Annotated in this window: 50 protein-coding genes and 1 pseudogene (1 of these 51 only partly in view); 28 read left to right on the top strand and 23 right to left on the bottom strand. The window is 59.8% G+C overall.

Features of this window, described 5'->3' with window-relative positions; translation table 11 throughout:
* Window positions 1–162: 162 nt before the first annotated feature.
* Complete coding sequence (gene yaaA, locus CFBP1590_RS21325; RefSeq protein ID WP_029242290.1) at window positions 163–942, bottom strand: peroxide stress protein YaaA; 780 nt, start codon at window positions 940–942, stop codon at window positions 163–165.
* A gap of 212 nt (window positions 943–1,154) precedes the next feature.
* Here yaaA and CFBP1590_RS21320 point away from each other — a divergent pair, with 212 nt between their 5' ends.
* The 5 genes from CFBP1590_RS21320 (at window position 1,155) to moaE (ending at window position 5,346) form a co-directional block, all read left to right on the top strand.
* A complete protein-coding gene (locus CFBP1590_RS21320; RefSeq protein ID WP_088235871.1) occupies window positions 1,155–2,333 on the top strand; it encodes a polysaccharide deacetylase family protein in 1,179 nt (392 codons plus the stop codon).
* Between the two features lie 295 nt (window positions 2,334–2,628).
* Window positions 2,629–4,023, top strand: a complete 1,395-nt coding sequence (locus tag CFBP1590_RS21315; RefSeq protein ID WP_004886223.1) for a PhoH family protein — start codon at window positions 2,629–2,631, stop codon at window positions 4,021–4,023.
* Between the two features lie 143 nt (window positions 4,024–4,166).
* Window positions 4,167–4,652, top strand: coding sequence for a cyclic pyranopterin monophosphate synthase MoaC (gene moaC / locus CFBP1590_RS21310; RefSeq protein ID WP_043303085.1), 486 nt, complete (start codon window positions 4,167–4,169; stop codon window positions 4,650–4,652).
* A complete protein-coding gene (locus CFBP1590_RS21305; RefSeq protein ID WP_043303086.1) occupies window positions 4,649–4,894 on the top strand; it encodes a MoaD/ThiS family protein in 246 nt (81 codons plus the stop codon). The genes moaC and CFBP1590_RS21305 overlap by 4 nt, the downstream gene beginning before the upstream one ends.
* Window positions 4,895–4,896: 2 nt before the next feature.
* Window positions 4,897–5,346 carry a molybdopterin synthase catalytic subunit MoaE gene (gene moaE / locus CFBP1590_RS21300; protein WP_088235870.1) on the top strand — a complete coding sequence of 150 codons (450 nt, stop codon included), beginning with the start codon at window positions 4,897–4,899 and terminating at the stop codon, window positions 5,344–5,346.
* Between the two features lie 121 nt (window positions 5,347–5,467).
* Here moaE and rhlB read toward each other — a convergent pair.
* Window positions 5,468–6,772: pseudogene (rhlB, locus tag CFBP1590_RS21295) on the bottom strand (ATP-dependent RNA helicase RhlB); the annotation flags it as partial.
* 279 nt (window positions 6,773–7,051) lie between these two features.
* On the bottom strand, window positions 7,052–7,711 hold the full coding sequence (locus tag CFBP1590_RS21290; RefSeq protein ID WP_088235869.1) for an alpha/beta hydrolase: 660 nt from the start codon (window positions 7,709–7,711) through the stop codon (window positions 7,052–7,054).
* Window positions 7,712–8,193: 482 nt separating this feature from the next.
* On the opposite strand from CFBP1590_RS21290, the gene CFBP1590_RS21285 reads away from it, so the two are divergent.
* The 8 genes from CFBP1590_RS21285 (at window position 8,194) to CFBP1590_RS21250 (ending at window position 15,674) form a co-directional block, all read left to right on the top strand.
* Window positions 8,194–9,222: an amino acid ABC transporter substrate-binding protein gene (locus tag CFBP1590_RS21285; RefSeq protein ID WP_004886204.1), complete on the top strand. Its 1,029-nt coding sequence runs from the start codon at window positions 8,194–8,196 to the stop codon at window positions 9,220–9,222.
* A gap of 70 nt (window positions 9,223–9,292) precedes the next feature.
* Window positions 9,293–10,474 carry an amino acid ABC transporter permease gene (locus CFBP1590_RS21280; RefSeq protein ID WP_004886201.1) on the top strand — a complete coding sequence of 394 codons (1,182 nt, stop codon included), beginning with the start codon at window positions 9,293–9,295 and terminating at the stop codon, window positions 10,472–10,474.
* Window positions 10,475–10,484: 10 nt separating this feature from the next.
* The gene (locus CFBP1590_RS21275) at window positions 10,485–11,582 is read left to right on the top strand and encodes an amino acid ABC transporter permease (protein ID WP_004886199.1); all 1,098 of its coding nucleotides are present in this window, start codon (window positions 10,485–10,487) and stop codon (window positions 11,580–11,582) included.
* A gap of 10 nt (window positions 11,583–11,592) precedes the next feature.
* Window positions 11,593–12,357: an amino acid ABC transporter ATP-binding protein gene (locus CFBP1590_RS21270; RefSeq protein ID WP_004886196.1), complete on the top strand. Its 765-nt coding sequence runs from the start codon at window positions 11,593–11,595 to the stop codon at window positions 12,355–12,357.
* 165 nt (window positions 12,358–12,522) lie between these two features.
* The gene (locus CFBP1590_RS21265) at window positions 12,523–13,755 is read left to right on the top strand and encodes a CynX/NimT family MFS transporter (protein WP_088235868.1); all 1,233 of its coding nucleotides are present in this window, start codon (window positions 12,523–12,525) and stop codon (window positions 13,753–13,755) included.
* 84 nt (window positions 13,756–13,839) lie between these two features.
* Window positions 13,840–14,331, top strand: coding sequence for a nuclear transport factor 2 family protein (locus tag CFBP1590_RS21260; protein WP_004886192.1), 492 nt, complete (start codon window positions 13,840–13,842; stop codon window positions 14,329–14,331).
* On the top strand, window positions 14,324–14,677 hold the full coding sequence (locus CFBP1590_RS21255; RefSeq protein ID WP_074454506.1) for a GIY-YIG nuclease family protein: 354 nt from the start codon (window positions 14,324–14,326) through the stop codon (window positions 14,675–14,677). Before CFBP1590_RS21260 ends, CFBP1590_RS21255 begins: the two co-directional genes overlap by 8 nt.
* Before the next feature lie 64 nt (window positions 14,678–14,741).
* Entirely contained in the window at window positions 14,742–15,674 is a 933-nt protein-coding gene (locus tag CFBP1590_RS21250; protein WP_088235867.1) for a glutathione S-transferase family protein, read from the top strand.
* A gap of 535 nt (window positions 15,675–16,209) precedes the next feature.
* On the opposite strand, the gene CFBP1590_RS21245 is transcribed toward CFBP1590_RS21250, so the two are convergent.
* Window positions 16,210–16,560, bottom strand: coding sequence for a glutaredoxin family protein (locus CFBP1590_RS21245; RefSeq protein WP_088235866.1), 351 nt, complete (start codon window positions 16,558–16,560; stop codon window positions 16,210–16,212).
* A 5-nt stretch (window positions 16,561–16,565) separates the two neighbouring features.
* Window positions 16,566–17,567, bottom strand: coding sequence for a nucleoid-associated protein YejK (yejK, locus tag CFBP1590_RS21240; RefSeq protein WP_029241554.1), 1,002 nt, complete (start codon window positions 17,565–17,567; stop codon window positions 16,566–16,568).
* A gap of 394 nt (window positions 17,568–17,961) precedes the next feature.
* Here yejK and CFBP1590_RS21235 point away from each other — a divergent pair, with 394 nt between their 5' ends.
* Window positions 17,962–18,243, top strand: coding sequence for an HU family DNA-binding protein (locus tag CFBP1590_RS21235; RefSeq protein WP_004882926.1), 282 nt, complete (start codon window positions 17,962–17,964; stop codon window positions 18,241–18,243).
* Between the two features lie 616 nt (window positions 18,244–18,859).
* Here CFBP1590_RS21235 and rlmF read toward each other — a convergent pair.
* Together rlmF and CFBP1590_RS21220 are read right to left on the bottom strand one after the other, a co-directional pair.
* Complete coding sequence (gene rlmF / locus CFBP1590_RS21225; RefSeq protein ID WP_088235864.1) at window positions 18,860–19,873, bottom strand: 23S rRNA (adenine(1618)-N(6))-methyltransferase RlmF; 1,014 nt, start codon at window positions 19,871–19,873, stop codon at window positions 18,860–18,862.
* A gap of 164 nt (window positions 19,874–20,037) precedes the next feature.
* On the bottom strand, window positions 20,038–22,884 hold the full coding sequence (locus CFBP1590_RS21220) for a valine--tRNA ligase (protein ID WP_088235863.1): 2,847 nt from the start codon (window positions 22,882–22,884) through the stop codon (window positions 20,038–20,040).
* A gap of 181 nt (window positions 22,885–23,065) precedes the next feature.
* Between CFBP1590_RS21220 and CFBP1590_RS21215 the strand changes: the two genes are divergently transcribed.
* Window positions 23,066–24,166, top strand: a complete 1,101-nt coding sequence (locus CFBP1590_RS21215) for an RHS repeat-associated core domain-containing protein (RefSeq protein WP_088235862.1) — start codon at window positions 23,066–23,068, stop codon at window positions 24,164–24,166.
* A 43-nt stretch (window positions 24,167–24,209) separates the two neighbouring features.
* On the opposite strand, the gene CFBP1590_RS21210 is transcribed toward CFBP1590_RS21215, so the two are convergent.
* Genes CFBP1590_RS21210 through CFBP1590_RS21200 form a run of 3 tightly spaced genes read right to left on the bottom strand, consistent with a single transcriptional unit; the run spans window position 24,210 to window position 26,643 of the window.
* Window positions 24,210–24,659 (bottom strand): DNA polymerase III subunit chi, encoded by a 450-nt coding sequence (locus tag CFBP1590_RS21210; RefSeq protein WP_088235861.1) that lies wholly within the window; start codon window positions 24,657–24,659, stop codon window positions 24,210–24,212.
* 7 nt (window positions 24,660–24,666) lie between these two features.
* Window positions 24,667–25,095: a DNA polymerase III subunit chi gene (locus CFBP1590_RS21205; protein WP_088235860.1), complete on the bottom strand. Its 429-nt coding sequence runs from the start codon at window positions 25,093–25,095 to the stop codon at window positions 24,667–24,669.
* Window positions 25,096–25,152: 57 nt separating this feature from the next.
* Complete coding sequence (locus tag CFBP1590_RS21200) at window positions 25,153–26,643, bottom strand: leucyl aminopeptidase (RefSeq protein WP_029241861.1); 1,491 nt, start codon at window positions 26,641–26,643, stop codon at window positions 25,153–25,155.
* A 318-nt stretch (window positions 26,644–26,961) separates the two neighbouring features.
* Between CFBP1590_RS21200 and lptF the strand changes: the two genes are divergently transcribed.
* On the top strand, window positions 26,962–28,083 hold the full coding sequence (gene lptF, locus CFBP1590_RS21195; protein WP_029241862.1) for an LPS export ABC transporter permease LptF: 1,122 nt from the start codon (window positions 26,962–26,964) through the stop codon (window positions 28,081–28,083).
* On the top strand, window positions 28,076–29,137 hold the full coding sequence (lptG, locus tag CFBP1590_RS21190) for an LPS export ABC transporter permease LptG (RefSeq protein WP_058432817.1): 1,062 nt from the start codon (window positions 28,076–28,078) through the stop codon (window positions 29,135–29,137). The genes lptF and lptG overlap by 8 nt, the downstream gene beginning before the upstream one ends.
* Before the next feature lie 57 nt (window positions 29,138–29,194).
* Here lptG and CFBP1590_RS21185 read toward each other — a convergent pair whose 3' ends face one another.
* From CFBP1590_RS21185 to gap, 12 genes are all read right to left on the bottom strand, one after another.
* Window positions 29,195–29,680: an RDD family protein gene (locus CFBP1590_RS21185; protein WP_004887992.1), complete on the bottom strand. Its 486-nt coding sequence runs from the start codon at window positions 29,678–29,680 to the stop codon at window positions 29,195–29,197.
* An 85-nt stretch (window positions 29,681–29,765) separates the two neighbouring features.
* Window positions 29,766–29,978, bottom strand: coding sequence for a cold-shock protein (locus tag CFBP1590_RS21180; RefSeq protein ID WP_004887993.1), 213 nt, complete (start codon window positions 29,976–29,978; stop codon window positions 29,766–29,768).
* Window positions 29,979–30,371: 393 nt separating this feature from the next.
* A complete protein-coding gene (gene gcvT / locus CFBP1590_RS21175; RefSeq protein WP_088235859.1) occupies window positions 30,372–31,496 on the bottom strand; it encodes a glycine cleavage system aminomethyltransferase GcvT in 1,125 nt (374 codons plus the stop codon).
* A gap of 74 nt (window positions 31,497–31,570) precedes the next feature.
* Window positions 31,571–34,435, bottom strand: a complete 2,865-nt coding sequence (gcvP, locus tag CFBP1590_RS21170) for an aminomethyl-transferring glycine dehydrogenase (RefSeq protein WP_088235858.1) — start codon at window positions 34,433–34,435, stop codon at window positions 31,571–31,573.
* A 10-nt stretch (window positions 34,436–34,445) separates the two neighbouring features.
* Window positions 34,446–34,829: a glycine cleavage system protein GcvH gene (gene gcvH / locus CFBP1590_RS21165; protein ID WP_004887998.1), complete on the bottom strand. Its 384-nt coding sequence runs from the start codon at window positions 34,827–34,829 to the stop codon at window positions 34,446–34,448.
* 298 nt (window positions 34,830–35,127) lie between these two features.
* Window positions 35,128–37,245 carry an EAL domain-containing response regulator gene (locus tag CFBP1590_RS21160; protein WP_069143734.1) on the bottom strand — a complete coding sequence of 706 codons (2,118 nt, stop codon included), beginning with the start codon at window positions 37,243–37,245 and terminating at the stop codon, window positions 35,128–35,130.
* A gap of 9 nt (window positions 37,246–37,254) precedes the next feature.
* Window positions 37,255–37,644 (bottom strand): response regulator, encoded by a 390-nt coding sequence (locus CFBP1590_RS21155; protein WP_004888002.1) that lies wholly within the window; start codon window positions 37,642–37,644, stop codon window positions 37,255–37,257.
* The gene (locus tag CFBP1590_RS21150) at window positions 37,629–39,347 is read right to left on the bottom strand and encodes a PAS domain-containing sensor histidine kinase (RefSeq protein ID WP_088235857.1); all 1,719 of its coding nucleotides are present in this window, start codon (window positions 39,345–39,347) and stop codon (window positions 37,629–37,631) included. Before CFBP1590_RS21150 ends, CFBP1590_RS21155 begins: the two co-directional genes overlap by 16 nt.
* A 181-nt stretch (window positions 39,348–39,528) precedes the next feature.
* Window positions 39,529–41,037 carry a transcriptional regulator GcsR gene (gene gcsR / locus CFBP1590_RS21145; RefSeq protein WP_088235856.1) on the bottom strand — a complete coding sequence of 503 codons (1,509 nt, stop codon included), beginning with the start codon at window positions 41,035–41,037 and terminating at the stop codon, window positions 39,529–39,531.
* Between the two features lie 611 nt (window positions 41,038–41,648).
* On the bottom strand, window positions 41,649–42,005 hold the full coding sequence (locus CFBP1590_RS21140) for a DUF5064 family protein (RefSeq protein WP_029241961.1): 357 nt from the start codon (window positions 42,003–42,005) through the stop codon (window positions 41,649–41,651).
* A gap of 81 nt (window positions 42,006–42,086) precedes the next feature.
* Window positions 42,087–42,557 (bottom strand): YbaN family protein, encoded by a 471-nt coding sequence (locus CFBP1590_RS21135; protein ID WP_057409671.1) that lies wholly within the window; start codon window positions 42,555–42,557, stop codon window positions 42,087–42,089.
* 194 nt (window positions 42,558–42,751) lie between these two features.
* A complete protein-coding gene (gap, locus tag CFBP1590_RS21130) occupies window positions 42,752–43,753 on the bottom strand; it encodes a type I glyceraldehyde-3-phosphate dehydrogenase (protein WP_043303119.1) in 1,002 nt (333 codons plus the stop codon).
* Between the two features lie 219 nt (window positions 43,754–43,972).
* On the opposite strand from gap, the gene edd reads away from it, so the two are divergent.
* The 10 genes from edd (at window position 43,973) to CFBP1590_RS21080 (ending at window position 55,933) form a co-directional block, all read left to right on the top strand.
* A complete protein-coding gene (gene edd / locus CFBP1590_RS21125) occupies window positions 43,973–45,799 on the top strand; it encodes a phosphogluconate dehydratase (protein ID WP_043303120.1) in 1,827 nt (608 codons plus the stop codon).
* Complete coding sequence (locus CFBP1590_RS21120; RefSeq protein ID WP_004878557.1) at window positions 45,796–46,761, top strand: glucokinase; 966 nt, start codon at window positions 45,796–45,798, stop codon at window positions 46,759–46,761. The genes edd and CFBP1590_RS21120 overlap by 4 nt, the downstream gene beginning before the upstream one ends.
* A gap of 48 nt (window positions 46,762–46,809) precedes the next feature.
* Window positions 46,810–47,547, top strand: a complete 738-nt coding sequence (locus tag CFBP1590_RS21115) for a response regulator (protein ID WP_088235855.1) — start codon at window positions 46,810–46,812, stop codon at window positions 47,545–47,547.
* Window positions 47,548–47,608: 61 nt separating this feature from the next.
* Window positions 47,609–49,015 (top strand): ATP-binding protein, encoded by a 1,407-nt coding sequence (locus tag CFBP1590_RS21110; RefSeq protein WP_004878562.1) that lies wholly within the window; start codon window positions 47,609–47,611, stop codon window positions 49,013–49,015.
* Window positions 49,016–49,144: 129 nt separating this feature from the next.
* Complete coding sequence (locus CFBP1590_RS21105) at window positions 49,145–50,431, top strand: ABC transporter substrate-binding protein (RefSeq protein ID WP_029241966.1); 1,287 nt, start codon at window positions 49,145–49,147, stop codon at window positions 50,429–50,431.
* 103 nt (window positions 50,432–50,534) lie between these two features.
* Window positions 50,535–51,443 carry a carbohydrate ABC transporter permease gene (locus CFBP1590_RS21100; protein WP_004878565.1) on the top strand — a complete coding sequence of 303 codons (909 nt, stop codon included), beginning with the start codon at window positions 50,535–50,537 and terminating at the stop codon, window positions 51,441–51,443.
* Complete coding sequence (locus CFBP1590_RS21095; RefSeq protein WP_025995015.1) at window positions 51,436–52,281, top strand: carbohydrate ABC transporter permease; 846 nt, start codon at window positions 51,436–51,438, stop codon at window positions 52,279–52,281. The genes CFBP1590_RS21100 and CFBP1590_RS21095 overlap by 8 nt, the downstream gene beginning before the upstream one ends.
* Before the next feature lie 2 nt (window positions 52,282–52,283).
* Complete coding sequence (locus tag CFBP1590_RS21090) at window positions 52,284–53,444, top strand: ABC transporter ATP-binding protein (protein ID WP_029241967.1); 1,161 nt, start codon at window positions 52,284–52,286, stop codon at window positions 53,442–53,444.
* Window positions 53,445–53,570: 126 nt separating this feature from the next.
* Window positions 53,571–54,932 (top strand): carbohydrate porin, encoded by a 1,362-nt coding sequence (locus tag CFBP1590_RS21085; protein WP_088235854.1) that lies wholly within the window; start codon window positions 53,571–53,573, stop codon window positions 54,930–54,932.
* Between the two features lie 125 nt (window positions 54,933–55,057).
* Window positions 55,058–55,933, top strand: a complete 876-nt coding sequence (locus CFBP1590_RS21080) for a D-hexose-6-phosphate mutarotase (RefSeq protein ID WP_029241968.1) — start codon at window positions 55,058–55,060, stop codon at window positions 55,931–55,933.
* A gap of 125 nt (window positions 55,934–56,058) precedes the next feature.
* Here the strand turns inward: CFBP1590_RS21080 and CFBP1590_RS21075 are convergent, their stop codons facing one another.
* A complete protein-coding gene (locus CFBP1590_RS21075; protein ID WP_170969002.1) occupies window positions 56,059–56,916 on the bottom strand; it encodes a MurR/RpiR family transcriptional regulator in 858 nt (285 codons plus the stop codon).
* 227 nt (window positions 56,917–57,143) lie between these two features.
* On the opposite strand from CFBP1590_RS21075, the gene zwf reads away from it, so the two are divergent.
* Window positions 57,144–57,443: the beginning of a glucose-6-phosphate dehydrogenase gene (gene zwf, locus CFBP1590_RS21070; RefSeq protein WP_004878578.1), read on the top strand. The gene runs 1,170 nt beyond the window's last position; 300 of the gene's 1,470 nt are visible here — the first part of the coding sequence; its start codon is at window positions 57,144–57,146; its stop codon lies beyond the right edge, outside the window.

Below are 57,443 nucleotides of genomic sequence, written 5' to 3'. Positions count from 1 at the left end.
GCGCCATCACGTAAAAAAATTGTTTATTTTTTGAGAAAATTTTCTTGTCGGACAAGCGAGACACTAGTTGACGTTTAAGTGGCGTCATAAAGCCGTCGCCTGGCAGGAGAGATAGGCGTATCAAGTTGTACAGCGGCGTAGCGCTGCACAACTTTGACGCCATTAGTCCTCTGGGCTGTCGCGCAGAAAGACCAACTTGGAGGGGGTGGATAGTTCTGCGTTATAACGATATCCCTGAACATCGAACGCTCTAAGCGCTTCAGGGCTGTCGATGCGTTCCTCGATCACAAACCGGCTCATCATGCCGCGCGCCTTCTTGGCATAGAAGCTGATGATCTTGTACTGCCCGTTTTTCAGGTCCTTGAACTCGGTGTCGATGATCCTGGCATTGAGCCCCGAACGCTTGACCGCCGAAAAGTACTCGGTCGAGGCCAGATTGAGCAGCAGGTCGTCGCCCTGATCGGCGAGTGCTTCATTCAACCATTCGCTGATGCGCGTACCCCAGAAGGCATAAAGATCCTTGCCACGGGCGTTGGCCAGTCGTGTACCCATTTCCAGGCGATAGGGCTGCATCAGGTCCAGGGGGCGCAGCAGGCCATAAAGGCCGGAGAGCATGCGCAGGTGTTTCTGCGCATAGTCGAGCTGATCTTCACTGAGTGTTTCTGCCTGCAGTCCCGTATACACATCACCCTTGAACGCGAGCAGCGCCTGCTTGGCGTTCTCGGGCGTGAAGTCAGGCGTCCAGCTGCCGAAGCGTGCCGCGTTGAGCCCGGCCAGCTTGTCGGACAGGTGCATCAATTCCGCAATCTGCGCGGGCGCAAGTTCGCGAAGCTGGCTGATCAATTCCTGAGAATGGTCCAAGTACTGCGGCTGGGTAAAACGCTCGGTGGTAGGCGGTGTTTCGAAATCGAGTGTTTTCGCTGGGGAAATCACCATCAGCATGAAGTCGTCTCCTTTGATCGTCGGGGGATTCTAGGGGCTGATGGCGCGCGACTCCAGCTATGGTGGCGATAGAGACAGGTTTGACATTCGTGTGTGGGGCAATGGCGTTTCACGCGTCGGCTTTGTATGTGCGTCGACATAAGGGGCAGACGTATATCAGCTATAGTGGCGCGCTGGTCATGACGCGACAGTCGACAGAGAGGACATTGGGTTTGCGTATCGTTTTAGCAGTTTGCGCGTGTCTGTTGTGGGGTCAGGCCCAGGCAGCCGCTCCGGTCATCGCCACCATGGATCGCAGTGTCTGGCCCGAGCGTCTGGAAACGCCGGCGTTGTTCGATGTCGCGTCACGCGCAGAGATCCTGGCGTTCGCCCATCAACTGTACCTGAGTGAAAAGCTGGACGAGGAGGGGCTCAGGCAGCGCCTCGGCCTGCGCTACGTCAACGTCTCGTCGTTGAACGTGGTTCGCCATCGTCTGTGGTCGCGCCTGCTGGAAAACTATCAGGCCGCCCAGAAAAGCTGTGTGGATGATGCCAACTTCTGTGTGCTGGTCGAAGACATGGATCAGCTGCGTCAGCGCGCCGAGGAATATCAGGTCGCCGATGACTCCTTTTATGCTGCCTGGGCGAGACCCAGTGCTGTCTTCCATCAGCGCTACCTCAATGAACTGCTGTTCCTGGCTGCGCTGTTTCCGCAGACCAGCAGCGAGATCGAGCGTTACAACTCCGATGAGATGAGCGGCGACGAGATGCCCGACCGCACGTTCAGACTCGACTTCGACAGTGGGCCGAGCGCCGTCGACGGTGCCACGGATTGGTTGGCCGACTTCATGCGCCAGCAGAAAATGACCGCGACCTTCCATGTATTGGGCAAGAGCCTGCAGGACCGTCTCGACAGCACGTCCGCTGCCAGTCTGCAGGCGTTGTACCGCCAGCAGTGCGTGGGGATTCAGGGCTGGGAATACCGCTCGCACAGCCAGTGGCTCGATTGGCAGGATTCGATTCAACGCAGCTCGGCGCTGGTGCAGCAGATACTTCCAGACAATTTCGTGCCGCTGTTCCGGCCGCCTTATGGCCATCGCCGTGCCGACAGCGGCGACTATTTCCGCTCGCAGCATCTGCGGGTATCGCTTTGGAATATCGACGCTCAGGATGCAACCGGTCGGCTGACTGCCGATCAGGTGGGTGATCGCGTGTTGACGCTCATGCTGCTCTGGCGACGGGGCACGGTGGTGTTCCATGACTCGGCCAACCGGGCGCAGTCGGCATTGCCGCTGTTGATGGCCAATACCGCGCAAAGCGAACTGATCTGGGATGACTGCCGGAATCTGTATGAAACACCCGTGGAACAAGGGCTGGAGGAGGGTGGCGAAGAGGCAGCTGAAGGGGAATGACGGGCAAATCGACTGTAGCTGACTTCCGACTGTAAACGCGCTGAGAACGTCCGCCAAGCGCTATTCGTCATCCTGTGAAATAAACTTCAAAAAACTGTCAAAGAGCTTTTTTCTGTCATCCCTTTTGCTGTATTACGAATACAGACCGCCGAAACCTGCAACACAGGTGGCGTCTCCCAAGACCCACCTTGAGCAACACTTCTACCCTGCCTGAAGGGAAGAAAACCGGCGGCCTTTTCGTGGCGCAGTGCTGTTGTGGTTCTGCGTCGCCTGGCTACTACAAAGGTGAGCGAGTATGGATGATCACGGACGCACCCCCTCCACTAACCAGCCAATCCTTTACGTGCTCGATACCAATGTATTGATCCATGATCCAAACGCACTGCTGAATTTCGAAGAGCACCACGTCGCCATCCCCATGACCGTTCTGGAGGAACTGGACAAACTCAAGGCAGGTAAACACTCGGTAGCCGCCGAATGCCGACAGGCGATCCGCCTGATCGACAAGACGCTGGGCGAAGCGTCACCCGAAGAAGTCGAGAAGGGTGTGCCGATCGATCGCGGTACTGGCGTCTTCAAAGGCTTTCTGTCGATCCTGATGAGCAAGCGCGAGGAGCCCAACAGCCTGCTTCCCGAGCATCTGAACGACAACATCATCATCAACCAATTGATCGACCTGCACGCGCGCAACAAGGACTTGAGCGTGGTGCTGGTGACCAAAGACATCAACATGCGCCTCAAGGCCCGCGCGTGCGGTATCGAAGCCGAGGATTACAGTACCGACCAGTTGGTGGACGACGTCTCGCTGTTGTCCCGTGGCTACCATGATATGACCGGTTCGTTCTGGGACAGGGTCAACAAGGTCGATACTCGTCAGGAGCGGGGGCGCACCTGGCACCGTGTGCAATTGAACGAAACGCTGCCTGCGGTCCATATCAATGAGTTCATTGTCGACGAACAGGGCTTCGTCGGCTGGATCAAGGGCGTCAAGAATGACGAGCTGCTGATTCTGGATATGCATCAGGAGCCGCTGATGCATCAGGAGGCCTGGGGCCTGAAGCCGCGGGACATCTATCAGGGGCTTGCATTGTTTGCCCTGCTGGATCCGGACATCCACTTGGTCAACCTCTCCGGTGCTGCCGGTTCGGGTAAAACCATTCTGGCCCTGGCCGCTGCCATCGAGCAAACCATGGTCACCAAGCGCTATCGCCGCATCATCGCGACCCGCAGCGTGCAGGGTCTTGATCAGGAAATCGGCTTCCTGCCGGGTACCGAAGCGGAAAAAATGGAGCCGTGGCTCGGCGCGATCACCGACAACCTCGAAGCCTTGCATATGGATGACGAAAGCACCCATGGCAGCGTCGACTACATCCTCAGCAAGGTGCCGTTGCAGTTCAAATCCCTCAACTACATCCGAGGTCGCAGCTTCCAACAGAGTCTGATCCTGATCGACGAGTGCCAGAACCTGACGCCGCACCAGATGAAAACCATCATCACCCGTGCCGGTGCCGGTTCCAAAGTGGTCTGCCTGGGCAACCTGGCGCAGATCGACACCCCTTATCTGTCAGCTACCAGCTCCGGGCTGACCTACCTGACGGAGCGCTTCAAGGACTTCCCCAACGGCGTGCACATCACCCTGCAGGGTGTGCCTCGCTCGATATTGGCCGAGTACGCAGAGAGTCATTTGTAACGGTGTTGTTCGTGCCCACGCGCAGGCGTGGGCACGCCTCTCAGGACGCTCCGCGTCCGATCAGGTGACTGACCTGGCAGCTCCTCCAGCCCTATCCCACACATTTAGGTTTACAATCCCCGCTCCTGTTCAGGAGTAGAACTGTGCTGACTCATCTCGATTCCCAAGGCCGTGCCAACATGGTCGATGTCACCGATAAAGCGGTGACGTCCCGTGAAGCCGTGGCCTGTGCGCGTGTGCGCATGCTGCCGACGACCCTGCAAATGATTGTCAGCGGCGGTCACCCCAAGGGTGATGTCTTCGCTGTGGCCCGTATCGCGGGTATTCAGGCGGCGAAGAAGACCAGCGATCTGATTCCTTTGTGCCATCCGCTGATGCTGACCAGCGTCAAGGTCGAACTCAGCGCCGAGGGTGACGACTCAGTACTGATCATGGCGCGCTGCAAACTGGCCGGGCAGACCGGTGTGGAAATGGAAGCCCTGACGGCCGCCAGTGTCGCGGCGCTGACGATCTATGACATGTGCAAGGCGGTGGATCGCGGCATGGTCATCGAATCGGTCCGCCTGCTGGAAAAGCTCGGCGGCAAGAGCGGTCACTTCGTCGCCGACGATGTGGAGGCAGGGCAATGAAACTGCAGGTTCAGTATTTCGCCCGCTATCGCGAAGCGCTGGGTCTGGACAGCGAGCGGATCGAAGGTGATTTCGCAACCCTGGACGCCTTGCGTCAGCACCTGCTGCAGCGTGGCGAAGCCTGGCAGGTGCTGGGTGAGCAGAACGTGATGTGCGCCCGCAATCAGGAGCTGTGCCCGCTGGACGAGCCTTTGCAGGATGGCGATGAAGTGGCGTTCTTTCCTACCGTGACTGGAGGCTGATCATGGCGGTTCGCGTGCAATCTGCTGCGTTCGATCCGGGCACAGAAGTCAACGCGCTGCATGCGGCCAATGTCGGCATCGGAGCGGTGGTGAGTTTTGTCGGTTACGTGCGGGACTTCAACGACGGTCGCGAAGTGTCGGGCATGTTTCTGGAGCACTATCCAGGCATGACCGAAAAGGCATTGGCGAAGATCGTTGTCGAAGCCGAGCAGCGCTGGCCTTTATTGCGGCTGGACGTGTTGCATCGGGTCGGCGCACTTGAGCCGGGCGAGCCCATCGTGTTCGTTGGCGTCGCCAGCGCCCATCGTCAGGCCGCGTTCGAGGCCTGTGACTTCGTCATGGACTACCTGAAAACCCGCGCGCCGTTCTGGAAACGTGAGAACACCCCTGAAGGCGAGCGTTGGGTAGAAGGGCGTGACAGTGATCATGCAGCGGCTGACCGCTGGAAGTGAGATGACTTGTCCCTGATCGTTCCTCACGCTATGCATGGGAATGCCTCTCAGGACGCTCCGCGTCCCGGGCAGCGTGCCAACGCGGGGCATTGGCACGATCATCTTTCAGGCGGGAAAACACTCAAGTCGTGCGACGCACCACTGCACGCAGCAGTTCGGTCGGCGGGGTTTCGCAGCTGATTTTGCGGCCCAGCTTCTCTTCGATGGCTGGCAACTGATACGAGTCATCCTCACCTGCGAAGCTGATCGACACGCCGTCGGCGCCGGCGCGCCCTGTGCGGCCGATGCGGTGCACATAATCATCCGGCACTTCCGGCAGGGTGAAGTTGATCACATGACTGATGCCGTCGATGTGAATGCCGCGACCGGCCACATCGGTGGCGACCAGTACACGAATCTTGCCTTCGCGGAAGCCTTCCAGTGTCTTGATCCGCTTGTGCTGAGGCACATCGCCTGAGAGTTGCGCGGCGTTGACGCCGTCACGCACCAGGCGTTCTTCGATGCGACGTACTTCGTCCTTGCGGTTGGCAAAGACCATCACGCGTTCCCAGCCGTTGTCGTTGACCAGGTTGTACAGCAGCTTGTATTTGTCGGCACCGGCCACGGCGTAGATATGTTGCTCGACGTTGTCACTGGCAACGTTGAGCGACTCGATCTCGACGATGGACGGATCCGTGGTCCATTGCTTGGCCAGGTTCATGACGTCTTCAGTGAAGGTGGCCGAGAACAGCAGGGTCTGGCGTTCACCCTTGTGCGGCGTCTGGCGGATGATCTGACGCACTTGCGGGATGAAGCCCATGTCCAGCATGCGGTCGGCTTCGTCCAGCACCATGACTTCGACCATGTCCAGATGCACCTCGCCGCGCTGGTTGAAGTCCAGCAGGCGGCCCGGCGTTGCAACCAGAATGTCGCAGTGACGGGCTTCCAGCTGCTTGAGCTGCTTGTCGAAGTCCATGCCACCGACGAACGTCATGACGTTCAGGTTGGTGTACTTGGTCAGGTCGGCGGCGTCCTTGGCAATCTGCACCACCAGTTCACGGGTCGGCGCGATGATCAGGGCACGTGGCTCGCCCATGTAGCGCTCGGCAGGTGGCGGAGTCTGGGTCAGTTGCTCGATGATCGAGATCAGGAAGGCTGCGGTTTTGCCGGTGCCGGTCTGCGCACGACCAATCGCGTCCTTGCCCTTGAGGGTGTAGCCCAATACGCCTGCCTGGATCGGCGTGCAGTAAGGGAAGCCCAGGTCCTGTATGGCGTGCATCAGCTCGGGCGCGAGGTTGAAATCGTGAAAGCGGGTTTTGCCTTCCTGCGGCTCAACGACGAAATCTTCGAGTTTCCACGCTGGAGCAGGGGGCTTTTCCACACGTTCGCGACGTGGGCGCTCGGCCCTGGGCTTGTCGGAGCGCGGTGCTCTGGCTTTGGCAGGCTCGACAGCCATGTCGGCCACCTGAGCGGGGCGGTCATGATTCTGGCCCTTATTCTGCTCTTGAACGGGCATGACTGGGGCGGGGGCAGGTGCTGCCGGAGCAGGCGCGAGCTGTTCGGCCTCGCTTTTACCGAACATCTTTTTGAGTGCTTTGAGCACGGTCATCTCGTCAATTGGTTAAGGAATGTACGCCGAGCAGTGTAAAGCAAGAACCGTGCTCGGCGTAGTGTCATCCGTGTTGCGCTACAGAACCGATCGGTCCAGAGCGCTGCAAAGCGGATTTCAGCGCAGCTTTTCAGCCAGCCATACGCCAATGTCCTGAATTTCCTGCGGTAACACTTGGTGCCCCATTGGGTACTCCTGCCATTGAGCGGTGACACCTTGCGCCTTCAAATGCTCGTAGGCGGTCCGGCCCATGACGTTGTGCACCACCTCGTCGTGCTGGCCGTGCAGGCAGAGGGCAGGAATGCGCTGCTGGCTGGCCGACAGCGTCATCTGATTATTGAATGTCGGTGCATAAGTGGAGAGCGCCAGAACACCGCCGAGCGGCCCCTGCCAACGCAGATAGCCTGCGTGCAACACCACCGCGCCGCCCTGGGAAAAGCCTGCCAGAAAGATTCGCGCCGGGTCGATGCCGCTATCACGTTGTTGCTCGATGAGGTTCAACACCTGCTGCGCCGAGGCTTCCATCTCGTCGTGATCAATGGCGCGGGCCTCGCTGCTCATGGCTTTGATGTCATACCAGCTCGGCATCTGATAGCCGCCGTTGACGGTCACCGCGCGGGTCGGCGCTTGAGGGAGAACGAAGCGGGTGCTCAGCAGCGACTCCTGCAGAGCTTCGGCCACTGGCAGAAAGTCGTAGCGGTCGGCACCCAGGCCGTGCAACCAGATGACGCACGCATCCGGTGCGCGGGATGGTTCAAGAATCAGGGGGTCGCTCATGACTGCTCCATTTTTGTGCGCTGGCGCTTTTTGGGCGCATTAATAAAGTGCGCAGCTTGTTTGAATATGAAAGAAGATGTCGCAACGGTACAAGTTTTTGTCTTGACCTGTCACTAATTCAACATCGCCAGCATGCTGGTACGGGCTTTGCTACAAGACGTCTGGAGACTGAGTGCTCTCATCGTTCGGTAACACTATAAAGCTATTACTTGTAACGGTCGAAACGCAGCACGGAAGTCCATGCGTCAGGATTCGCGGCACGATTCAACCTGTACCGTTAGGGTTCGGGAAAGCACGGGGCGACAGTCCATGGGACCGATTCGAATGATGGTGAGGCCTGACAGGATGATCTTTCAGGTGCTTCATGATTCAGGTCCGGCCACGCATGACCCAAAAAAAAGCCAGCACGGGTCATTAACGCCTCACAAGGGTGCGATGCCACTGAAACTCCCACACAACAAAGAGCAAACTGGAGATTTTGAATGAAGATGTTGAAATCCACCCTGGCGGTAGTCACAGCTGTAGCAGCACTTGGCGTGGCGGGGGCTGCTAACGCAGGTGCCACACTCGATGCTATTCAGAAGAAAGGGTTTGTTCAGTGCGGCGTCAGCGATGGCCTGCCAGGTTTTTCCGTTCCGGATGCTACCGGCAAGATCACCGGTATCGACGCTGACGTGTGCCGCGCCGTTGCCGCAGCCGTGTTTGGCGATGCGACCAAGGTCAAGTTCAGCCAGTTGAACGCCAAAGAGCGTTTCACTGCACTGCAATCGGGCGAAATCGACATCCTGTCGCGTAACACCACCTGGACCAGTTCGCGCGATTCGGGCATGGGCCTGGTTTTCGCCGGCGTGACCTACTACGACGGCATCGGCTTCCTGGTGAACAAGAAGCTGGGCGTCAACAGTGCCAAGGAACTGGACGGTGCGACCGTTTGTATCCAGGCTGGCACCACCACCGAGCTGAACGTCTCTGACTACTTCCGCTCCAACGGCCTGAAATACACCCCGATCACATTCGACACCTCCGACGAAAGCGCCAAGTCGCTGGAAGGCGGCCGTTGCGACGTGCTGACCTCCGACCAGTCGCAGCTGTACGCACAGCGCAGCAAGCTGGCCAAGCCGGACGACTACGTCGTTCTGCCGGAAGTGATCTCCAAGGAGCCGCTGGGCCCGGTCGTACGTAAAGGCGACGAAGAGTGGTTCTCCATCGTCAAGTGGACCCTGTTCGCCATGCTGAACGCTGAAGAGGCCAAAGTGACCTCCAAGAACGTTGAAGCAGAAGCCAAGTCGACCAAGAACCCGGACGTTGCCCGTATGCTCGGCGCTGACGGTGCCTACGGTGCCGACCTGAAGCTGCCGAAGGACTGGGTCGTACAGATCGTCAAGCAGGTAGGTAACTACGGCGAGATGTTCGAACGCAACCTGGGCGAGTCCACCCCGCTGAAAATCAAGCGTGGCCAGAATGCCCTGTGGAACGCTGGTGGCATCCAGTACGCTCCGCCTATTCGCTGATTGACCCGGCGCCCGACAGGCTTCCCAGCCTGTCGGGCGTTGTTCTGTTGGATTTTTCCTGGGGCATTTCATGGAAAAGCAAATCGTCGCACCCAAGCAAAAGCTCACCCTGAGCGATCCGAAAGTGCGCGCGTGGTTGTTTCAGATCATCACTGTCATTGCGGTGGTCTCGTTGGGCTGGTTCATGTTCGACAACACCCAGACCAACCTCCAGCACCGGGGTATCACGTCCGGTTTTGGCTTTCTTGAGCGCAGTGCCGGCTTTGGCATTGCTCAGCATCTGATCGATTACAGCGAAGCGGACAGCTATGCCCGCGTATTTGTCATCGGCCTGCTCAACACCCTGCTGGTCTCGGTCATCGGTATCATCCTGGCGACCCTGCTGGGCTTCATCATCGGCGTTGCCCGTCTGTCTCCGAACTGGATGATCAGCAAACTGGCCACGGTGTATGTGGAGGTCTTCCGCAACATCCCGCCACTGCTGCAGATCCTGTTCTGGTACACCGCGGTCTTCCTGACGCTGCCCGGACCACGTCAGGCCCATGGCTATTTCGACATGTTCTTCGTCAGCAGCCGTGGCCTGAACATGCCCCGAGCGATGCCGGCCGAAGGCATGACAGCGTTTCTGGTCAGCGTGCTGATCGCCATCGTTGCCATCGTGATGATGGTGCGATGGGCCAACAAGCGTTTCGAAGCCACCGGTCAGCCGTTCCACAAGTTCTGGGTAGGCCTGGCATTGCTGCTGGTCATTCCCGGCCTGAGCATGCTGGTGTTCGGCAGCCCTGTGCACTGGGAACTGCCACAACTCAAGGGCTTCAACTTCACCGGTGGCTGGGTGCTGATCCCCGAGCTGATCTCGCTGACACTGGCGCTGACCATCTACACCGCGGCGTTCATCGCCGAGATCGTGCGTTCGGGCATCAAGTCGGTCAGCCATGGCCAGACCGAAGCCGCTCGCTCGCTGGGGCTGCGTCCGGGTCCTACGCTGCGCAAGGTCATCATTCCGCAGGCATTGCGAGTGATCATCCCGCCGTTGACCAGTCAGTTCCTGAACCTGGCGAAGAACTCTTCGCTGGCGGCAGCCATCGGTTATCCGGAAATGGTTTCCCTGTTTGCCGGTACGGTGCTCAACCAGACCGGACAGGCCATTGAAGTCATTGCCATCACCATGAGCGTGTACCTGGCGATCAGTATCAGCATTTCCCTGCTGATGAACTGGTACAACAAGCGCATTGCGCTGATCGAGCGGTGAGGAAACGCGCATGACAACCCATACTTTCAAACCTGATATGCCACCGCCCGGCAAAGTGTTCGGACCGATGGCGTGGATGCGGCAGAACCTGTTCTCCAGCTGGATCAACACGATCCTCACGCTGCTGTCGCTGTACCTGATCTACCTGATCGTCCCGCCGATGATCAGCTGGGCACTGCTGGATGCGAACTGGATCGGCACCACCAAGGAAGATTGCACCAAGGCTGGCGCCTGCTGGGTATTCATTCAGCAGCGTTTCGGCCAGTTCATGTATGGATACTTCCCCACCGAATTGCGCTGGAGGGTCGATCTGACCGCCATCCTCGCCATCGTGGGGGCTGCACCGCTGTTCATTTCGAAATTCCCGCGCAAGGCCCTCTACGGTATCGCTTACCTGGTGATCTACCCGGTCGTTGCGTTCTACCTGCTGCACGGTGGCGCATTCGGTCTGAGCAATGTGCCGACCAGCCAGTGGGGCGGCCTGATGCTGACGCTGGTCATCGCCACGGTCGGTATCGCCGGTGCGCTGCCGCTGGGCATTCTGCTGGCACTGGGGCGTCGCTCCAACATGCCGGCGGTGCGCGTGGTGTGCGTGACCTTCATCGAGTTCTGGCGCGGCGTGCCGTTGATCACGGTGCTGTTCATGTCCTCAGTCATGCTGCCGCTGTTCATGCCTGAAGGGATGAACTTCGACAAGCTGCTGCGGGCGCTGATCGGCGTCATCCTGTTCCAGTCGGCCTACGTCGCCGAAGTGGTGCGCGGTGGCATGCAGGCGATTCCAAAGGGTCAGTACGAAGCGGCCGCTGCCATGGGCCTGGGTTACTGGCGCAGCATGGGTCTGGTGATCCTGCCTCAGGCGTTGAAGATGGTTATTCCCGGCATCGTGAATACCTTCATCGCGCTGTTCAAGGACACCAGCCTTGTGATCATCATCGGCCTGTTCGACCTGCTCAACAGCGTCAAGCAAGCCACCGCCGACCCGTCATGGCTGGGTATGGCCACCGAAGGCTATGTCTTCGCGGCCCTGGTGTTCTGGATCTTCTGTTTCGGTATGTCCCGCTATTCCATGCACTTGGAACGTAAGCTGGACACAGGCCACAAGCGTTAGGAGTTTTGACATGAGTGAAGTTATCACCAAGCCTCTGGGCGCTGAAGGCATGATCCGCATGGAGGGCGTCCATAAATGGTACGGCCAGTTCCATGTGCTCAAGGACATCAACCTGAACGTGCGTCAGGGCGAGCGTATCGTATTGTGCGGCCCGTCGGGCTCGGGCAAGTCGACCACCATTCGCTGCCTGAACCGTCTGGAAGAGCACCAGCAGGGCCGGATCATCGTTGACGGAACCGAGCTGACCTCGGACCTGAAGCAGATCGAAACCATCCGCCGTGAAGTCGGCATGGTGTTTCAGCATTTCAACCTGTTCCCGCACCTGACCATCCTGCAGAACTGCACGCTGGCACCGATGTGGGTTCGCAAGATGCCGAAGAAGAAAGCCGAAGAAATCGCCATGCATTACCTGGAGCGCGTCCGCATTCCAGAGCAGGCGCATAAATTCCCGGGCCAGCTCTCCGGCGGTCAGCAGCAGCGTGTGGCGATTGCCCGTGCGCTGTGCATGAAGCCCAAGATCATGCTGTTCGACGAGCCGACCTCGGCACTCGACCCGGAAATGGTCAAGGAAGTACTCGACACCATGGTCGGCCTGGCGGAAGAGGGCATGACCATGCTGTGCGTGACCCACGAGATGGGCTTTGCCCGCACCGTGGCGAACCGGGTGATCTTCATGGACAAGGGTGAGATCGTCGAACAGGCTGCGCCGAACGACTTCTTCGACAACCCGCAAAGCGACCGTACCAAACTGTTCCTCAGCCAGATCATTCACTGAGCCACAGCGGCAACACAGAAAACCGGGCCTCGCGCCCGGTTTTTTCATTTCTGGTGTCAGGCCTGGTTTGTATGCAATCTCGCCTGAACCTTGTATTCCACATCGTTCTCCAACAGGATACTTGCCCCCTGAAACGGGTCGACATACCTGATTGCCGAGAAATAGATGACTGCCAAGGCTCAACCCAGCCCCGACTCTGCTACTGCCCCGATTCCTCCGATCCTCAAGCGCCCCTGGCTGTTGCTGCTGGGTCTGGTGCTGGTGGCTCTTAACCTGCGCCCGGCGCTGTCCAGCATCGCGCCCTTGCTCAATGACGTGTCCGACAGCCTGGGCATGTCGGCTGCCGAAGCGGGCCTGCTGACCACCTTGCCGGTGCTGTGCCTGGGCCTGTTCGCACCGCTGGCACCGATTCTGGCACGCCGCTTTGGCAGTGAGCGGGTCGTTCTGGTGATTCTGCTGATGCTCGCGTCGGGTCTGGCAGTGCGCAGTCTGTTCGGTGAATTCGGCCTGTTCACGGGGAGCCTGATGGCGGGCGCGAGCATCGGCATCATCGGCGTGCTGCTGCCGGGCATCGTCAAGCGCGACTTCCCGAAGCAGGCGGGTGCCATGACCGGTGTCTACACTATGGCGCTGTGTCTGGGTGCGGCCATCGCAGCGGGCTCCACCGTGCCGCTGAGTCATTACCTCGATGACAGCTGGCAGATCGGTCTGGGGTTCTGGCTGATTCCCGCACTGATCGCAGCGCTGCTCTGGCTGCCGCAAGCCCGGGAAAAACATGGCACGCATCGCGATGTTTATCGGGTCAAAGGCTTGCTGCGTGATCGGCTGGCCTGGCAAGTAACGCTTTACATGGGGCTGCAGTCTTCGCTTTCCTACATCGTGTTTGGCTGGCTGCCGTCGATTCTGATCGGCCGCGGTATGACCCCGACCCAGGCAGGTCTGCTCCTGTCGGGCTCGATCATCGTGCAGGTCATCAGCGCCCTGAGCGCGCCCTGGCTGGCGACACGCGGCAAGGATCAGCGTCTGGCAATCATGCTGGTCATGTCGCTGACCCTCACCGGATTGTTCGGCTGCCTTTATGCGCCGCTGGAAGGTCTGTGGGGCTGGGCGATTCTGCTGGGGCTGGGGCAGGGCGGTACGTTCAGTCTTGCGCTGGCGTTGATCGTGTTGCGTTCACGGGATTCCCATGTCGCGTCCAATCTGTCGAGCATGGCGCAAGGTTTCGGCTACACCATCGCCTCGATGGGGCCGTTTGCGGTCGGCGTCGTGCACGACGTGACTGGCAACTGGAATGCGATTGGCTGGATCTTCGCCGTATTGGGTCTCGGCGCCATGATCGCGGGGATGGGCGCGGGTCGATCGTTGTACGTGCAGGTGAGCAGTGAGAAGGTCCAATAACCTTATTTGTTTGCTAAATGTTGGTAGCTCCCGACGCGTTTGCCGCTTATCGTGCACGCATCTTTTGCCAAGGGATCTGCACGCATGAGTTACGAAGAAGACAGTCAGGCCAACAGCGCTCTCATCACCCGCTTTTATGAAGCGTTCGCTCAGCTGGACGCCGAGGCGATGAGCGCCTGTTACACCGACGATGTGCTGTTCAGCGATCCGGTGTTCGGCGAGTTGCGTGGCCGTCAGGCAGGTGACATGTGGCGCATGCTCACGTCGCGTGCCAAGGACTTCTCGGTGGTGTTCGATCAGGTGCGTGCCGACGACCGTTCGGGGAGCGCCCACTGGGTGGCGACCTACCTGTTCAGCCAGACCGGCCGCACGGTGGTCAACGACATTCAGGCGCGCTTCGTGTTTCGCGACGGCCTGATCTGCGAGCACCATGACCATTTCGACCTGTGGCGCTGGTCGCGCCAGGCCCTGGGTGCAAAAGGCCTGCTGCTGGGCTGGACGCCGATGGTGCAGAACGCGATCCGCGGCCAGGCGCAGAAGGGGCTGAAAACCTTTACCGAGAGCCGCCGTGCCTGAGCCATGTGCAGTCGCTGCCGAGTCGATCAACGAGCCTCTGGTCTGCAAGCCCTGGTTCGTTTATCTCGTGCGCGCTGCCAATGGTGCGTTGTACTGCGGCATCAGCGATGATCCTGTCCGACGCTTTGCCGCTCACCAGAGCGGCAAGGGCGCGCGCTTTTTCTGTTCAAGCCCGGCCGTGGCGCTGGTGTATGTCGAACAGCACGTCAGCAAGGGCGAAGCCCTGCGTCATGAGCGGCTGATCAAGAAGCTGCGCAAGACGGCCAAGGAGGTGCTGGCTGCCAGCTACAAGGGTGTGCCGGTTCAGGTATCGATCAATGAGCGTGATGTTGTGTCATCCACCTGAGGCGGTAGGCTGTCAGGGAGGTGCGGGGTAAGCTGTCTGCTTTCCACGCGCCCTGAGGCTGAACATGTCCGAGTTGATTCTCCACCATTACCCCACCTCGTTGTTTGCCGAAAAAGCCCGTCTGATGCTGGGTTTCAAAGGGCTTCCCTGGCGCTCTGTGACCATTCCATCGATCATGCCCAAACCTGACCTGACTGCGCTGACCGGCGGTTATCGCAGGACACCGGTCTTGCAGGTCGGTGCGGATATCTATTGCGATACAGCCCTGATGGCGCGCCGGCTGGAACAGGAAAAGGCTTCCCCGACGTTCTACCCGGAAGGTCAGGAATTTACCGTCGCCAGCCTGGCCGCCTGGGGCGATTCGGTGCTGTTCATGCACGCGGTGAGTCTGGTGTTCCAGCCGGAATCGCTGGCCGTGCGCTTTGCCAAAGTCCCGCCCGAGGCCGCCAAGGCATTCGTTGCAGATCGTTCATCGCTGTTCACCGGCGGCAGCGCAACGCGCCTGAGTGCCGAGCAGGCCAAACATCAGTGGCCGACGTTCATGGCACGTTTGGAGTTGCAGTTGTCACGCAATGGCGACTTCCTGTTCGGTGAGCCTTCGATTGCTGATTTCAGCGTGGCGCACACCCTGTGGTTCCTCAGGCAGACGCCTGTAACGGCACCGTTTGTGGATAACTACCCTGGGGTCAGTGCATGGCTTGGCCGCGTGCTGGGCTTTGGCCACGGCTCGCACAGCGACCTGAGTTCGGCCGAGGCCATCGAGATTGCCAGAAATGCCACGCCAGCGGCGTTGCCTGGCGAGGCATTCGTAGACCCCAATGGCTTCAAGGCAGGCGATCAGGTGGCGATCTCTGCGACTGACTACGGAGTTGATAGCGTAGAAGGCGAGCTGGTGTTTGCGGGGACTGAGGAGCTGATCCTGCGACGCGAGGATGATCGAGCGGGTATGGTGCATGTGCACTTCCCGAGACTCGGTTTCAAGATCGAGAAACGGTAAGCGGCAACTGATCGTTCCGCGTCACATTCGAGAGCGGACGCGGAGCGTCCTGGGAGGCATGCCCACGCTGGAGCGCTCATCGTTATACACAAGTCATCTGGCTATCCGGAGAGACAGCGGCACTGACGTGCTTTTGTAGCCGCGATGGCATGAACACCGCAGAACGCGACGTGGGTGAAGGCTGAGTCCTGGCGCTGATTCGGGGGGCAATCGGCATGGATGCCGATTGAGCTGCACTGGGCCATGGATGGCCCATTTGCAGCGACCCCCGAATCAGTGTCAGGACGAAGGAACCCCGGCGAAGCCGGGGCCGGAACCGGAGCAAAAGGCTTTGCTTACTTTGGCCTCTCAAAGTAAGTCGCCGAGGGGCGAAAAGGTGACTTCAGCCATGCGCTCGGCTCACTGAGTCCGCAGTCTGTGCCATTTGTGACGCGGAGCGTCACGGGAGGCATGCCCACGCGGAGCGATGGGCACGATCAGTGTTGAGGCTGACTTGTGTATAACGATGAGTTCTCTGCATGGGCACGATCAGCATCTATTTCAGCGCCGCCAGTATGTCATCCGGTGCAAAGCCGCGAATAAGCGTCCCGTTGACGTCGATCAGCGGAATACCACGTCCGCCCAATGCTTCGTATGCCTTGCGGCCTTCCTCGGATTTTTCGATGTCGTATTCCTGATACGCAATACCCTTGCTGTCGAGAAAGCGACGGGTCTGTTTGCAGTAGCCGCACCACTCGGTGGCGTACATCACCACCTTCGCCTGGCTGTAGCTTTGCGCAACGCTCACAGGCGGCGGATTGACGAAGTTCTCGATCCTGCCCCAGTTCTGATAGATCACCACCACCAGCATGATCAGGGCGACCTTCTTGAGCGTGCGCATCAGCATGTCGTTTACCGCCGCTTCAACTGATCGGTCAGTTGGGTCGGCAGGCCTTTGATGATCAGCGTGCCTGCCGTTTCGTCGTACTCGATCTTGTCGCCCAGCAGGTGCGCTTCGAAACTGATCGACAGGCCTTCGGCACGACCGGTGAAGCGGCGGAACTGGTTGAGGGTGCGCTTATCCGCAGGGATCTCCGGAGACAGGCCGTAGTCCTTGTTGCGGATGTGGTCGTAGAACGCTCGCGGACGCTCTTCATCGATCAGTTCGGACAGTTCCTCCAAACCCATCGGCTCGCCTATTTTGCTCTGGCTGCTGGCGTAGTCGACCAGAGTCTTGGTCTTCTCGCGAGCGGAGTCCTCGGGCAGGTCTTCGCTTTCGACGAAGTCACTGAAGGCCTTGAGCAGGGTGCGGGTTTCGCCCGGCCCGTCGACGCCTTCCTGGCAGCCGATGAAATCGCGGAAGTACTCCGAAACCTTCTTGCCGTTCTTGCCCTTGATGAAGGAGATGTACTGCTTGGATTGCTTGTTGTTCTGCCATTCCGAGATGTTGATACGCGCCGCGAGGTGCAACTGACCCAGATCCAGATGACGCGACGGGGTCACGTCCAGCTCGTCATTCACGGCCACGCCTTCGCTGTGGTGCAGCAGGGCGATGGCCATGTAATCGGTCATGCCTTGCTGGTAGTGAGCGAACAGAACGTGACCGCCGACCGACAGATTGGACTCTTCCATCAGCTTCTGCAGGTGCTCCACGGCCACGCGGGAAAACGCCGTGAAGTCCTTGCCGCCCTCCAGGTATTCCTTCAGCCAGCCGCTGAAGGGGTGCGCGCCGGATTCGGCGTGGAACAGTCCCCATGCCTTGCCCTGTTTGGCGTTGTAGTTCTCGTTGAGGTCGGCCAGCATGTTCTCGATGGCCTGAGACTCAGCGAGTTCGGAGTCGCGTGCATGGAGAACAGCGGGCGTACCGTCGGGTTTCTTGTCGATCAGGTGGACGATGGAATGACGGATCGGCATGGGCTTCTCGGCTGAAAAAAGATGAAGAGCGTGCAGCTCGGTGCAAGGTCGTCAGTGTAACGCAGGCTTGGCTGCAATGGCCTTGAAGGGGCTGGTTTTCGCCGTACTGGCCCTGCAGCTGGTTAAATACTGCACAATTACTGTTAAAAGCTGACCAAAAGGATAGGTAGAGGCGGATATTTACCCGGCTCTGTGCTAGTTTTGCGCGGTCTTGCGCACCTTAGCGCGTCAAGCATGCAGATTGTGTACGCGTAGGCCGAACCAATATCCGGTTTCAGTATCTACATTTCGCGATTAATCGTGGCTGCTAGCGGGTGGCCAGGTTCATTGCCTGGCTACTGGCCGACGTTGCGCTCTGCAATCCAAATGAATTTGATAGGGAAGGAACACCACCATGGCTCTTACTAAAGACCAATTGATCGCCGATATCGCTGAAGCTATCGACGCGCCAAAAACCACAGCGCGTAATGCTCTTGAGCAATTGGGCCAAATCGTTGCCGACCAGTTGGAAAACGGCGCAGAAATCACCCTGCCAGGCATCGGCAAGCTGAAAGTCACCGAGCGTCCAGCTCGCACTGGCCGTAACCCTTCGACTGGCGCAGCCATCGAAATCGCTGCCAAGAAAGTCGTCAAGTTCGTACCAGCCAAAGTGCTGACCGACTCGATCAACAAGTAAGCACACGCTTGTTGTTGAAAAAGCCGTGCACCGGATAACCGGGCACGGCTTTTTTGTGGGCGTATGGAATGCATGGTTGATCGTTCTCGCGCCGCTGCGCTCATCGTTATATGCAAGTCATCTGGTTATCCAGTGAGGCAGCGGCACTCATGTGCTTTTGTAGCGCGGTAGTAAGAACACCGCAGATCGCGACGTGGGTGAAGGCTGAGTCCTGGCGCTGATTCGGGGGCAATCGGCGTGGATGCCGATTGAGCTGCACTGGGCCATGGATGGCCCATTTGCAGCGACCCCCGAATCAGTGTCAGGACGAAGGAACCCCGGCGAAGCCGGGGCCGGAACCGGAGCAGCGGGCTTTGCCTACTTTGGCCCCTCAAAGTAGGTCGCCGAGGGGCGAAAAGGTGACTGGAGCCATGCGCTCGGCTCACTGAGTCCGCAGTCTGTGCCATTTGTGACGCGGAGCGTCACGGGAGGCATGCCCACGCGGAGCGATGGGCACGATCAGTGTTGAGGCAGACTTGTGTATCCCTGATCGCCACGTTCCTGCGTGGTAACGACGCCCAGGACGCTCCGCGTCCGCTCTTGCTATCCCACGCACCTCAAGCCGCAGGTAACTCCGTCATTGCGAGGCAGTGGTCTGCCGCCATGCACTCTGCTGCGCCTTGTCCAGAAAGGTCCAGGCCACAAAGCGGCTCTGTTTCTGCCCCTGACCCATTTCCACCACCTTGACCTCCAGCGCGCCGGCTTTCTTAAGCGCCGTTTGAATCGGTGGCAGGTTGGAGGCTTTGGACACCAGCGTACTGAACCACAGCACCTGAGTCGGGATCAGTGCGCTTTCCTGGATCAGTTGAGTGACAAAGCGGATCTCGCCGCCTTCGCACCACAGCTCTTGAGACTGCCCGCCAAAGTTGAGCACCGGCAGTTTGCGTTTCGGGTCGGCCTTGCCGAGTGCGCGCCACTTGCGCTGACTGCCGCGCTGCGCTTCTTCCAGCGAAGCGTGGAAGGGCGGGTTGCAGAGGCTCACGTCGAAGCGTTCGGCGCTGTCGAGCAGCCCTGAGAGGATGTGCTTGCGATTGGCCTGCAAACGCACGCTGATGGCCTTGTGCAGGTTGTTGGCTTTGACGATGGTGGTCGCCGCCGCGATTGCCGTGCTGTCGATGTCCGAACCCACGAAGTGCCAGCCATAGTCACTGTGCCCAAGCAGCGGATAAATGCAGTTGGCGCCGGTGCCGATGTCCAGCGCCTTCACGGAGGCGCCACGCGGGATCTCGCCGCCATTGCCCTCGGCCAGCAGGTCGGCCAGAAAATGCAGATAGTCCGCACGGCCTGGAATGGGCGGGCACAGGTAATCCGCCGGGATGTCCCAATGGGCGATGCCGTAGAACGCCTTCAGCAGCGCGCGGTTGAATACCCGCACGGCCTGCGGGTTGGCGAAGTCGATGCTTTCCTTGCCATAGGGATTGAGGATCACGAACTTCACCAGCTCAGGGCTGGACTTGATCAGCTTGGGAAAGTCGTAATGCCCCTGATGCCGGTTGCGCGGGTGCAACGTGGCTTTCTCGCGGGGTGGCGCAGGCTTGACGTTGCGCTGGGGCTTTTTGCGGGGAGGTTTGGGTTTTTCAGACGTGGTCATGGAGGGCGTTGCTCTGAGGATGCGAATGCCGAGTCCCGTAATAACGCGCTTGCCCGCGACCGCGTACGTTCAGCCAATGGTGCTCGACTGGCGTGATGCGGTCGCGGGCAAGCGCGCTGTTACAGATTCAGCTCAACCAGCCCTTTCAGGCTGGTGGCTTGCGTTTACAGACTGGCGATACGTGCGTGTTGCTCGGCCAGCTTGCCCAGAGCCTGTTCGGCTTCGGTCAGTTTGGCGCGTTCCTTGGCGATGACTTCAGGCGGCGCCTTGTCGACGAACGCGGCATTGGACAGCTTGCCACCCACGCGTTGCACTTCGCCCTGCAGGCGCTGGATTTCCTTGTCCAGACGCGCAAGCTCTGCGCCCTTGTCGATCAGGCCGGCCATGGGCACCAGCACTTCCATGTCACCGACCAGCGCGGTCGCGGACAATGGCGCTTCGGCACCGTCGGTCAGCACGGTCATGGATTCCAGCTTGGCCAGTTTCCTGAGCAGGTAATCGTTTTCGCTCAGGCGACGCTGGTCTTCGGTGGTCACATTCTTGAGGAACAACTGCAGGGGCTTGCCCGGACCGATGTTCATTTCCCCACGAATGTTACGCACGGCCAGCATCAGGCACTTGAGCCACTCGATGTCGTCTTCGGCGGCCTGATCGATGCGTGCTTCATTGGCCACCGGCCACGCCTGCAGCATGATGGTCTTGCCTTCGACGCCTGCCAGCGGCGCAAGGCGCTGCCAGATTTCTTCGGTGATGAACGGCATGAACGGATGCGCCAGACGCAGCGCAACTTCCAGTACGCGCACCAGGGTGCGACGTGTGCCGCGCTGACGCTCGACCGGCGCGGTTTCGTCCCACAACACAGGCTTGGACAATTCCAGGTACCAGTCGCAGTACTGGTTCCAGATGAACTCGTACAGCGCCTGCGCTGCGAGGTCGAAGCGGAACTGGTCGAGTTGACGGGTCACTTCGGCTTCGGTGCGTTGCAGCTGCGAGATGATCCAGCGATCCGCCAGGGACAGTTCGACGGCTTCGCCGTTCTGGCCGCAGTCTTCGCCCTTGTCGAGCACGTAGCGCGCCGCGTTCCAGATCTTGTTGCAGAAGTTGCGGTAGCCTTCGACGCGGCCCATGTCGAACTTGATGTCGCGACCGGTGGACGCCAGCGAACAGAAGGTGAAGCGCAGGGCATCGGTGCCGTAGCTGGCGATGCCGTCGGCGAACTCCTGGCGGGTCTGCTTCTCGATCTTCCTGGCCAGTTGTGGCTGCATCAGGCCGCTGGTGCGTTTCTGCACCAGGGTTTCCAGATCGATACCGTCAACGATGTCCAGCGGGTCCAGGACGTTGCCCTTGGACTTGGACATCTTCTGGCCTTGGCCATCACGCACCAGACCATGCACATAGACGGTCTTGAACGGCACTTGCGGCGTGCCGTCCTCGTTTTTCACCAGGTGCATGGTGAGCATGATCATCCGGGCGACCCAGAAGAAAATGATGTCGAAACCGGTGACCAGTACGTCGGTTGAGTGGAAGGTTTTCAGCGCTTCGGTCTTTTCCGGCCAGCCAAGCGTGGAGAAGGTCCACAGGCCCGAACTGAACCAGGTGTCGAGAACGTCGTTGTCCTGCTGCAGCGCAACGTCCGGCCCCAGATTGTGTTTGGCACGTACTTCGGCTTCGTCGCGGCCGACATAGACCTTGCCCGACTCGTCGTACCAGGCCGGAATGCGATGGCCCCACCAGAGCTGACGGCTGATGCACCAGTCCTGGATGTCGCGCATCCACGAGAAGTACATGTTTTCGTACTGCTTGGGCACGAAGGCGATGCGGCCGTCTTCGACCGCAGCGATGGCCGGCTCGGCCAGTGGCTTGGTGGACACGTACCACTGATCGGTCAGCCACGGCTCGATAATGGTGCCGGAGCGGTCGCCTTTCGGGACTTTCAGGGCGTGATCGTCAACGCTGACCAGCAGGCCTGCGGCGTCGAAGGCAGCCACAATGCGCTTGCGGGCTTCAAAGCGGTCCAGACCTGCGTATTCAGCAGGCAGGGTGCCGTCGACGGTGTCGTTCAGCGTGCCGTCGAGGTTGAACACCTGAGCGGCAGGCAGCACGGCGGCGTTCTTGTCGAAGATGTTCAGCAGCGGCAGGTTGTGACGCTTGCCGACTTCATAGTCGTTGAAATCGTGGGCCGGGGTGATCTTCACGCAACCGGTGCCGAATTCAGGGTCGCAATAATCGTCGGCAATGATCGGGATGCGGCGACCGACAAGAGGCAGTTCCACGAACTTGCCGATCAGCGCCTTGTAACGCTCGTCCTGTGGATTGACCGCGACAGCTGCGTCACCGAGCATGGTTTCCGGGCGCGTGGTGGCAACGATCAGGTAGTCCAGACCTTCAGCGGTTTTTGCGCCGTCGGCGAGCGGGTAGCGCAGGTTCCACAGATTGCCTTTCTCGTCGTGGTTTTCCACTTCAAGGTCGGAGATGGCGGTGTGCAGCTTGGTGTCCCAGTTGACCAGACGCTTGCCGCGATAGATCAGGCCGTCTTCGTGAAGGCGCACGAAGGCTTCTTTTACGGCCTCGGACAGGCCGTCATCCATGGTGAAGCGCTCGCGGCTCCAGTCAACGGACGAGCCCAGGCGACGGATCTGACGGCTGATGTTGCCACCGGATTCGGCTTTCCACTCCCAGATCTTGTCCAGAAACTTCTCGCGGCCGATGTCATGACGGCTCACACCCTGGGCTTCGAGACGACGCTCAACCAGCATTTGCGTGGCGATACCGGCATGGTCGGTGCCCGGCTGCCACAGGGTGTTGCGACCCTGCATGCGACGGAAACGGATCAGGGCATCCATGATCGCGTTATTGAAGCCGTGGCCCATGTGCAGGCTGCCGGTGACGTTCGGCGGCGGGATCATGATGGTGTACGAGTCACCCGCGCCTTGAGGAGCGAAGTAGTTCTCGGACTCCCAGGTCTGGTACCAGGAAGTTTCGATGGCGTGCGGCTGGTAAGTCTTGTCCATGCGCGGCGGGAACCTGTGGCATTGATTCGGAAACCGGCAAGTATAGCCCTGTGGGCAAGGGACAAGCCACAGGCGCTGGGCGACTGGTTGACTGCTTTCCTCGTAGAACTGTCAGTTAACAGCGGATGGGCGAGGAATAACAATCAGGTTTTCAGCCTCTGATTGCAGGGCGTGTGCCGCCATGACCGATGCTCTCGAAACCATACGCACACTGTGTAGATACCGCCATGACGCGCAGGATCGTCTTGCCATTGTCGACCCAGGCGCTCAAGACTCAGTGTTGCGCTTCTATCAAAAGAGTCGTTTGACGGTCGAGATACAAGGCGCGGTGCGTCGCCGCATCTTTCAAAGTGGAGACCATTTGTTGGCTGAGCACAGCACGGAGGGTTCCGCTGCACGAGTGGACATGCTCGGGACTGACGCACAGCGCAGCGTGCTGCATGCTGTGGCTGCGCATGAGCGTCAGTCGCTGGTTTACAGCCCTTATGGCCATCGCTTGCAAGGCGCTAAGGTATCGGGTTTCAACGGGGAGCGTGCTGATCCGGTGACCGGGCATTATTTGCTGGGTAATGGTTATCGAGCTTTCAATCCGGTCCTGATGCGTTTCAATCAGCCGGATACCCTGAGCCCGTTTGGTCGGGGCGGCTTGAACGCTTATGCCTATTGTCTGGGGGATCCGGTTAACCGGAGTGACCCAAGCGGGCATAGTCCTGCAATTTTTTCTCTGGCTCATTTTCCTGATGAGATTCTGGAACAGGTGTTCAAGCACCTGCGCGGAGAAGACCTGGTCAGTATGAGCAGGACGTCTTCCAGGATGGCCAGGGTTGCATCGGGATTGCCAAATTCGGGGGTCTCAAAAATTCCCACAGTTGATACCCAAGCTCCACAGGCGCTACAAACAATTAAAGGCGACCTGAGTGGCGAGGCGCTAGGTGTTTTGCCTTCAGCGCTAAAGCGCAACGCGTTATATAGAGCAAGGTTTGAGCGAGCGGCGGTAAACACTCAGGAAAGGATGAGTCGTGAAATAGGAAGGGTTCACAACCAAAAACAGTTACTGCTTGATCGCGTTGCAGACCGGACCAATGCCAGTTACTCCGCATTTGAGGCGCAGATCATTCGTGATCGGCAGCGTCACGCTGACAGTGCTGTTGCGTTACGGGGTGTTAATCGGGCAATGAGCAACTATCGTGAATTGGATCGCCTCGAAAACTCGCTCATTCATGAGCAAGCAGACTTGGGGCGTCTGGCAGACGACATACGCCGCAACCTTGACCCTCGATAGCAAAATACCGGCATGAGCCCGAGCTATACATCGAGCGCCCACCTTACTTCTGCTGCTGCGCCAGCAACCGCTCCAGTCTCGCCTCAAGCCGACGTTTGATCTCGGTCTCGATATGCGGCGCGAAGTCGTCGATCACGTCCTGCAGGATCAACTGGGCAGCAGAACGAAGCTCGGCATCCAGATGCAGCAGGGCGTCCGGGTTGGGCAATGACTCGACTGGTGGAGGTGCCTGAAGCAGTGGCGCGACAGGTTGTTCTGCAACCACGGGCTTATCCGCAGTCAGCGTCGGAATGTGCGCTTCGTCGACATCGTCGTCGTCATGCGAACTCGAATTTCTGTTTCCGACCACGTCGAACAATAAGGGAATCTGTCCTTCGCGGTGGACGGTATCGGTCAGCAGCGGTGGCTGCAGGGAGTCGTCGCCGAGCAGTTGACGGATAGACTCGAGGTCGTCCAGCAAGTGCGCGGATTCAGCTTTTTTTGAAGTGTCCATCGTGTCCTCAAAGACGCTGCAGTCGGTGATCCTGCGGAGGATAGCCCTGTTCGCGGTAAGAACGGAAACTCTCACGTGCGGCAAGACGTATGGCCGGGTCTTCGACAACCACTTCTGCCACACGGGCGAAGCGTTTGAAGAAGGACGGAATGCGCAGGTCCAGATTGATCAGCAGGTCGTCATGTGTACCAGCGTCATCGCCCAGGCCCATGACAACGGGTGCATCGTGGTCGCTCTCGGCATCGCCATGGGGCAGAAAGACTTCGCCCCGGAAACGCCAGAGGCGGGCATCGAGGTCTGCACGTTGCGCCGCATCGCTGCAGTGCAGGTAGACCTTGTGGCCCAGGCGCCAGGCTTTTTCGGTGAGCTTGCAGGCGAAATCCAGACGAGCTGCCGGATCCGGGCTGGGAAGAATGTAGAAATCGACTTGGGTCATGTCTGTTCCGCAAGGTGCGGCGTATCGATCAGTGATCGATACGCCGCAGCGCTTTGCTTAAGCCCCGACGCGGTCGAGCAGGTACTGGGTCAGCAAGGGAACAGGACGGCCGGTGGCGCCTTTTTCCTTGCCGCCGCTCAGCCATGCCGTGCCGGCGATGTCCAGGTGAGCCCAGTCATACGCCTTGGTGAAGCGTGACAGGAAGCAGGCTGCAGTGATGGTGCCGCCTTTCGGGCCGCCGATATTGGCGATGTCGGCGAACGGGCTGTCCAGTTGCTCCTGATACTCGTCGAACAACGGCAATTGCCAGGCGCGATCGTCAGCCAGTTTGCCCGCGTCGAGCAGTTGATTGATCAGCGCGTCGTTGTTGCCCAGCAGACCGGAGGTGTGGCCACCCAGTGCAACCACGCAGGCGCCGGTCAGGGTCGCGATGTCGATCACGGCCTGCGGCTTGAAGCGTTCGGCATAGGTCAGCGCGTCGCACAGCACCAGACGGCCTTCGGCGTCAGTGTTGAGGATTTCGACAGTCTGGCCGCTCATGGTGGTCACGATGTCGCCCGGGCGGGTCGCCGTGCCGCTCGGCATGTTCTCGGCGCAGGCCAGGATGCAGACCAGATTGATCGGCAGCTTCAGTTCCAGCACGGCGCGCAGGGTGCCGAACACGCTGGCGGCGCCACACATGTCGAACTTCATCTCGTCCATGCCGGCCGCCGGCTTGATGCTGATGCCGCCGGTGTCGAAGGTGATGCCTTTACCGACCAGCACGAACGGCTTGTCGCTTTTCTTGCCGCCCTGATAGTTCATGACGATCAGGCGTGGTGGCTGGGCGCTGCCCTGCGCCACGGCCAGGAACGAGCCCATGCCCAGTTCGGCGAGTTTCTTCTCGTCGTGGACTTCCACTTTCAGATTCTTGTGTGCCTTGCCCAGCGCCTTGGCTTCTTCGCCCAGGTAGGTCGGATGGCAGATGTTCGGTGGCAGGTTGCCCAGATCGCGGGTCAGGGCCATGCCAGTGGCGATTGCCTGAGCGTGGGTGGCGGCGCGCTCGACATCGGCGACGCTGACCTTGGCGGTCAGCAGGGTGATTTTCTTCAGCGCGCGGACTTCGGCTTTCTGGGTCTTGAAGCGGTCGAATACGTATTCGCCGTCAGCCAGGGCCTCGACCAGCAGGCGAGCCTTGCCGTAGGTGTCGCGATTCTTGACCGACAGATCGTCCAGAACCAGCGTCGCATCGGTGCCGCCCAGACCCTTGAGGGTCGAAAGCACGCCACTCACGATTTTCTTGAGCTGGCGATCGGACAGTTCGGCTTCTTTACCGACGCCGACCAGCAGCACGCGTTCGGCTTTCAGGTTCGGCAGGTTGTGCAGCAGCAGGCTCTGGCCGACCTTGCCTGCCAGATCGCCGCGTTTGAGAACGGCTGCGATGGCACCGCCGCTGAGGGTATCGATGTTCTGTGCGGCATTGCCCAGCACACGGTTCTCACTCACGGTGACAACCAGCGTTGCGGTCTTCAAGGTTTCTGGGCTTACGCTTTTAACAACCAATTCCATGTGGGGTCCCCGGCTGAGCGATGAGATTCGCTATACGAATAAGGTACGCGGCATGACGGCGGTCTTTTCAAGGACAATGCCTGCGACAAGTCTCGCAGTTTGACCCCGGCGCATGACTGCTGACAACCCCGTAAGGCTGCTTGTCGACTGTGTCTGTACGAACTATCCCGAGTGCGCAGTGACAGAAACGTACATTCACAGGATAATGCCGCATATTTTTGGGTGGCCCGTGTTTATGCGGGCGTGAATATCCGGTTGCCGTGGCTCACAATTTTCCTTGTTTGGCTGCCTGAGCCTGACAACTCTGGAGTGTCTGGTTTGATTGTCTTTCGTTATCTGTCCCGAGAAGTGTTGGTTACCCTGAGCGCAGTCAGTGCTGTGCTGTTGGTCATCATCATGAGCGGACGCTTCATCAAATACCTGGCCCAGGCCGCCTCTGGCGCACTGGATCCGAGTGTGCTGTTCATGATCATGGGCTTCCGCCTGCCAGGGTTCCTGCAGCTGATTCTGCCTCTGGGGCTGTTTCTCGGCATCCTGCTGGCCTATGGTCGTCTGTATCTGGAAAGCGAGATGACGGTGCTTGCCGCCACCGGCATGAGTCAGCAGCGTCTGCTGGCTATCACCATGGCCCCGGCTGCGCTGGTGGCACTTCTGGTGGCCTGGCTGAGTTTCAGCCTTGCACCCCAGGGGGCTACGCAGTTCTCGCTGCTCATCAACAAGCAGGACGCCATGACCGAGTTCGATACGCTGGTGCCGGGCCGTTTTCAGGCGCTGCGTGACGGTACGCGTATCACCTACACCCAGGAAATGACGGAAGACCGCACCACGCTGAGCGGGGTCTTCATCTCCGAAAAACGGATGTCCACGGACAAGAGCAAAGACCGTGGCATTACGGTTCTGGTGGCCGAGAAGGGACGTCAGGAAGTACGGCCCGACGGCAGTCGCTTCCTGATTCTGGAAAACGGCTACCGTTACGACGGTAATCCGGGCCAGGCCGATTATCGTGCCATCAAGTACGACACTTACGGCGCACAGCTGCCCAAGCCGGATATCAGTAACGATGTCAGTGATCGTGAAGCGATTCCCAGCGGCGAACTTTTCGGCAATGACACGCCACGATATGTCGCCGAGCTGCAGTGGCGCATCTCTCTGCCGATTCTGGTCTTCATCGTGACCCTGATGGCTGTGCCGCTGGCTCGGGTGAACCCGCGTCAGGGCCGTTATCTGAAATTGTTGCCCGCCATTCTGCTTTACATGTCGTACCTGACCATCCTCATCGCAGTCCGCGGTGCGCTGGAGAAGGGCAAGCTGCCGCTGGCGCTTGGCATGTGGTGGGTCCACGGTCTGTTCCTGCTGATCGGTCTGGGGTTGTTCTATTGGGAGCCGATGAGGCTGAAGATGGCGAGTCGCCGTAGCGTTGCGGAGGTGGCTCGTGGTTAAGCTCGATCGGTACATCGGTAAAAGCGTTTTCATGGCGATCCTCGCGGTACTGGGGATCATTCTGGGACTCGCTTCGCTGTTCGCGTTCATCGACGAAATGGGCGATATCTCGGACAGCTATACGCTGATGGATGCCAGCAGCTTCGTGTTGCTGACCGCGCCACGACGTGTCTACGACATGCTGCCGATGGCAGCACTGATCGGCTGTCTGATTGGTCTGGGCAGTCTGGCCAGCAGCAGCGAGCTGACCATCATGCGGGCGGCAGGTGTTTCCATCGGCCGCATCGTCTGGGCCGTCATGAAACCCATGTTGTTCCTGATGGTGGCCGGTGTACTGGTGGGCGAATACGTTGCGCCTTACGCCGAGAATCAGGCTCAGGCCAATCGCTCGCTGGCGCAGGGCACCGGCGATTCACAGAGCGCCAAGCACGGCCTGTGGCATCGTCAGGGTGACGAGTTCATCCACATCAACACGGTCCAGCCCAATGGGTTGATGTACGGTGTGACGCGCTACCGTTTCGACGACCAGCGTCACATGCTGACCGCGAGCTTCGCCCGTCAGGCTAATTTCAAGACGGACTACTGGGAGCTGAGCGACGTCGCTACCACGTACTTCCGTGAAGGCAAGACCGAGGTCGTCAATACGCCGATCGAGCGCTGGGACGTTTCCCTGAGCCCGCAGTTGCTGAGCACCGTGGTCATGCCGCCGGAGTCGTTGTCGATCACCGGTCTGTGGAGCTATTCGCACTATCTGGCTGATCAGGGCCTGAGCAACGGCCGTTACTGGCTGGCGTTCTGGACCAAGGTCTTGCAGCCGTTCGTGACCGTGGCGCTGGTGCTGATGGCGATCTCGTTCATCTTCGGTCCGCTGCGTTCGGTCACGCTCGGTCAGCGTGTGTTCACGGGTGTGCTGGTGGGCTTCACGTTCCGCATCGTGCAGGACCTGCTGGGGCCGTCCAGTCTGGTGTTCGGCTTCCCGCCATTCCTGGCGGTGCTGGTTCCGGCAACGGCCTGTGCCATCGCCGGTCTGTGGTTGCTGCGCCGCGCCGGTTGACGAGCCGCTGCATCGAAAAAGCCGACGCGATGTCGGCTTTTTTGTGGGCGACTGTTTTTACGTGCGTCTGGGGATTCGCACCAGCCGGGTGCCGGAGAAGCGGTCATGCCAGGTCAGACGCTGTTTGTCATACAGGCTCCAGATGAAACCGAGCCCGACGCACAGCCAGGACACAATCGCGCTGAAAAAGCGCAGCAACGCCTGCATCAGGGAAATGGCTGTGCCGTCAGCGTTCTGTACGCGTATGCCCCACACCTGCATGCCGAGGGTCTGACCCGCGTACGTCCAGAACTTCGCGAAAAAGGCGAACGTTACCACCAGCAGAAGTGACGAAAGTAGCGGATCGCCATCCAGTGCGCCAGACTCGGACAGTTCGCGCAGGCGTGCTTCGCCGATAAAGGCCATCTGCGACAGCTTGTAGAGGAATGTTGTAATAAGTTGCAGTGCGAGGATGAGCAGTGCGTCGTAGCTGATGGCAGCCAGACGGCGGGGGAGGCTTGCAGGCGGGAAATCGCCCTGTGGCCGGAGTACGTGTCGGGGCATCTGGCGGCTCTCGATCACGATGATTGTCGCGACTTGACCTGCAAAAAAGCCTCTGACATTGCTGCCAGAGGCTTTCGGGTTTCGCTTAGCCTTCGGCTTGGACTTCGTCAGCCTGCATGCCTTTTTGGCCTTGCACTGCGATGAAGGTGACTTTCTGGCCTTCTTTCAGGCTCTTGAAGCCGTTACCCTGAATAGCGCGGAAATGCACGAACAGATCCGCACCGCTTTCTGGAGTGATAAAACCAAAACCCTTCTCGTCGTTGAACCACTTGACGGTACCGCTCTGACGTTCAGCCATTTTCTTATTTCCTTGACGCTTGAATTGATGACAGTCCCTTTCAGATGAAAGAGTACTGGGGCTGGTTGCAGGAAGTAAGAAGCGTAGAGCGGGTGTAGCAAACCTAAAGCTACTGCCCAGGTCCCGATTCAGCGACCTATGCAAACACAGTTCAGAAACTCTACGCCAAGTCTCGTTACAAAAACAAGCCCCCGCTTGACACCCTGTTTGCAGGGGGTTGAAGCCTGCAGGGCACTGTTTCCCTGAATCAGTGCAGTAAATGTTTTGCAGCGTTTTTCTGCACTTCGTCGGTGCATTTCCGAGCCATCCAGACAGTCGTGCGCACCCCCGAAAGAGGGTGCGTAAACAGTGCCTGATACACTTTTTATAGTGGCTGTCTTTTGACGCCTGCATTTAGCCGCGGAAGTAACGCTGTGCAACAAAAGGCATTTTTGCGACGAGCATCGGAATCTTCTTGCCGCGCACCATCGCCCAAACAGGGGTGTCCAGGGCGGTGTATCGGCTGTCGAGATAGGCCATGGCCAACGGACCGCCCAGGCTTGGGCCGAAACCACCACTGCAGACTGTACCGATCACGGTGTCCTCTGCATCGACAATGTGTGTGCCTTCGCGCACCGGCGTGCGTTCCTGTGGCACCAGGCCGACACGTTTTTTGTCTACCCCGGCCTGCTGTTGGGCGAAAATCTGCTCGGCGCCCGGGAAACCACCAGCGCGTGGGCCGTCAGCACGGCGGACCTTGGAAATGGCCCACAGCAGACTGGCCTCAATGGGTGATGTGTCGGTGTTCATGTCGTGCCCGTAGAGGCACAGACCGGCTTCCAGACGCAGCGAGTCGCGCGCGCCGAGGCCGATGGGGGCAACCTCGGGTTCTTCCAGAAGGCGGCGGGCCAAGGCTTCAGCCTTGTCGGAAGGCACCGAGATTTCATAACCGTCTTCGCCGGTATAACCCGAGCGACTGACGTAGCACGTCACACCCATCAACTTGACGGTGGCGAACTGCATGAAGGTCATGGTCGCCACTTCAGGGGCCAGTCGTGCCAATACCGTCACCGCCGCAGGGCCTTGCAGGGCGAGCAGGGCGCGTTCCTCGAACAGGGGTTCGATCTTGCAGTGACCGGCCAGATGTTTGCACAGATGAGCGAGGTCCTGATCCTTGCAGGCGGCGTTGACCACCAGCATCAGCTGTTCGTTGCCCAGGTTGGCGACCATCAGGTCATCAAGAATGCCACCGGTTTCGTTGGTGAACATTGCGTAGCGCTGCATGCCGACCGGCAGGTCGACGATGTCCACGGGGACGAGGGTTTCCAGCGCCTTGGCGGCATCGGCACCTGTTAGGCGAATCTGTCCCATGTGCGATACATCGAACAGACCGGCCTGAGCGCGGGTGTGCAAGTGTTCCTTCATGACGCCTGCCGGGTATTGCACAGGCATGTCGTAACCGGCGAACGGCACCATCTTTGCGCCCAGTTCTCGGTGCAAAGCGTGCAGCGGAGTAGTCAGCAGGGATTCTGTGGACATGTTCGATTCCTTGTAGAACGGGCCGTGCGGGACAACACTGCCCGTCAGTGCGGGCAGTGTGTGGGCATGAGTGATCAGGCTTCCTGATAACTCTCGATGGACGGGCAGGCGCAGACCAGATTGCGGTCACCGAACACGTTGTCCACGCGGCCGACCGGTGGCCAGTACTTGTTCTCGATCAGCGAGGCAACCGGGTACACCGCCTGTTCGCGGCTGTAGGGATGCGTCCACTGACCGACGATTTCGGCGGCGGTGTGCGGGGCGTTCTTCAGCGGGTTATCGTCCTTGTCCAGCGTGCCGTTTTCCACTGCGCGGATTTCTTCGCGGATCTTGATCATGGCGTCGCAGAAGCGGTCCAGCTCTTCGCGGGATTCGCTTTCGGTCGGCTCGATCATCAACGTGCCGGCCACCGGGAACGACATGGTCGGCGCGTGGAAGCCGAAGTCGATCAGGCGCTTGGCGACGTCATCGACGCTGATGCCGCTGCTGTCCTTGATAGGACGCAGGTCCAGGATGCACTCGTGCGCGACCAGACCGTTGCTGCCGGTGTAAAGCACCGGGTAATGATCTTCCAGACGGCGGGAAATGTAGTTGGCGTTGAGGATCGCCAGTTGCGAGGCGCGCTTGAGGCCTTCGCCGCCCATCATGCGGATGTACATCCAGGTGATCGGCAGGATGCTGGCGCTGCCGAACGGCGCTGCGCAGACCGCGCCTTCCTTGCGTTCCATGCGAGCGTGGCCCGGCATGAAAGGCGCGAGGTGGGATTTCACGCCGATCGGGCCGACGCCAGGACCGCCGCCGCCGTGCGGGATGCAGAAGGTCTTGTGCAGGTTCAGGTGCGAGACGTCACCGCCGAACTTGCCCGGAGCGCAGAGGCCGACCATGGCGTTCATGTTGGCGCCGTCGATATACACCTGGCCGCCATTGTCATGAACGATGCTGCAGATTTCGCGAATGCCTTCCTCGAACACGCCGTGGGTGGACGGGTAGGTGATCATCAGCGCGGCCAACTGGTCGCGGTGTTGCAGGGCTTTGGCGCGCAGGTCTTCGATGTCCACGTTGCCGCGTGCATCGCAAGCCGTCACCACCACGCGCATGCCTGCCATGTTGGCGGTGGCAGGGTTGGTGCCGTGAGCCGAGGACGGGATCAGGCAGATGTCGCGGTGTTCATCGCCGCGGCTCTGGTGATAGGCGCGAATCGCCAGCAGCCCGGCGTATTCGCCCTGCGAACCGGCATTGGGCTGCAGCGAAATGGCGTCGTAGCCGGTCGCCGCGCAGAGCATGGCTTCCAGTTCGTCGGTCAGTTGCTGATACCCCGCGCTCTGTTCGGCAGGTGCGAACGGGTGCAGGTTGCCGAACTCGGCCCAGGTGACCGGGATCATTTCGCTGGCGGCGTTGAGTTTCATGGTGCACGAGCCCAGCGGGATCATGGTGCGGTCCAGCGCCAGGTCCTTGTCGGCCAGTTTGCGCAAGTAGCGCATCAGCTCGGTTTCCGAGTGATAACGGTTGAACACCGGGTGGCTGAGGATCGCCGATTGACGTGTCAGCGCAGCAGGCAGGCGCGGCTGGACATTGGCCGACAGCTCGGCGAAGTCCGGCACGCTCTGGCCGTCAGTTGCGAAAATCGACCACAGCGTTTCAACGGCGGATGGCGAGGTGGTTTCGTCGAACGACAGACCCAGGTGTGAATCGGTGATTTCGCGCAGATTGATGTGCTGGGAACGGGCCGCAGTGTGCAGGGCAGCGGTTTTGCTACCGGTCTGCACCGTCAGGCTGTCGAAAAAGTATTCCTGCTCGATCGTGTAGCCCAGCTGTTTCAGGCCGTTGGCGAAAATTGCGGTCAGGTGATGCACACGGTTGGCGATCTGCGTCAGGCCGCGCGGTCCGTGGTAAACGGCGTACATGCTGGCGATATTGGCCAGCAGCACTTGCGCAGTGCAGATGTTGCTGGTGGCTTTCTCGCGGCGGATATGTTGCTCGCGGGTCTGCATGGCCAGACGCAGGGCCTGCTTGCCATGACGGTCCACCGACACGCCGACCAGACGGCCCGGCATGTCACGCTTGAAGGCATCGCGGGTCGAAAAGTAGGCGGCATGCGGACCGCCGAAGCCCAGCGGCACGCCGAAGCGTTGGGCGGTACCGATGGCCACGTCTGCGCCGAACTCGCCCGGAGGCGTCAGCAAGGTCAGGGCCAGCAGGTCAGCGGCGACGGCGACCAGCGCATTGGCGGCGTGGAAGCGCTCGACCAGCTCACGGTAGTCGAACACGTCACCATTGCTGGCCGGGTATTGCAGCAGAGCGCCGAAATAGTCGCTCACGTCACCCAGTTCCGCTTCATCCGCCACGACAACAGTGATGCCCAGCGGCTCTGCACGGGTGCGCAGCACGTCGAGGGTCTGCGGATGGCAATGGCTGGAAGCGAAGAATTGCTGGCTGCCCTTGTTCTTGCTCAGGCGTTTGCAGAAGGTCATGGCTTCGGCAGCAGCGGTGGCTTCGTCCAGCAGCGAGGCGTTGGCAATTGGCAGGCCGGTGAGGTCGCTGATCAGGGTCTGGAAATTGAGCAGCGACTCCAGACGACCCTGGGAGATTTCCGGCTGATACGGCGTGTAGGCGGTGTACCACGCCGGGTTTTCCAGCAGGTTGCGCAGGATTGGCGCGGGCGTGTGGGTGTTGTAGTAACCCTGACCGATGTAGGTCTTGAACAGCTGGTTCTTGCTGGCGATGGCCTTGATTGAGGCCAGTGCGTCGGCTTCGCTTTGCCCGGCTGGCAGGTTAAGGACGCTGGTGCCCTTGATGCTCTCGGGGATCACGCTTTCGCTCAGCGCTTCGATGGAATCGAAACCCAGGGTTTGCAGCATGGCTTGCTCGTCGTCGGCGCGCGGGCCTATGTGGCGAGCGATGAATTCGTTGGCGGTGCTCAGTTGAATGCGGTCAGTCATGGCTCGCTCCTCAGGCTTCGGCGTTGGCTTTGATCAGGCGGTCGTAGGCGTCCTGATTCAGCAGGCCGTGGATGGCGTTGGCGTCTTGCGGAATGAAGCGGAAGAACCAGCCGGCGCCGAGGGCGTCTTCGTTGACCAGTTCAGGTGTGGCGTCGAGGGCCGAATTGACATCGACCACTTCACCGTCCAGCGGCATGTTGATGCTGCTTGCGGCTTTTACCGACTCCACGACCGACACTTCGGCGTGTTGAGTGTAGGCCTGCAGTTCCGGGAGCTGTACGAATACCACATCCCCTAGCGATTCCTGTGCATAGGGTGTGATACCGACCGTGACACTGCCATCGTCTTCGGCGCGCAGCCATTCGTGATCGACAGTGAAGCGCAACTCGCTCATAAAAACTCCTAGGGACAGATTCTCGCGCTGGGCGCGACGTTATCCCTGAAGCAAAGCAATATCGTTGCCACTTTGTATTTGTCTTTTTGAATCAATGGTTTAGGCGTTTTATGATCGTCTTTGAAATCAGCAGGTGTAGCGAAATCGCTACAGTCACTGTGTTCCAGAAAAATCCCTGCCGATCAAGGCCCTGATAGCACAGGGTCAGCCCATTCTGGAATGAAATCATTACAATGGAATGATTTCATTACGAAAGATGCCTGCATGACGGTTGTCCTCTGCAACAGTCGATTTTCCGTTATGCAGGGACACCCTGACTCGACCGCAAATAGAGTTCGAGTTCGTCCAGTGGCAACGGTTTGCTGACCAGATAGCCTTGAATCTGATCGCAGTGGTTCTCGGTCAGGAAGGCTCGTTGCTCGGGCGTTTCAACACCTTCTGCAATAACCTTCAGGTCCAGACTGTGCGCCAACTCGATGATGGCCCGGGCAATGGCGGCGTCCTGCGGGTTGCTGGTCACTTCACGGATGAAGGCAATATCGATTTTCAGCTTGTCGATGGGGAACCGGCGCAGGTAAGCCAGGCTCGAGTAGCCTGTGCCGAAGTCATCGATGGAAATTCTTACGCCCATGTTCTTGAGGGTTTGCAAGGTCGTGATGGTGTGCGAGGTATTCTCCATCAGCGAACTTTCCGTCAGCTCGACCTCCAGCCACTTTGGATCGACCTTATGCCGTTCAAGGGCCTTACCGATGTCGGCAATCAGGCCGCTGCCCTCGATCTGCTGACCTGAGACGTTGACCGCCACCTGAAACGAGCCCAGTCCTGAACGTTGCCACAGGGCAATCTGGGCGCAGACGCTGTCGATCATCCAACTGCCGACCTCGCTGATCAGGGCCAGGCTTTCCAGCACCGGGACAAACACAGCGGGCGATATCCTGGGTTGATCCGGGCGCGGCCAGCGCAGCAGGGCTTCAAGTCCGCAGATGCTGCCGTCTTCCAGGCTGACCTTCGGCTGGTAGGCGATTTCGAAAGCGCGTTGCTGGACGGCCTCGCGCAGTGCGTTTTCAAGGTCCAGACGCTCCGAGACTTCGGTGTTCATCTGGGCGGTGTAGAACCGATAGCCATCCACCCCTTTCTTCTTGGCGTTGTTCATGGCCGTGTAAGCGTGGCGCACCAGTTCACGGGCGTCCTCGCCGTCCTCGGGGAACAGCGCGACGCCGATACTGGCGGTCATGACCACCCGCTGGTCTTCGATCTGGAAGGGTGTGCGCAAGGTGGTGCGGATGCGCTCCAGTATCTGGTGAGTATCGGCCTGACCTTCGCGGATCATCAGAATCAGCGCGAACTCGTCGCCGTCCACCCGGCCGAGCGTGTCACTGGCATTCAGGCACCGCGCCAGACGTTTGCTGACTTCGAGCAGGGTCTGATCACCGAGCACGTGGCCCCAGGTTTCGTTGATGTTCTTGAAGCCGTCCAGGTTGACGGTCATCACCGCCAGCTTCCAGCGACTGACGGCGGCCTGGGTCAGACCCATCTGCAGGCTGGTGTAAAACAGGTCGCGGTTGGGCAGGCCGGTCAGGCTGTCGTAGTGAGCCATTTTCAGCAGACGCTGGTCGGATTCCTTGCGCCGGGTGATGTCGTGCACGATGCCGACGATGATCCAGTCGTTGCCCGCCTGATAGGCCTGGCGATGGATTTCCACTGACACATCCCGACCGCTCTTGTCGCGGATCATGGTTTCCAGTGGTTCGCTCGGGCCATTGCCGGCAATGATCTGGTCGTAGACCACTTCCAGCTGTTCCATGGAGCTGTCGCCCAGTTCCGCAGGCGTTTTGCGCTGTAACTCGTCTGCGGTGTACCCCAGCAACTGGCAGGCCCGCCGGTTGAATTCGATCAGGCTCATGGTGTTGCGGTTGATGAGGAAAATCGCATCGTCCGAGGCGTCCATCACCGAGCGAAAGCGCTCCAGGTCAATGGTCCGTTGCTGCAGCTGATCCTCGAGGATCAGATTGTGGTCTTTCATGTAGTCGCCGAACGATTTGAGCCGCAGCAGGTTGCGTACCCGCAGCCACAGCTCGGCACTGTCCACCGGTTTGTTGAGGTATTCCTCGGCGCCCGCTTCCAGCCCGGAAATGCGTGCGCTGCGCTCGTCGAGTGCCGACAGCATGATGATCGGGATATTGGACGTGGTCTTCCCGGACTTGAGCCGACTGGCCACTTCGTAGCCGTCCATGCCCGGCATCATGATGTCCAGCAGGATCAGGTCAGGCGCATGCTTCTCGACCATCTCCAGCGCCTGTTCGCCAGATTCCGCCGTCTGCGTCCGATACTGCTGATTCTGCAGGAGCACTTCGAGCAGATCGCGTACATGGACGTCGTCATCGACGATCAATATCGTTGCGTTGGTTTCGGGCATGACGAGCACTCAGGTGGTTGGCCGTTCGGGCGGATTCTTTGCCAGCAAGGTCTCGATGACCCGATACAGTTCCTTGTAACTCAGCGGCTTGGTGATGTAGGCATCACAGCCGGCGAGACGGATTTTTTCTTCGTCTTCTTTCATGGCCATGGCGGTCAGGGCAATGACCGGGATGGTCGCGGTCCTGGCATCGCTCTTGAGCAATGAGGTGGCCTGCAGGCCGTCCATTCCGGGCAAATGAATGTCCATCAGGATCAGCTGCGGCTGACACTCCTGCGCCAGTCTTAGGCCAGTCTCGGCATCTGTTGCTGCTGTCACACCATGCCCGGCGCTGGTCAACAGCAATTCGGCAAGGCGCATGTTGGCTGCGTTGTCTTCGATGATCAGGATTTGGGCCATGGCGCCTCCACAGGTGTGTGAGCGCGAATCGGCAGCCAGACCACGAAACGTGCGCCCAGGTCCTTGACGCTGGCGACCGCGACGCTGCCGCCGTGCAACTCGGCCAGCTGTTTGACCATTGCCAGGCCCAGCCCGGTGCCTTCGAATTTGCGTGACAGGCTGCTATCGATCTGGCTGAAGGCCTTGAACAGTTTGCTCATGTCGCTTTGTGCAATGCCGATCCCGGTGTCGCTGACGCTCAGTTCCAGGAACTGATCATGCTCGCCGGCGGGCAACTCGAAGCCATGGGTTGGCCAGTCGCCCTTGATCGTGCCAGCCAGTGCACGGGGCACTTGCCGTACAGCCAGCGTGACCCAGCCGCCGGGCGAGCTGAACTTCACTGCGTTGGCCAGCAGGTTGTAGACGATCTGTTTGGTCTTGCGCCGGTCCAGTTCCATCAGGCCGAAATCGGCTTCCGATTCCAGTTTGAGCTGAATGCTCTGCAATGCAGCCTGCTCACGAACGATCAGCAGGCTATTGCTCAGCAGCTCGCTCAGTTCGACCGGCTCCAGCTCCAGCTCCATCATGCCGGCCTCGACCTTGGACAGATCGAGAATGTCGTTGATCAGCGACAACAGGTGCTGGCCGCTGTTGAAGATGTCGCCGATGTACTTGCGCTGCGTATCGGTCATGTCACCGACCATGCCGTCGCGCAGTGCCTCGGAAAAACCGATGACGGCATTGAGTGGCGTGCGCAGCTCGTGGGACATGGTGGCGAGGAATTCGGACTTCATGTGGCTGGCATGTTCCAGCTCGACGTTCTTCTCTTCCAGGGTGCGTTCGAAGCGCTTGCGCTCGGTGACATCGCGGGCGGCGGCAAACACACCCTTGAGCTTGCGGTCACGGTCATGGAAGGTCGCGGCGTTGTAGGACACCACGGTTTCGGTGCCGTCGTAGGCACGCACGGTAAGTTCGTAATCGCTGACGGTGTGTTCGCTGAGCACGCGCTTGATGGCGGCTTCGGCGCTGGCCGGGTCGGTAAAGAAGTTCTTGCATGGCGCGCCGATCAGTTCGTCACGGGTTCTTCCGGTCAGCGCCATCATCTGCTTGTTGACGTCGGAAATGATGCCCTGTGGGTCGGTCATCATCAGTGCATCGGTGTTCGACTCGATCAGCGACCGGGTGTAGAAGTGCTGATCGCGAAGCCGCTGGTCGAGCAGGGCCTGGGTTTCTTCTTCCTGCTTGCGCGCCGTGTTGTCGGTGCCGATCAGCAGGTAACCGATGATGGTTTCGTTGCTGTCGCGCAACGACGTGACCGAGACCATGGCCGACAGACGACTGCCGTCCTTGCGGATGTAGGTCAGTTCGTAAATGTCTTCGATCCCGCGAGACGCTTTGAACACCAGTGCTTCGAAGCCTGGCGTGATGGGTGTGTTGAGTTCGTAGCTGAGGGCCGCCGCACGGGCGATCAGCTCGGTAGGGTCGGAGATGTCGGCCGGGGTGATCTTGTCGACCACATCTTCGGACTGATAGCCGAGCATGCGCTCGGCGCCGACGTTGAAAATCTGGATGACGCCGTGCTCATCGGTGGCGATGCTTGAAAAGTAGGCGCTGTTGAAAATCGCGTCCTGCAGCGCGCCTGTCTTGAGCAGGGATTTCTGACGACGTGATTCCGTGATCCTTTCGTCGCGAGACTCGGGTTCTACTTGCGGGGTTTGCATCATTGCTCCCGTGACTTCGTGAACCTTCCTGAGGACGAGGCTATACCGTCTGCGACCATCGGTCTAGCGACCGGCCACTCCAGAAAGTGTTGCCAGTCACACCTTGACTATCAGTGGTTTGCCACTAAATAGCTACCAATGGTTTGCTTCAGATTGGCCGTTTGTCGCTGCAGGCACGCTACCTTCAGGATTTGCCGGGAATGCCGTACTTGCGCAGCCGGTGGGCGATGGCGGTGTGCGAAGTGTGCAGACGCGTGGCCAGTTGGCGAGTGGAGGGATAGTCGGCGTAGAGTCTTTCCAACAGGTCCTTTTCGAAAGACTCCACGGCGTGCTCAAGGCTGTCGACTTCGACCGTGCTCTGGCCTGCAATAGCGGTGCCCGCGATGTCCAGATCGCCGATGTCCACCACGGCGCTTTCACTGATGGCTGCCGCGCGGAAAATCACGTTCTGCAGCTGCCGGACATTGCCAGGCCAGCGATTGCCCAGAAGGGCAGGGTAAGTACCGGGTGCCAGACGACAGACCGGTCGCTGGATCTGCGCGCAGGCCTGCTCCATGAAGTAGCGCGCCAGCAGCAGGATGTCCTGGCCGCGTTCGCGCAGGGGCGGCACTTCCAGGTTCAGGACGTTGAGGCGGTAGAACAGGTCCTCGCGGAAGGTGCCCTCGCTGACCATCTTTTCCAGGTCACGATGGGTGGCGCTGAGGATGCGCACATTGACCTTGACCTCGCGGTCGCCGCCCACCCGCCGAAAGCTGCCGTCGTTGAGAAAACGCAGCAGTTTGGCCTGCAGGTAGGGTGACATTTCGCCGATTTCGTCGAGAAATACCGTGCCCTGGTTGGCCAGCTCCATCAAGCCCGGCTTGCCGCCCCGCTGGGCACCGGTGAAGGCGCCAGGGGCGTAGCCGAACAGTTCGCTTTCGGCGAGGTTCTCTGGGAGCGCTGCACAGTTGAGGGCCAGAAACGGCTCGCCATGCCGGGCGCTGCTGGCGTGGCAGGCACGGGCAACCAGCTCCTTGCCGGTGCCGGTTTCGCCCTGAATCAGTAGAGGCGCATCGAGTGCGGCAATTCGCTGGGCACGCGCCTTGAGGGTGCGGATGGCCGGTGACTCGCCCAGCAGCGCATCGAAGCCTTCGGCGTGGTCGTGGTGCAGCGCTGAAAGGCGTTCGCCGATCCGGCTGGGCAGGTACAGCGTGATCAGCGCGCCCGCCTCGGTGATCGGTGTGGCATCGAGCAGCAGTGCTTCGCCGTTGAGGGTGATTTCGCGCAGCGGCAGACGAAAGCCGTTATCCAGCAACGCAGTGTGCAGGCTAGTGTCGGCGAACAGTTCACCAATGGGCTCGCCTGCGGGTTCGCGGCCGATCAGCGCGATCAGTGCCGGGTTGGCCAGCAACACATGCCCGGCACTGTCCAGCGCCAGCACCGGATCGGTCATCGCGGCCAGCAGCGCATCAAGCTGCAGGTGACGACGCTGACCGGGCAGGATGTCCACCACCGTGATCGCCTCGACACCCCGCACCCTGAACAGAGCGTCCTTGAGTTCTTCCAACATCTGATGGCTCAGGGTCGGCGCGTCGATATAGACGTTCGGCGGCACCATTTCCACGGCATCCAGATTCAGATTGCGCCCACCCAGAATCGCCAGCACTTCCTGGGTGATACCGACACGGTCGATGAAACTGACATGGATACGCATGAGGCAGAGCGGGTTCGCAAACGAGAGGCTGGCAAGTATGCCCTGTGGCGCGGCGTTTGGTGAAATTCAGCGTGATGACCCGAGAATGTGACGCAGAGCGTCACGGGCGGCGTGCCCACGCGGAGCGCTCATCGTTATACACAAGTTCGCAAGACGCGCAAAACGGGGTGCAAAACGAATGTGACTGACTGAATGCATACCCCGTGGGAGGCGGCTTGCCGGCGATGGCGTCCGTTCAGTCACTGATAGGTCGCTTCAGAAAAAGCATCGCCGGCAAGCCGCCTCCCACCGTCCGTGTTCGCAGCAAGACTCGGGTATAACTCGGAGCACAAGCATGGGCATGATCGGCGTGCTTGAGATCACGCTGATCGTTCCTACGCTCCGCGTGGGAATGCCTCCCAGGACGCTCCGCGTCCGCCCTCGAATGTGGCGCAGATGCGTGGACAAGCTCCAGCGTTATCCACGTCATGCGCTCGGCTCACTGAGCCCGCAATCTGTGCCATTTGTGACGCGGAGCGATGGGCACGATCAGTGTTGAGGCGGGCTTGTTTATAACGATGAGCGCTCTGCGTGGTAACGCGGCTCAGGACGCTCTGCGTCCGGTAGATGCCTTACTCCAGATGTTCAGGCTTCACCGGCTCGCCGGACTTGGCGTCCAGCTTGTCGCGGATGTCTTCGAACATGCGGTCGTAGTCCGGATGTTTGGCAATCGGCAGGGAATCGCTGTGGGGCAGGCCATGCTTGAGGGCGATGCGTCCGGCATCATGGGCGAAGTTGAAAGCCAGGTCGCGGGGCAGGTCGAACGCTTCGGAAAAGCTCTTGCCATCGATCTCGCCCTCCATCGTGAAGTGCATGCCGGTTCCTTGCTTGGGATCCTGACTCACTTCGTAACGCAAATGAACGTCGTAAGCGACCTCCGATGGCTGGAACGCCGCGTGAGTCATGTGCAGATGGCCTGGCTCGAACATGGAGATTGCCCCATTGAAATTGAGTGTCCACGTAGGACACTGTTCGCATCAGGGCGGTTCAGCCGGATATCGGACCGCTCTTCAGCGCGAAGGCGGGCGCTCGGCCTTGACCGGCTCGGGGCGCGACCATATCCACAGATTGCCCAGCGCCATCCCGGCGATTGCCAAATACAGCCACCAGACATGAGTCAGCAGGCTCAGCATCATCACCGCGCAGAACAGCATGCTGACCGTGGCGCTGATCTTGGCGCGCCGGGTGACCAGTCGGCCGTTGCGCCAGTTGTAAAGGATCGGCCCGAACACGCGGTGGTTCTCCAGCCAGGCGTTCAGGCGCGGCGAACTGCGTGTTGCAGCCCAGGCGGCCAGGAGAATGAACTCGGTGGTCGGCAGGCCGGGAATGAAAATCGCGGCAATACCAATGCCCAGGCTGGCATACGCGAGAATGCCAAACAGAAAGCGTGAAAGTCTGGAACCGGGTGGTTTGTACGTCATGGTCTCTACAGGCAGGTTCGAAAAGCCCGGCCAGCTTAACAGCACCTGACGCTTTTTCATGCGTGTGCCAATTCGGCTGTCGACGCAGGCACGCCCTGGCGTTCGGCCGTCAGCGGCAAGAAACAGGCATCGCGCAGTCAGAAAACGGGCGTCACTGCCCGGGAAGACGAGCGAGGTATGCGCCTTGGCGGTCTTGTCGGAGCGCCAAGAGCTGCGTGCCGACGCAAAGCATCGGCACGATCAGGCAGGATGAATTACTCGGCGTTGTGCAGCGCCAGACAGTTGTCCAGCATGCGGTTGGAGAACGCCCATTCGTTGTCGTACCAGGACAGCACCTTGAGCAGTTTGCCGCTCACTTTGGTGTGGTTGGCATCGAAGATCGACGACAGCGGGTTGTGGTTGAAGTCGTGGGAGACCAGCGGCAGGGTGTTGTAACCCAGTACCTTGGAGTGCTGGCTGGCTTCTTTCATCAGCGCGTTGACTTCTTCAGCAGTGGTTTCGCGTTTCAGGGTGACGGTCAGATCGACCAGCGACACGTTGATCACCGGAACCCGCACCGCCATACCCGTAAGCTTGCCCGCCAGTTCCGGCAGCACCAGGCCAACCGCTTCGGCAGCGCCGGTCTTGCTCGGGATCATCGACTGCGTGGCCGAGCGCGCGCGGTACGGGTCGGTGTGGTAGACGTCGATCAGGTTCTGGTCGTTGGTGTAGGCATGAATGGTGGTCATCAGGCCGTTTTCGATACCCAGTTCACGGTGCAGCACCTGGGCAACCGGCGCCAGGCAGTTGGTGGTGCAGGAAGCGCTGGAGATGATCTGGTGCGACTGACGCAGCGTGTCGTGGTTCACGCCATAGACGATGGTCGCATCTGCGCCGCTGGCAGGAGCGGAGATGATGACCTTGCGCGCACCGGCAGTGAGATGGGCGGAGGCTTTGTCGCGGCTGGTGAACAGGCCGGTGCACTCGAATACCACATCGATGTTTTGCGACTTCCATGGCAGCTCCGCAGGGTTGCGGATCGCGCTCACGGCGATACGGTCGCCGTTGACCGTCAGGCTCTCTTTGTCACACTCCACGGTGCCGCTGAACGGGCCGTGTACAGTGTCGAAACGCAGCAGGTGCGCGTTCATTTCGCTGTCGCCCAGATCGTTGATGGCGACGACCTGCAGGTCCTGTCGGTAACCTTGGGTATACAGTGCGCGTAGGACGTTGCGGCCGATGCGGCCAAAACCGTTGATTGCGATACGAAGAGTCATACAGCCGTCCTTCATAAATTTGTTGTTGGAATTACAAGATTATTCTCATAGAAATAGAAAACAAGCCTTTTTAGTGGCAATATTTTGTTTTATCTACAACTACAAGCCTGAAAGGCATGCCCCGTTGATCGAAACCAGGCCTTTGCGCGACAGCATTCGGACCCGATCATCGGAACCGTCTTTACGGGTGACCATAGACGTTAGCCTGGAGTTCATCACATGCATCCCCGCATTCTTGAGGTAACCGAGCGGCTGATCGCTCGCAGTCGTGATACCCGCGAGCGCTATCTTCAATTGATTCGCGGCGCAGCCAGCGAAGGCCCGATGCGCGGCAAACTCCAATGCGCCAACTTTGCTCACGGTGTCGCGGCGTGCGGTCCGGAAGACAAGCAGAGCCTGCGGATGATGAACGCCGCCAACATCGCCATCGTCTCCTCCTACAACGAAATGCTCTCCGCGCATCAGCCCTACGAACACTTCCCTAACCAGATCAAACAGGCTTTACGTGACATTGGTTCGGTCGGTCAGTTTGCCGGTGGTGTGCCGGCGATGTGCGATGGCGTGACCCAGGGCGAGCCTGGCATGGAACTGGCGATTGCCAGCCGCGAAGTGATCGCGATGTCCACGGCCGTGGCGCTGTCGCACAACATGTTCGATGGCGCGCTGATGCTGGGCATCTGCGACAAGATCGTGCCGGGCCTGATGATGGGCGCACTGCGTTTCGGTCATCTGCCGACCATTTTCGTGCCGGGCGGGCCGATGGTGTCCGGCATTTCCAACAAGCAGAAAGCCGACGTTCGCCAGCGCTATGCCGAAGGCAAGGCGACCCGCGAAGAGCTGCTGGACTCGGAGATGAAGTCCTACCACAGCCCCGGCACCTGCACATTCTACGGCACTGCCAATACCAACCAGCTGGTGATGGAAGTGATGGGCATGCACTTGCCCGGCGCTTCGTTCGTCAACCCGTACACACCGCTGCGTGACGCGCTGACCACCGAGGCTGCGCATCAGGTCACGCGCCTGACCAAGCAGAGCGGCAGCTTCATGCCGATCGGCGAAATCGTCGACGAGCGCTCGCTGGTCAACTCCATTGTGGCCCTGCACGCCACCGGCGGCTCGACCAACCACACCCTGCACATGCCCGCCATCGCCATGGCAGCCGGTATCAAACTGACCTGGCAGGACATGGCCGACCTGTCGGAAGTCGTGCCGACTCTCAGCCACGTCTATCCGAACGGCAAGGCCGACATCAACCACTTCCAGGCAGCGGGCGGCATGTCGTTCCTGATCCGCGAACTGCTGGCGGCCGGCCTGTTGCACGAAAACGTCAACACCGTGGCCGGTTATGGCCTGAGCCGCTACACCAAGGAGCCGTTTCTGGAAGACGGCAAGCTGGTCTGGCGCGAGGGGCCGCTGGAAAGTCTGGACGAGAACATCCTGCGTCCGGTGTCCCGTCCGTTTTCTGCGGAAGGTGGTCTGCGCGTCATGGAGGGCAACCTCGGCCGTGGTGTGATGAAGGTGTCCGCCGTGGCCCTTGAGCATCAGATCGTCGAAGCACCCGCCAAGGTGTTTCAGGATCAGCAGGAACTGGCCGACGCCTTCAAGGCCGGTGAGCTGGAGTGTGACTTCGTTGCAGTCATGCGCTTCCAGGGGCCGCGCTCCAACGGCATGCCCGAATTGCACAAGATGACGCCGTTCCTCGGCGTGCTGCAGGACCGTGGCTTCAAGGTCGCTCTTGTAACCGATGGACGGATGTCCGGCGCTTCGGGCAAGATCCCGGCGGCCATTCACGTTTGCCCGGAAGCTTTCGTGGGCGGTCCTCTTGCGCTTGTGCAAGAGGGTGACGTGATTCGCGTCGATGGCGTGAAAGGAACGTTGCAAGTTCTGGTCGAAGCGTCAGAATTGGCCGCCAGAGAACCCGCCACCTGCCAGATCGACAACAGCGTCGGCTGCGGTCGGGAGCTGTTTGGATTCATGCGCATGGCCTTCAGCTCCGCAGAGCAGGGCGCTTGCGCCTTTACCTCTAGTCTGGAGACGCTTAAGTGAAGTTGGCCCTGGTCGGTGATATAGGCGGTACCAATGCTCGTTTTGCCATCTGGGAAGACGACACGCTGCATTCTGTCCGCGTATTCCCGACCATCGACTACATCGGTCCGGAAAAAGCCATCGAGGTCTACCTGCAGGACCTCGAACTCAAGCGTGGCGACATCGGCTACGTCTGTCTGGCGGTTGCCGGACCCGTGGATGGCGATCTGTTCCAGTTCACCAACAGTCATTGGGAGCTGAGCCGCAAGGCGTTCTGCGAAGACCTGAAAGTCGACCACCTGCTGCTGATCAATGACTTCACCGCCATGGCGCTGGGCATGACCCGGCTCAAGGACGACGAGTACCTGACGGTCTGTCATGGTGTCGGCAAGCCGGATCGTCCACGCGCCGTGGTCGGACCGGGCACCGGGCTGGGGGTCGGCACGCTGATCAAGGAAAGTGACACGCGCTGGCTGGCGTTGCCGGGCGAGGGTGGTCATGTCGACCTGCCGATCGGGACGGCACGTGAAGCGCTGCTGTGGACGCGGCTGATGGCCGAGCACGAGCATGTCAGCGCGGAAGTGGTGCTCAGCGGTGCAGGCCTGTTGCTGCTGTATCAGGTCAGTTGCGCGCTGGATGACATCGAGCCTGAGCTCAAGTCACCGGCCGCCATCACCACAGCAGCGCTTGCAGGCGATCCGGTGGCTGCGGCTGTGCTGGACCAGTTCTGTGTGTTTCTGGGCCGCGTGGTCGGCAATCAGGTGCTGACGGTGGGCGGCCTGGGCGGTGTCTACATCGCCGGCGGCGTGGTTCCGCGTTTCACCGACTTCTTCATGAACAGCGGCTTCAAGCGCGCGCTCGCCGAAAAGGGCGTGATGAGCGATTATTTCAAGGGGTTGCCAGTCTGGCTGGTCACCGCCGAATATCCCGGCCTGATGGGCGCGGGAGTTGCGCTGCAACAGGCATTCGGTTCAGACATCTGAGCCGCGTCCGTAACAACAAAAATCAACAGCCAACGAGGACGCCTTCACGTGAGTTCAGTCAGTAAATCGATCCTGCTGGTGGATGACGACCAGGAGATTCGGGAGTTGCTGGACACCTACCTGAGCCGTGCCGGTTTTCAGGTTCGCACGGTCGGCGACGGCGCAGGCTTTCGTCAGGCATTCAACGAGGCATCCAGCGACCTGCTGATTCTCGACGTCATGCTGCCCGACGAAGACGGCTTCAGCCTGTGCCGCTGGGTGCGCCAGCATCCGCGTCAGCCGCATGTGCCGATCATCATGCTCACCGCCAGTTCCGACGAGGCCGACCGCGTCATTGGTCTGGAGCTGGGTGCCGACGATTACCTGGGCAAGCCGTTCAGCCCTCGCGAGCTTCAGGCGCGGATCAAGGCGCTGTTGCGCCGCGCGCAGTTCGGTCAGGAACGTCCCGGTGGCGACGTTATCCTGTTCGACGAGTGGCGTCTGGACATGGTCAGTCACCGGCTGTTTCACAACGACGGCGAAGAAGTGATCCTGTCGGGCGCCGACTTCGCTTTGCTCAAGCTGTTTCTGGATAACCCTCAGCAGATTCTGGATCGCGACACCATTGGCAACGCCACCCGTGGCCGTGAGCTGATGCCGCTGGAGCGCATCGTCGACATGGCGGTCAGCCGCCTGCGTCAACGGCTGCGTGACACGGGCAAGTCGCCGCGTCTGATCCGGACCGTGCGCGGCAGCGGCTATTTGTTGGCAGCCAACGTCAACGCGCAAGCAGGCAGCTGCTATTAACACGCCGGTGGCAGGCCCTAAAAAACGCAGCCTGCCGCTACCGCGTTCGCTGCTCGGGCGAATGCTGCTGTTGACGCTGTTGGCGGTGTTGATCGCTCAGACGTTGTCCAGCGTGATCTGGTTGTCGCAACTGCGAGCCACCCAGATGGAAGGGCTGGTGACCAGTGCGCGCAGCCTGGCGTACTCGATGGCGGCCAGCGTCAGTTACTTCCGTTCCCTGCCGCTCGCCTATCGTCCGCTGGTGCTGGATCAGTTGCGCAGCATGGGCGGCACGCGCTTCGTGGTCTCGCTCAACGATCACCCGCTGGACATGCAGATCCTGCAACCCACGCCGCGCAAACAGGCGGTGCTCGATGTGGTCGGCCAAGTGCTGCGTCAGCACTTGGGCAACGATCCCGACATTGCCGTGTGGTTCGTCAAACCCGATGACCTACGAATCTTCAACAGCGGGCTCAAGCTCGACGAGTTGCCGCGTTCCTGGGCGCATTACGCACTGACCCTGGAGCCGGTCAACCCGCCGGTGCTGGTTACGCAGATCGAAATGGCGCCCGGCGAATGGTTCTACATCGCCTCGTTGCTGCCCGAGCCTTACACCACCCTCGAAGAGCAGGATCTGCCGATTCAACAGGTCTGGTTCATCGGCCTGACCAGCGCGTTTCTGCTGCTGTTCATTGGCCTGCTGGTGCATTGGCAAAGCAGGCCGCTCAAACGCTTGGCGCGTGCTGCGCGGGACATGTCACTGGGTGCGGATGTCGAGCCGGTGGTGGAGGGCGGCGGCAGTGAAGTGGTTGAAGTGAGCCGTGCCTTCAATGCCATGCGCACCCGGATCAGTCGCTACCTGACCGAGCGCGGCCAATTGTTCAGCGCCATTTCCCACGACCTGCGCACACCGATTACTCGCCTGCGGCTGCGTGTCGAGCTGCTTGAAGACGAGCAGATGCAATACAAGTTCGGACGCGATCTCGACGAACTGGAGCTGCTGGTGAAGGGCGCGCTGCAGTGCGTCAAGGACACTGATATCCATGAAAACATCGAGCAGGTGGACCTCAACGTGCTGCTCGACTGTCTCGTCGAACCCTATCTGCGTCCGGATGGAGAAGGGCGTGTCACTCAGACCGGCGCAGCCCTGTCCTGCTATCCCGGCAAGCCGCTGGCCCTCAGGCGCTGCATCGGCAATCTGATCGACAACGCTCTCAAGTACGGTGACCGGGCGCACCTCAAGGTCGAGGACAACGCGCTGGCCTTTGTGCTGCATGTCGATGACGAAGGGCCGGGTGTGCCTGAACAGAGGCTGGAGCATGTCTTCGAGCCGCATTTCCGTCTGGCGGGCGGCAATCAGCAAGGCTACGGCTTGGGGCTGGGCATCGCGCGCAATATCGCCCATAGCCATGGCGGGGAGGTGAGCCTGCAGAATCTTCGCGAAGGCGGGCTGCGCGTCACGCTGTACCTGCCGCGTACATCAGAGTGATATCGAATGTAACCATCCGGTGACATTCGCGCATCCCTTCGTTACCGTCCTCGCGATTCGCTTGGTTAGACTCCCACGAAGCGCAAGCACCAGACTTGCTCATGCATAACAACAAGAAAGGTCAATTCGATGAATTCAATGTCACGCCTCGCCGTTGTCATCTCCCTCGCCTCCCTGTTCCCGCTGAGCGCCCATGCTGCTGATGCCAAAGGCACTGTAGAAGTCGTGCACTGGTGGACGTCGGGTGGCGAAAAAGCTGCGGTTGATGTCCTGAAAGCGCAAGTTGAAAAAGACGGCTTCACCTGGAAAGACGGCGCCGTGGCCGGTGGTGGTGGTTCCACTGCCATGACCGTGCTCAAAAGCCGCGCCGTTGCCGGCAACCCGCCTGGCGTTGCCCAGATCAAAGGCCCGGACATTCAGGAATGGGCGTCCACCGGTCTGCTCGACACCGACGCGTTGAAAGACGTCGCCAAGGCAGAAAAATGGGACTCGCTGCTGGACAAGAAAGTCTCCGATACCGTGAAGTACGACGGTGATTACGTTGCCGTGCCGGTGAACATTCACCGCGTCAACTGGCTGTGGATCAACCCTGAGGTCTTCAAGAAAGCCGGCATCGAAAAAGCGCCGACCACCCTCGAAGAATTCTACGCCGCTGGCGACAAGCTGAAGAAAGCCGGTTTCATTGCGCTGGCTCACGGCGGTCAGCCATGGCAGGACAGCACCGTGTTCGAAGCGGTCGTGATGTCGGTCATGGGTGCAGACGGTTACAAGAAAGCCCTGGTTGATCTCGACAAGGATGCACTGACCGGCGAAGGCATGGTCAAGTCGCTCACCGAACTCAAGAAAGTCACGACCTACATGGACGCCGACGGCAAGGGTCAGGACTGGAACCTGGAAGCGGCCAAGGTCATCAACGGCAAGGCCGGTATGCAGATCATGGGTGACTGGGCCAAGAGTGAATGGACCGCCGCCAAGAAAGTCGCGGGCAAGGATTACCAGTGCGTAGCCTTCCCGGGCACCGACAAGGCGTTCACCTACAACATCGACTCGCTGGCTGTGTTCAAGCAGAAGGACAAGGGCACGACCGCTGCCCAGCAGGATCTGGCCAAGGTTGCGATGGGTGAGGACTTCCAGAAAGTCTTCAGCATCAACAAGGGCTCGATTCCGGTTCGTGAAGACATGCTCAATGACATGGCCAAATACGGCTTCGATTCCTGCGCGCAAACCGCAGCCAAGGACTTCCTGGCGGATTCGAAAACCGGCGGTCTGCAACCGAGCATGGCGCACAACATGGCCACCTCGCTGGCAGTCCAGGGCGCGTTCTTTGATGTGATCACCAATTACATCAACAACCCGTCAGCCGATCCGGCCGCGACCGCCAAGCAATTGGCCACCGCCGTCAAGTCAGCCCAGTAATCCGCATAACCTGACGTACCGCTGCAGTCTGCGCGGGTGGAATCGAAACCGATTTCACCCGTGCCTGTGGCCTGAATTCGATACACCGAATGGGATACTCCCGATGAGCTCTGTCGCTGTGTTCAGCAAAGCCTCGCCACTGGATACATTGCAACGTTGGCTACCGAAACTGGTGCTGGCGCCAAGCATGTTCATCGTGTTGGTTGGTTTCTACGGTTACATCCTGTGGACGTTCGTCCTTTCGTTCACCAACTCGACGTTCCTGCCGTCCTACAAGTGGGTCGGTCTGGCGCAATACGCGCGCCTGATGGACAACGACCGCTGGTGGGTCGCGAGCAAGAACCTTGCAGTGTTCGGTGGCATGTTCATCGGCATCAGTCTGGTGATCGGTGTCTTTCTGGCGATCCTGCTGGACCAGCGCATCCGTCGCGAAGGCGCGATCCGCACTATTTATCTGTACCCGATGGCGCTCTCGATGATCGTCACCGGTACGGCCTGGAAGTGGCTGCTCAACCCGGGCCTGGGTCTGGACAAGATGCTGCGCGACTGGGGCTGGGAAGGCTTTCGCCTGGACTGGCTGATCGATCCTGACCGTGTGGTGTATTGCCTGGTGATCGCCGCTGTCTGGCAGTCGTCCGGCTTTGTGATGGCACTGTTCCTGGCCGGCCTGCGCGGTGTCGATCAGTCGATCATCCGTGCTGCGCAGATGGATGGCGCGAGCCTGCCGATGATCTACTGGCGCGTGGTGCTGCCAAGCCTGCGTCCGGTGTTCTTCAGTGCGGTGATGATCCTGGCGCACATCGCGATCAAGAGCTTCGACCTGGTGGCTGCGATGACGGCCGGTGGCCCCGGTTACTCCTCGGACCTGCCCGCCATGTTCATGTATTCCTTCACCTTCAGCCGTGGCCAGATGGGCATGGGTTCGGCGAGTGCGATTCTGATGCTCGGCGCGATCCTGGCAATTCTGGTGCCGTACCTGTACTCCGAGCTGAGGACCAAGCGCAATGACTAGTCTTGTAGGCAAGCCAGGCATCAGCCTCAGCCGCGTGGTGATTCACGCCGTGCTGTTGCTGGCCTGTTTGATTTATCTGGTTCCGCTGGTGGTCATGCTGTTCACCAGCTTCAAGACCCCGGAAGACATCGGCACCGGCAACCTGCTGAGCTGGCCGAGCGTCGTCACCGTCATCGGCTGGGTCAAGGCCTGGGACATCGTCGACGGCTATTTCTGGAACTCGCTGCGCATCACCGTTCCAGCCGTGATCATCTCCACCGCCATTGGCGCACTCAACGGCTACGTGCTGTCGATGTGGAAATTCCGCGGCTCGCAACTGTTCTTCGGCCTGTTGCTGTTCGGCTGCTTCCTGCCGTTCCAGACCGTTCTGCTGCCTGCGTCCTTCACGCTGGGCAAGATGGGCCTGGCCAACACCACCACGGGCCTGGTGTTCGTTCACGTGGTCTACGGTCTGGCATTCACCACGCTGTTCTTCCGTAACTACTACGTCAGCGTGCCGGATGCGCTGGTGCGCGCCGCACGCCTGGATGGCGCAGGTTTCTTCACCATCTTTGGCCGCATCATCCTGCCGATGTCGACGCCGATCGTGATGGTGTGCCTGATCTGGCAGTTCACCCAGATCTGGAACGACTTCCTGTTCGGCGTGGTGTTCTCCAGTGGCGAATCGCAGCCCATTACCGTGGCGCTGAACAACCTGGTCAACACCAGCACCGGCGCCAAGGAATACAACGTTGACATGGCGGCGGCGATGATCGCCGGGCTGCCGACACTGCTGGTGTACGTACTGGCTGGCAAGTATTTCCTGCGTGGGCTCACAGCCGGCGCGGTCAAGGGGTAATCATGGCGACTCTCGAGCTACGCAACGTCAACAAGACCTACGGCACCAACCTGCCGGACACGCTGAAGAACATCGAACTGTCGATCAAGGACGGCGAGTTCCTGATCCTGGTCGGTCCGTCCGGTTGCGGCAAATCCACCCTGATGAACTGCATCGCGGGCCTGGAAAACATCACTGGCGGCGCGATCCTGATCGATGGCGAAGATGTCAGCGGCACCAGTCCGAAGGATCGTGACATCGCGATGGTGTTCCAGTCCTACGCGCTGTACCCGACCATGAGCGTGAGAGAAAACATCGCGTTCGGCCTGAAAATTCGCAAGATGGCGCCTGCTGCCATTGAAGAAGAGGTGGCACGGGTCGCCAAGCTGCTGCAGATCGAGCACCTGCTCAACCGCAAGCCGGGCCAGCTGTCCGGTGGTCAGCAACAGCGTGTGGCCATGGGCCGTGCCCTGGCACGCCGTCCAAAGATCTACCTGTTCGACGAACCGCTTTCCAACCTCGACGCCAAGCTGCGCGTCGAGATGCGTACCGAAATGAAACTGATGCACCAGCGTCTGAAAACCACCACTGTGTACGTGACCCACGACCAGATCGAGGCCATGACACTGGGTGACAAGGTCGCGGTCATGAAGGATGGCATCGTCCAGCAGTTCGGTACGCCCAAGCAGATCTACAACGACCCGGCCAATCTGTTCGTGGCCAGCTTCATCGGCTCGCCGCCGATGAACTTCATCCCATTGCGCCTGCAACGCCAGGACGGCCGTCTGGTGGCGCTGCTCGACAGCGGTCAGGCGCGCTGCGAACTGCCGGTTGGCGTCAGCGACGCCGGGCTTGAGGATCGGGAAATCATTCTGGGCATCCGTCCTGAGCAGATCACTCTGGCGAGCGGCGAACCTACCGCGCTGCCGACCATTCGCGCCGAAGTCCAGGTCACCGAACCGACCGGTCCGGACACGCTGGTGTTCGTCACACTGAATCAGAGTAAAGTCTGCTGCCGTCTGGCGCCGGACGTTGCGCCACAGGTCGGCGAAAGCCTGACCCTGCAATTCGATCCTTCGAAGGTTTTGCTGTTCGACGCCAAGAGCGGTGAGCGTCTGGGCGTGTTGGGAAGCCAGCCTTCGGCTGAGCGTGTGAACAATGTTTCCCAGTTGAGCCGCAAGTGATAGCTTGATCCACCGAGCACAGCTGGCGGGTCGCCTTTCGCTCAGGCAAGCGACCCACCAGCGAACACGAAGCAGTGATGTAAGACGTAAACCAAAGCTAATAACAATAAAACGAGGATTGATGGGATGAAGAAGATCAACAAGGCTAAATCGCATTCCCGGCTGCAGTTGGTAGGCAAGCTGTCCGTTATTGGTGCAATGAGCCTGGCAGGTAGCGCTCATGCGGCAGATGCGTTTTCCTACGACTCACCGTGGATGACCGGTGACTGGGGCGGAAAACGTACCGAGCTGCTCGACAAGGGTTACGACTTCTCGCTGGAATACGTGTCCGAGATGGCCAGCAACATCAAGGGCGGCTACAACGATGACAAGACCGGCCGTTACAGCGATCAGTTCGCGCTGGGCATGAAGGTCGATCTGGAGAAGGTGCTGGGCTGGAACGACGCTGAATTCAAGCTGGCGATCACTGAGCGTAGTGGCCGCAACATCTCCAACGACCGCATCGGCGATCCTCGCGCCGGCACCCTCAGCTCCTCGCAGGAAGTCTGGGGTCGTGGTCAGACCTGGCGTCTGACGCAAATGTGGGTCAAGCAGAAATACTTCGACGGCGCGCTGGACGTCAAGGTCGGTCGTTTCGGACCGGGCGAAGACTTCAACAGCTTCCCGTGCGATTTCCAGAACCTGTCGTTCTGCGGCTCGCAGGTCGGTAACTACGTGAACACCTGGTACAACTGGCCAATCAGCCAGTGGGCCTTGCGCGTGAAGTACAACATCACGCCTGAAGTGTATGCGCAGATCGGCGTGTACGAGCAGAACCCGTCGAACCTGGAAACCGGCAACGGCTTCAAGCTCAGCGGCAGCGGCACCAAAGGCATGATCCTGCCGGTGGAACTGGTCTGGACACCTACCGTCAATTCGTTGCCGGGTGAGTACCGTGTCGGCTTCTACAAGAGCACGCCGAATGCCGACGATGTCTATGAAGACGTCAACGGTCAGCCTCAGGCTGTTACCGGCGCTGCGTTCAAGTCGCATGACAGCAAGAAAGGCTGGTGGGTCGTCGCTCAGCAACAGCTGACTGCACACAACGGCGATGCCTCGCGCGGTCTGAGCATCTTCGCCAACGCCACCGTGCACGACAAGGAAACCAACTTTGTCGACAACTACCAGCAGATCGGTTTCACCTATAAAGGTCCGTTCGATTCCCGTCCGAAGGATGACATCGGCATCGGCTTCGCCCGTATCCACGTAAACGATGATGTTCAGGATCGCCGCCGTCTGCAGAACCAGATCAACAACATCAACGACTACGACAATCCGGGCTTCCTGCCAGTGCAGCAGACCGAATACAACTCCGAGATCTACTACGGCTTCCACGTCACCAACTGGCTGACCGTGCGTCCCAACCTTCAGTACGTCAAGCACCCGGGCGGTGTTGACAAGGTTGACGATGCCATCGTGGCAGGTCTGAAGATTCAGTCGAAGTTCTGATTCAGAGCTGACATGAATCATGAATGACGCATAGAGCGATCAAGGGTCGTGTGTGCTTTGCGGGCAGCCTGGCTGCCCGTTTTTTATTGGCTTGAATTCCCCTTTTTTTCAGGACGCGACTGGCGATGACTTCCGACGACGCGCAGATTTCCGAGCATCCCCTGCAACGCTTCTTCCGATCCCGCCGCGCCCGTCCGACGTTCGAGTGGGAGCGCCACCAGTTGCGCGATGTGCTGGTGATCGACCATCCGCAGTGTCAGGCGGTGTTCAGTCGGCAGGGCGCGCAGTTGTTGCACTTTCAGCCCCGCGACCAGAAGCCCTGGCTCTGGTGCGCGGCGCAATGGCCGCAGGTAGGGGCGATTCGGGGCGGAGTGCCGGTTTGCTGGCCCTGGTACGGGCGGCATCCGGGCGAAAACGGCTGGCCGGCCCATGGCTGGGGCCGTTTGCTGGACTGGAAGCTGATCGACAGCAGCGAAAGCGAGGCGGGCGTGAGCCTGCATTGGCGCTTGCAGCTCTGCGACTGGCAGGCCGACCTGCATGCCCAGCTGGGGCAGTGCATGGAACTGAGCCTGAGCACCTGCCATGAAGACAGCGAACCCTGCCATTTCAGTCATGCACTGCACGCCTATTGGCGCATCAGCGACGTTGCCCAGGTGGCGCTGCAAGGTCTGGACGGTGCGCCGGGCTATGACGAACTGAGTCGTCAGGCGTGCCAGCAACACGGTGCGCTGCGGGTGGCGGGCGGCTGCCAGCGAGTCTTCGAGCACGAGGGCGCGTTACAGCTTCAGGATCCGGCCTGGGCGCGACAGTTGAACATCGACACCGGCGACAGCACCAACACCGTCGTCTGGCACCCCGGTAACCGTCCATTACTGGGCGTGTGTGGCAGCGAGACCGCAGGCTTCGTTCGCGTGGAAGCGGCATCAGGCAGCGGCGAAAGCTTCAGCCTTGCGCCAGGGCAGCACGCGCAGCTCAAGCTACAGGCGCAGTTGGCGTATTGAGCGTTCGCTTGCGAATGTGACGCAGAGCGATGGGCACGATCAGTGCGCGGTGAGGGTTGATCGTTCCTCACGCTCCGCGTGGGAATGTCTCTCGGGACGCTCCGCGTCCGCTCTCGGGCTGGCGCTCAGCCCTGATCCTCGACTGGATAGCGGCTGTCGTTGAGGCTTTCCTTGATCTTGCGCAGGTGCGGCTGGAAGTCCACGCCACGGCGCAGGGTCATGCCGGTCGCCAGCACGTCCAGTACGGTGAGCTGGATGATCCGTGAGGTCATCGGCATGTAAATGTCGGTGTCTTCCGGCAGCGGGATGTTCAGGCTGACGGTGCTTGCCTGGGCCAGTGGCGAACCGGCAGCGGTCAGGCCCAGTACCGAAGCGCCGTTGGCCCGTGCAATGCGCGCGACTTCCACCAGCTCGCGGGTGCGGCCGGTGTAGGAAATGATCACGAACAGCTCACCGGTGTGCGCCACCGACGCAATCATGCGCTGCATCAGCACATCGGCATGCGCCGTCACCGCCAGATTGAAGCGGAAAAACTTGTGTTGCGCGTCGAGCGCGACAGGTGCCGAAGCCCCCAGACCGAAGAAGTGAATCTGGCGCGCCTGGATCAGCATGTCCACCGACTTGCTGATCAGCGTCGGGTCCAGTTGCTGGCAGGCGCTGTCCAGTGACGCGATGGCGCTGCCGAAAATCTTCTGCGTGTAAGCCTCGGGATTGTCATCGGCTTCGACCGCACGGCTGACGTAAGCCGCGCCGCTGGCCAGGCTCTGGGCCAGTTGCAGCTTGAGCTCCGGGTAACCACTGACATTGAACGAGCGGCAGAAACGATTGACGGTCGGCTCGCTGACTTTCGCAGCCTGCGCCAGCGCGGCGATGCTCAGTCGCGTCGCCATCTGCGGGTTGAGCAGAATCACTTCGGCCACCTTGCGTTCGGCCTTGTTCAGCTCATCGAGTCGGCCCTGGATTTGCTCCAGGAGGTTTCTAATGCGGTCCATTCAAAATCCTTGTCGGGGCTGATTCACCAACGGTTTTCGCTCGAGCTTTTATTAGCCCTTTAGCCTGTAGCAAAGGTGGCCTATCGTACTGAGGGCCTGTGTTGATCACCACTGGAATATGCTTTTAGGCAGAATGTTGTGGTTATTACTACATATGGCCTTGAGTAACGCCTTTAAAAAAGGTATTTGTAGCCTAACTTGATAAAAGAACCAACATTATGCCCTTGATTACGGTTGAACCGTGCACATTTGCCCTGTTTGGTGCCCTGGGGGACCTGGCAGTTCGCAAGCTGTTCCCGGCTCTTTATCAGCTTGATCGCGCTGGACTCCTGCATGAAGACACAAAAATTCTTGCGCTGGCGCGAGAGCCGGGCGACGCACCGTCGCATCTGGCCTACATCGAACAATCCATGCGTCGCTTCATTTCCGAGGCGCAGCTTGAAGACGAACACGTTTCCCGTTTCCTGGGGCGCCTGAGCTACCTGCACGTCGATTTCCTCAAGGCCGAGGATTACGTT

It is taken from the genome of Pseudomonas viridiflava (genome assembly GCF_900184295.1).
GTDB classification, from domain to species: domain Bacteria; phylum Pseudomonadota; class Gammaproteobacteria; order Pseudomonadales; family Pseudomonadaceae; genus Aquipseudomonas; species Aquipseudomonas viridiflava.
Note: the sequence above shows the minus strand (reverse complement) of the source record. Positions and strands in the feature narration are given on the sequence as shown.

What these genes read in the sequence shown, in the direction of transcription:
- CFBP1590_RS21200 (WP_029241861.1), bottom strand. Translation starts at nt 26,643, where the DNA reads ATGGAATTGGTTGTTAAAAGCGTAAGCCCAGAAACCTTGAAGACCGCA.
- CFBP1590_RS21315 (WP_004886223.1), top strand. Translation starts at nt 2,629, where the DNA reads ATGGATGATCACGGACGCACCCCCTCCACTAACCAGCCAATCCTTTAC.
- CFBP1590_RS21270 (WP_004886196.1), top strand. Translation starts at nt 11,593, where the DNA reads ATGAGTGAAGTTATCACCAAGCCTCTGGGCGCTGAAGGCATGATCCGC.
- gcsR (WP_088235856.1), bottom strand. Translation starts at nt 41,037, where the DNA reads ATGCGTATCCATGTCAGTTTCATCGACCGTGTCGGTATCACCCAGGAA.
- gcvT (WP_088235859.1), bottom strand. Translation starts at nt 31,496, where the DNA reads ATGTCCACAGAATCCCTGCTGACTACTCCGCTGCACGCTTTGCACCGA.
- gcvH (WP_004887998.1), bottom strand. Translation starts at nt 34,829, where the DNA reads ATGAGCGAGTTGCGCTTCACTGTCGATCACGAATGGCTGCGCGCCGAA.
- gcvP (WP_088235858.1), bottom strand. Translation starts at nt 34,435, where the DNA reads ATGACTGACCGCATTCAACTGAGCACCGCCAACGAATTCATCGCTCGC.
- edd (WP_043303120.1), top strand. Translation starts at nt 43,973, where the DNA reads ATGCATCCCCGCATTCTTGAGGTAACCGAGCGGCTGATCGCTCGCAGT.
- CFBP1590_RS21220 (WP_088235863.1), bottom strand. Translation starts at nt 22,884, where the DNA reads ATGGACAAGACTTACCAGCCGCACGCCATCGAAACTTCCTGGTACCAG.
- CFBP1590_RS21265 (WP_088235868.1), top strand. Translation starts at nt 12,523, where the DNA reads ATGACTGCCAAGGCTCAACCCAGCCCCGACTCTGCTACTGCCCCGATT.
- CFBP1590_RS21135 (WP_057409671.1), bottom strand. Translation starts at nt 42,557, where the DNA reads ATGAAAAAGCGTCAGGTGCTGTTAAGCTGGCCGGGCTTTTCGAACCTG.
- gap (WP_043303119.1), bottom strand. Translation starts at nt 43,753, where the DNA reads ATGACTCTTCGTATCGCAATCAACGGTTTTGGCCGCATCGGCCGCAAC.
- CFBP1590_RS21180 (WP_004887993.1), bottom strand. Translation starts at nt 29,978, where the DNA reads ATGGCTGAACGTCAGAGCGGTACCGTCAAGTGGTTCAACGACGAGAAG.
- CFBP1590_RS21090 (WP_029241967.1), top strand. Translation starts at nt 52,284, where the DNA reads ATGGCGACTCTCGAGCTACGCAACGTCAACAAGACCTACGGCACCAAC.
- CFBP1590_RS21245 (WP_088235866.1), bottom strand. Translation starts at nt 16,560, where the DNA reads ATGCTGATGCGCACGCTCAAGAAGGTCGCCCTGATCATGCTGGTGGTG.
- CFBP1590_RS21260 (WP_004886192.1), top strand. Translation starts at nt 13,840, where the DNA reads ATGAGTTACGAAGAAGACAGTCAGGCCAACAGCGCTCTCATCACCCGC.
- CFBP1590_RS21105 (WP_029241966.1), top strand. Translation starts at nt 49,145, where the DNA reads ATGAATTCAATGTCACGCCTCGCCGTTGTCATCTCCCTCGCCTCCCTG.
- CFBP1590_RS21155 (WP_004888002.1), bottom strand. Translation starts at nt 37,644, where the DNA reads ATGGCCCAAATCCTGATCATCGAAGACAACGCAGCCAACATGCGCCTT.
- CFBP1590_RS21185 (WP_004887992.1), bottom strand. Translation starts at nt 29,680, where the DNA reads ATGCCCCGACACGTACTCCGGCCACAGGGCGATTTCCCGCCTGCAAGC.
- CFBP1590_RS21210 (WP_088235861.1), bottom strand. Translation starts at nt 24,659, where the DNA reads ATGGACACTTCAAAAAAAGCTGAATCCGCGCACTTGCTGGACGACCTC.
- moaE (WP_088235870.1), top strand. Translation starts at nt 4,897, where the DNA reads ATGGCGGTTCGCGTGCAATCTGCTGCGTTCGATCCGGGCACAGAAGTC.
- CFBP1590_RS21095 (WP_025995015.1), top strand. Translation starts at nt 51,436, where the DNA reads ATGACTAGTCTTGTAGGCAAGCCAGGCATCAGCCTCAGCCGCGTGGTG.
- CFBP1590_RS21285 (WP_004886204.1), top strand. Translation starts at nt 8,194, where the DNA reads ATGAAGATGTTGAAATCCACCCTGGCGGTAGTCACAGCTGTAGCAGCA.
- CFBP1590_RS21250 (WP_088235867.1), top strand. Translation starts at nt 14,742, where the DNA reads ATGTCCGAGTTGATTCTCCACCATTACCCCACCTCGTTGTTTGCCGAA.
- CFBP1590_RS21280 (WP_004886201.1), top strand. Translation starts at nt 9,293, where the DNA reads ATGGAAAAGCAAATCGTCGCACCCAAGCAAAAGCTCACCCTGAGCGAT.
- CFBP1590_RS21110 (WP_004878562.1), top strand. Translation starts at nt 47,609, where the DNA reads ATGCTGCTGTTGACGCTGTTGGCGGTGTTGATCGCTCAGACGTTGTCC.
- CFBP1590_RS21150 (WP_088235857.1), bottom strand. Translation starts at nt 39,347, where the DNA reads ATGATGCAAACCCCGCAAGTAGAACCCGAGTCTCGCGACGAAAGGATC.
- rlmF (WP_088235864.1), bottom strand. Translation starts at nt 19,873, where the DNA reads ATGACCACGTCTGAAAAACCCAAACCTCCCCGCAAAAAGCCCCAGCGC.
- CFBP1590_RS21100 (WP_004878565.1), top strand. Translation starts at nt 50,535, where the DNA reads ATGAGCTCTGTCGCTGTGTTCAGCAAAGCCTCGCCACTGGATACATTG.
- CFBP1590_RS21080 (WP_029241968.1), top strand. Translation starts at nt 55,058, where the DNA reads ATGACTTCCGACGACGCGCAGATTTCCGAGCATCCCCTGCAACGCTTC.
- CFBP1590_RS21085 (WP_088235854.1), top strand. Translation starts at nt 53,571, where the DNA reads ATGAAGAAGATCAACAAGGCTAAATCGCATTCCCGGCTGCAGTTGGTA.
- yejK (WP_029241554.1), bottom strand. Translation starts at nt 17,567, where the DNA reads ATGCCGATCCGTCATTCCATCGTCCACCTGATCGACAAGAAACCCGAC.
- yaaA (WP_029242290.1), bottom strand. Translation starts at nt 942, where the DNA reads ATGCTGATGGTGATTTCCCCAGCGAAAACACTCGATTTCGAAACACCG.
- CFBP1590_RS21205 (WP_088235860.1), bottom strand. Translation starts at nt 25,095, where the DNA reads ATGACCCAAGTCGATTTCTACATTCTTCCCAGCCCGGATCCGGCAGCT.
- CFBP1590_RS21160 (WP_069143734.1), bottom strand. Translation starts at nt 37,245, where the DNA reads ATGCCCGAAACCAACGCAACGATATTGATCGTCGATGACGACGTCCAT.
- CFBP1590_RS21275 (WP_004886199.1), top strand. Translation starts at nt 10,485, where the DNA reads ATGACAACCCATACTTTCAAACCTGATATGCCACCGCCCGGCAAAGTG.
- CFBP1590_RS21305 (WP_043303086.1), top strand. Translation starts at nt 4,649, where the DNA reads ATGAAACTGCAGGTTCAGTATTTCGCCCGCTATCGCGAAGCGCTGGGT.
- CFBP1590_RS21215 (WP_088235862.1), top strand. Translation starts at nt 23,066, where the DNA reads ATGACCGATGCTCTCGAAACCATACGCACACTGTGTAGATACCGCCAT.
- CFBP1590_RS21290 (WP_088235869.1), bottom strand. Translation starts at nt 7,711, where the DNA reads ATGAGCGACCCCCTGATTCTTGAACCATCCCGCGCACCGGATGCGTGC.
- CFBP1590_RS21140 (WP_029241961.1), bottom strand. Translation starts at nt 42,005, where the DNA reads ATGTTCGAGCCAGGCCATCTGCACATGACTCACGCGGCGTTCCAGCCA.
- CFBP1590_RS21235 (WP_004882926.1), top strand. Translation starts at nt 17,962, where the DNA reads ATGGCTCTTACTAAAGACCAATTGATCGCCGATATCGCTGAAGCTATC.